The sequence below is a fragment of the Thermocrinis minervae genome (assembly GCF_900142435.1).
GTDB lineage: Bacteria > Aquificota > Aquificia > Aquificales > Aquificaceae > Thermocrinis_A > Thermocrinis_A minervae.
This window is the reverse complement of the sequence record NZ_LT670846.1, coordinates 169,915-224,307: the sequence shown is the minus strand read 5'-3', so window position 1 is coordinate 224,307 and position 54,393 is coordinate 169,915. Positions and strand designations below refer to the sequence as shown.

At 44.9% G+C, this 54,393-nt stretch carries 62 protein-coding genes, 1 tRNA gene and 1 other RNA gene (2 of these 64 cut by a window edge); 27 read left to right on the top strand and 37 right to left on the bottom strand.

From position 1 onward, the window contains the following. Positions 1–540 carry the 3' portion of an FAD-dependent thymidylate synthase gene (thyX, locus tag B5444_RS01185; protein ID WP_231967126.1) on the top strand. It extends 378 nt beyond the left edge of the window, so 540 of the gene's 918 nt are visible here — the last part of the coding sequence; the start codon falls outside the window, past its left edge; the stop codon is at positions 538–540. Here the strand turns inward: thyX and B5444_RS01180 are convergent. Then, a complete protein-coding gene (locus B5444_RS01180) occupies positions 537–1,403 on the bottom strand; it encodes a zinc metalloprotease HtpX (protein WP_079653430.1) in 867 nt (288 codons plus the stop codon). The genes thyX and B5444_RS01180 overlap by 4 nt on opposite strands. A gap of 77 nt (positions 1,404–1,480) precedes the next feature. Here B5444_RS01180 and B5444_RS01175 point away from each other — a divergent pair, with 77 nt between their 5' ends. Together B5444_RS01175 and ybeY are read left to right on the top strand one after the other, a co-directional pair. Beyond that, positions 1,481–2,479 (top strand): PhoH family protein, encoded by a 999-nt coding sequence (locus B5444_RS01175; protein WP_079653429.1) that lies wholly within the window; start codon positions 1,481–1,483, stop codon positions 2,477–2,479. Then, positions 2,412–2,870, top strand: a complete 459-nt coding sequence (ybeY, locus tag B5444_RS01170; protein ID WP_079653428.1) for an rRNA maturation RNase YbeY — start codon at positions 2,412–2,414, stop codon at positions 2,868–2,870. The genes B5444_RS01175 and ybeY overlap by 68 nt, the downstream gene beginning before the upstream one ends. Here the strand turns inward: ybeY and B5444_RS01165 are convergent. The 7 genes from B5444_RS01165 to B5444_RS01135 form a co-directional block, all read right to left on the bottom strand. Further along, positions 2,832–3,239: a hypothetical protein gene (locus B5444_RS01165; protein ID WP_079653427.1), complete on the bottom strand. Its 408-nt coding sequence runs from the start codon at positions 3,237–3,239 to the stop codon at positions 2,832–2,834. The genes ybeY and B5444_RS01165 overlap by 39 nt on opposite strands. Then, a complete protein-coding gene (gene rgy / locus B5444_RS01160; RefSeq protein ID WP_079653426.1) occupies positions 3,236–6,682 on the bottom strand; it encodes a reverse gyrase in 3,447 nt (1,148 codons plus the stop codon). Before rgy ends, B5444_RS01165 begins: the two co-directional genes overlap by 4 nt. Positions 6,683–6,695: 13 nt before the next feature. Next, positions 6,696–7,364, bottom strand: a complete 669-nt coding sequence (gene rsmI / locus B5444_RS01155) for a 16S rRNA (cytidine(1402)-2'-O)-methyltransferase (protein WP_079653425.1) — start codon at positions 7,362–7,364, stop codon at positions 6,696–6,698. Positions 7,365–7,366: 2 nt separating this feature from the next. Beyond that, positions 7,367–8,149, bottom strand: coding sequence for a universal stress protein (locus B5444_RS01150; RefSeq protein WP_079653424.1), 783 nt, complete (start codon positions 8,147–8,149; stop codon positions 7,367–7,369). A gap of 17 nt (positions 8,150–8,166) precedes the next feature. Further along, positions 8,167–10,530 (bottom strand): DNA topoisomerase (ATP-hydrolyzing) subunit B, encoded by a 2,364-nt coding sequence (gene gyrB / locus B5444_RS01145; protein ID WP_079653423.1) that lies wholly within the window; start codon positions 10,528–10,530, stop codon positions 8,167–8,169. An 11-nt stretch (positions 10,531–10,541) separates the two neighbouring features. Further along, a tRNA-Glu gene (locus B5444_RS01140) sits at positions 10,542–10,617 on the bottom strand. A gap of 47 nt (positions 10,618–10,664) precedes the next feature. Next, positions 10,665–11,735 (bottom strand): bis-aminopropyl spermidine synthase family protein, encoded by a 1,071-nt coding sequence (locus B5444_RS01135; RefSeq protein WP_425477069.1) that lies wholly within the window; start codon positions 11,733–11,735, stop codon positions 10,665–10,667. Between the two features lie 48 nt (positions 11,736–11,783). Between B5444_RS01135 and cmk the strand changes: the two genes are divergently transcribed. The 5 genes from cmk to rsmG are packed head-to-tail and all read left to right on the top strand — an operon-like array spanning position 11,784 to position 14,375. After that, entirely contained in the window at positions 11,784–12,443 is a 660-nt protein-coding gene (cmk, locus tag B5444_RS01130) for a (d)CMP kinase (protein WP_079653421.1), read from the top strand. Then, positions 12,421–12,741, top strand: coding sequence for a hypothetical protein (locus tag B5444_RS01125; protein WP_079653420.1), 321 nt, complete (start codon positions 12,421–12,423; stop codon positions 12,739–12,741). The genes cmk and B5444_RS01125 overlap by 23 nt, the downstream gene beginning before the upstream one ends. Positions 12,742–12,743: 2 nt before the next feature. Continuing rightward, on the top strand, positions 12,744–13,187 hold the full coding sequence (locus tag B5444_RS01120) for a ribonuclease H-like YkuK family protein (RefSeq protein WP_079653419.1): 444 nt from the start codon (positions 12,744–12,746) through the stop codon (positions 13,185–13,187). A 13-nt stretch (positions 13,188–13,200) separates the two neighbouring features. Then, positions 13,201–13,794 carry an SCO family protein gene (locus tag B5444_RS01115; RefSeq protein ID WP_079653418.1) on the top strand — a complete coding sequence of 198 codons (594 nt, stop codon included), beginning with the start codon at positions 13,201–13,203 and terminating at the stop codon, positions 13,792–13,794. Then, complete coding sequence (gene rsmG, locus B5444_RS01110) at positions 13,773–14,375, top strand: 16S rRNA (guanine(527)-N(7))-methyltransferase RsmG (RefSeq protein ID WP_079653417.1); 603 nt, start codon at positions 13,773–13,775, stop codon at positions 14,373–14,375. Before B5444_RS01115 ends, rsmG begins: the two co-directional genes overlap by 22 nt. On the opposite strand, the gene B5444_RS01105 is transcribed toward rsmG, so the two are convergent. From B5444_RS01105 to ilvE, 5 genes are read right to left on the bottom strand one after another with little or no spacing between them, the layout of a single operon-like run. After that, on the bottom strand, positions 14,345–15,082 hold the full coding sequence (locus tag B5444_RS01105) for a tRNA (adenine-N1)-methyltransferase (protein ID WP_079653416.1): 738 nt from the start codon (positions 15,080–15,082) through the stop codon (positions 14,345–14,347). The genes rsmG and B5444_RS01105 overlap by 31 nt on opposite strands. Further along, positions 15,075–15,533 (bottom strand): GNAT family N-acetyltransferase, encoded by a 459-nt coding sequence (locus B5444_RS01100; RefSeq protein ID WP_079653415.1) that lies wholly within the window; start codon positions 15,531–15,533, stop codon positions 15,075–15,077. The genes B5444_RS01105 and B5444_RS01100 overlap by 8 nt, the downstream gene beginning before the upstream one ends. Beyond that, on the bottom strand, positions 15,524–16,096 hold the full coding sequence (locus B5444_RS01095; protein ID WP_079653414.1) for an outer membrane lipoprotein carrier protein LolA: 573 nt from the start codon (positions 16,094–16,096) through the stop codon (positions 15,524–15,526). The genes B5444_RS01100 and B5444_RS01095 overlap by 10 nt, the downstream gene beginning before the upstream one ends. Beyond that, the gene (locus B5444_RS01090; protein WP_079653413.1) at positions 16,093–17,157 is read right to left on the bottom strand and encodes a M28 family peptidase; all 1,065 of its coding nucleotides are present in this window, start codon (positions 17,155–17,157) and stop codon (positions 16,093–16,095) included. Before B5444_RS01090 ends, B5444_RS01095 begins: the two co-directional genes overlap by 4 nt. Next, entirely contained in the window at positions 17,147–18,064 is a 918-nt protein-coding gene (gene ilvE / locus B5444_RS01085; RefSeq protein WP_079653412.1) for a branched-chain-amino-acid transaminase, read from the bottom strand. The genes B5444_RS01090 and ilvE overlap by 11 nt, the downstream gene beginning before the upstream one ends. Positions 18,065–18,105: 41 nt before the next feature. On the opposite strand from ilvE, the gene B5444_RS01080 reads away from it, so the two are divergent. The 3 genes from B5444_RS01080 to B5444_RS01070 are packed head-to-tail and all read left to right on the top strand — an operon-like array spanning position 18,106 to position 19,939. Beyond that, on the top strand, positions 18,106–18,642 hold the full coding sequence (locus tag B5444_RS01080) for a 4Fe-4S dicluster domain-containing protein (RefSeq protein WP_154021710.1): 537 nt from the start codon (positions 18,106–18,108) through the stop codon (positions 18,640–18,642). 2 nt (positions 18,643–18,644) lie between these two features. Next, positions 18,645–18,902 carry a hypothetical protein gene (locus B5444_RS01075; protein WP_079653411.1) on the top strand — a complete coding sequence of 86 codons (258 nt, stop codon included), beginning with the start codon at positions 18,645–18,647 and terminating at the stop codon, positions 18,900–18,902. 5 nt (positions 18,903–18,907) lie between these two features. Next, complete coding sequence (locus B5444_RS01070) at positions 18,908–19,939, top strand: zinc-binding dehydrogenase (RefSeq protein ID WP_079653410.1); 1,032 nt, start codon at positions 18,908–18,910, stop codon at positions 19,937–19,939. Here the strand turns inward: B5444_RS01070 and B5444_RS01065 are convergent. Beyond that, positions 19,926–20,705, bottom strand: coding sequence for a citryl-CoA lyase (locus B5444_RS01065; protein ID WP_079653409.1), 780 nt, complete (start codon positions 20,703–20,705; stop codon positions 19,926–19,928). The two genes, B5444_RS01070 and B5444_RS01065, sit on opposite strands and share 14 nt — an antisense overlap. Before the next feature lie 112 nt (positions 20,706–20,817). Between B5444_RS01065 and B5444_RS01060 the strand changes: the two genes are divergently transcribed. Then, the gene (locus B5444_RS01060; protein ID WP_079653408.1) at positions 20,818–21,090 is read left to right on the top strand and encodes an HU family DNA-binding protein; all 273 of its coding nucleotides are present in this window, start codon (positions 20,818–20,820) and stop codon (positions 21,088–21,090) included. Between the two features lie 3 nt (positions 21,091–21,093). Here B5444_RS01060 and mobA read toward each other — a convergent pair whose 3' ends face one another. Genes mobA through B5444_RS01025 form a run of 7 tightly spaced genes read right to left on the bottom strand, consistent with a single transcriptional unit; the run spans position 21,094 to position 24,634 of the window. After that, positions 21,094–21,657 carry a molybdenum cofactor guanylyltransferase gene (mobA, locus tag B5444_RS01055; protein WP_079653407.1) on the bottom strand — a complete coding sequence of 188 codons (564 nt, stop codon included), beginning with the start codon at positions 21,655–21,657 and terminating at the stop codon, positions 21,094–21,096. Next, positions 21,654–22,544, bottom strand: coding sequence for a lytic transglycosylase domain-containing protein (locus tag B5444_RS01050; protein ID WP_079653406.1), 891 nt, complete (start codon positions 22,542–22,544; stop codon positions 21,654–21,656). Before B5444_RS01050 ends, mobA begins: the two co-directional genes overlap by 4 nt. Further along, positions 22,520–22,864, bottom strand: coding sequence for a 6-pyruvoyl trahydropterin synthase family protein (locus B5444_RS01045; protein ID WP_079653405.1), 345 nt, complete (start codon positions 22,862–22,864; stop codon positions 22,520–22,522). Before B5444_RS01045 ends, B5444_RS01050 begins: the two co-directional genes overlap by 25 nt. Beyond that, entirely contained in the window at positions 22,864–23,097 is a 234-nt protein-coding gene (locus B5444_RS01040; protein WP_231967124.1) for a hypothetical protein, read from the bottom strand. The genes B5444_RS01045 and B5444_RS01040 overlap by 1 nt, the downstream gene beginning before the upstream one ends. Next, positions 23,063–23,950 carry a UDP-N-acetylmuramate dehydrogenase gene (murB, locus tag B5444_RS01035; protein ID WP_079653403.1) on the bottom strand — a complete coding sequence of 296 codons (888 nt, stop codon included), beginning with the start codon at positions 23,948–23,950 and terminating at the stop codon, positions 23,063–23,065. Before murB ends, B5444_RS01040 begins: the two co-directional genes overlap by 35 nt. Then, complete coding sequence (locus B5444_RS01030; RefSeq protein WP_079653402.1) at positions 23,929–24,258, bottom strand: hypothetical protein; 330 nt, start codon at positions 24,256–24,258, stop codon at positions 23,929–23,931. Before B5444_RS01030 ends, murB begins: the two co-directional genes overlap by 22 nt. Then, complete coding sequence (locus B5444_RS01025; protein WP_079653401.1) at positions 24,239–24,634, bottom strand: acyl-CoA thioesterase; 396 nt, start codon at positions 24,632–24,634, stop codon at positions 24,239–24,241. Before B5444_RS01025 ends, B5444_RS01030 begins: the two co-directional genes overlap by 20 nt. Positions 24,635–24,656: 22 nt before the next feature. Here B5444_RS01025 and der point away from each other — a divergent pair, with 22 nt between their 5' ends. From der to aroA, 5 genes are read left to right on the top strand one after another with little or no spacing between them, the layout of a single operon-like run. After that, positions 24,657–25,970, top strand: a complete 1,314-nt coding sequence (gene der, locus B5444_RS01020; protein ID WP_079653400.1) for a ribosome biogenesis GTPase Der — start codon at positions 24,657–24,659, stop codon at positions 25,968–25,970. Continuing rightward, a complete protein-coding gene (locus tag B5444_RS01015) occupies positions 25,951–26,847 on the top strand; it encodes a c-type heme family protein (RefSeq protein WP_079653399.1) in 897 nt (298 codons plus the stop codon). Before der ends, B5444_RS01015 begins: the two co-directional genes overlap by 20 nt. 12 nt (positions 26,848–26,859) lie before the next feature. Next, the gene (locus tag B5444_RS01010; RefSeq protein ID WP_079653398.1) at positions 26,860–29,856 is read left to right on the top strand and encodes a valine--tRNA ligase; all 2,997 of its coding nucleotides are present in this window, start codon (positions 26,860–26,862) and stop codon (positions 29,854–29,856) included. Continuing rightward, a complete protein-coding gene (gene mtnA / locus B5444_RS01005) occupies positions 29,853–30,809 on the top strand; it encodes an S-methyl-5-thioribose-1-phosphate isomerase (RefSeq protein WP_079653397.1) in 957 nt (318 codons plus the stop codon). The genes B5444_RS01010 and mtnA overlap by 4 nt, the downstream gene beginning before the upstream one ends. A 9-nt stretch (positions 30,810–30,818) precedes the next feature. After that, the gene (gene aroA, locus B5444_RS01000) at positions 30,819–32,111 is read left to right on the top strand and encodes a 3-phosphoshikimate 1-carboxyvinyltransferase (protein ID WP_079653396.1); all 1,293 of its coding nucleotides are present in this window, start codon (positions 30,819–30,821) and stop codon (positions 32,109–32,111) included. Here aroA and B5444_RS00995 read toward each other — a convergent pair. Together B5444_RS00995 and B5444_RS00990 are read right to left on the bottom strand one after the other, a co-directional pair. Further along, entirely contained in the window at positions 32,102–32,317 is a 216-nt protein-coding gene (locus B5444_RS00995; RefSeq protein WP_154021709.1) for a hypothetical protein, read from the bottom strand. The genes aroA and B5444_RS00995 overlap by 10 nt on opposite strands. A 57-nt stretch (positions 32,318–32,374) precedes the next feature. Next, positions 32,375–32,731 (bottom strand): winged helix-turn-helix transcriptional regulator, encoded by a 357-nt coding sequence (locus tag B5444_RS00990; protein ID WP_079653394.1) that lies wholly within the window; start codon positions 32,729–32,731, stop codon positions 32,375–32,377. A gap of 94 nt (positions 32,732–32,825) precedes the next feature. Here B5444_RS00990 and B5444_RS00985 point away from each other — a divergent pair, with 94 nt between their 5' ends. The 4 genes from B5444_RS00985 to B5444_RS00970 are packed head-to-tail and all read left to right on the top strand — an operon-like array spanning position 32,826 to position 35,439. Continuing rightward, complete coding sequence (locus B5444_RS00985) at positions 32,826–33,383, top strand: flavodoxin family protein (protein ID WP_079653393.1); 558 nt, start codon at positions 32,826–32,828, stop codon at positions 33,381–33,383. 11 nt (positions 33,384–33,394) lie between these two features. Further along, on the top strand, positions 33,395–33,949 hold the full coding sequence (locus B5444_RS00980; RefSeq protein WP_079653392.1) for a DJ-1/PfpI family protein: 555 nt from the start codon (positions 33,395–33,397) through the stop codon (positions 33,947–33,949). A 4-nt stretch (positions 33,950–33,953) separates the two neighbouring features. Then, positions 33,954–34,529, top strand: a complete 576-nt coding sequence (locus tag B5444_RS00975) for an NAD(P)H-dependent oxidoreductase (protein ID WP_079653391.1) — start codon at positions 33,954–33,956, stop codon at positions 34,527–34,529. A 7-nt stretch (positions 34,530–34,536) separates the two neighbouring features. Beyond that, positions 34,537–35,439: an AAA family ATPase gene (locus B5444_RS00970; RefSeq protein WP_079653390.1), complete on the top strand. Its 903-nt coding sequence runs from the start codon at positions 34,537–34,539 to the stop codon at positions 35,437–35,439. 2 nt (positions 35,440–35,441) lie between these two features. On the opposite strand, the gene ssrA is transcribed toward B5444_RS00970, so the two are convergent. Together ssrA and B5444_RS00960 are read right to left on the bottom strand one after the other, a co-directional pair. Further along, positions 35,442–35,788, bottom strand: a transfer-messenger RNA (tmRNA) gene (gene ssrA / locus B5444_RS00965). Then, the gene (locus B5444_RS00960) at positions 35,788–38,742 is read right to left on the bottom strand and encodes an AAA family ATPase (protein ID WP_154021708.1); all 2,955 of its coding nucleotides are present in this window, start codon (positions 38,740–38,742) and stop codon (positions 35,788–35,790) included. Before B5444_RS00960 ends, ssrA begins: the two co-directional genes overlap by 1 nt. A gap of 107 nt (positions 38,743–38,849) precedes the next feature. On the opposite strand from B5444_RS00960, the gene B5444_RS00955 reads away from it, so the two are divergent. Genes B5444_RS00955 through fmt form a run of 3 tightly spaced genes read left to right on the top strand, consistent with a single transcriptional unit; the run spans position 38,850 to position 41,202 of the window. After that, positions 38,850–39,230, top strand: a complete 381-nt coding sequence (locus B5444_RS00955; protein WP_079653389.1) for a DUF302 domain-containing protein — start codon at positions 38,850–38,852, stop codon at positions 39,228–39,230. Next, the gene (gene ribD / locus B5444_RS00950) at positions 39,227–40,303 is read left to right on the top strand and encodes a bifunctional diaminohydroxyphosphoribosylaminopyrimidine deaminase/5-amino-6-(5-phosphoribosylamino)uracil reductase RibD (protein WP_269456712.1); all 1,077 of its coding nucleotides are present in this window, start codon (positions 39,227–39,229) and stop codon (positions 40,301–40,303) included. Before B5444_RS00955 ends, ribD begins: the two co-directional genes overlap by 4 nt. After that, positions 40,300–41,202, top strand: coding sequence for a methionyl-tRNA formyltransferase (gene fmt / locus B5444_RS00945; protein ID WP_079653387.1), 903 nt, complete (start codon positions 40,300–40,302; stop codon positions 41,200–41,202). The genes ribD and fmt overlap by 4 nt, the downstream gene beginning before the upstream one ends. On the opposite strand, the gene B5444_RS00940 is transcribed toward fmt, so the two are convergent. Together B5444_RS00940 and rimM are read right to left on the bottom strand one after the other, a co-directional pair. Continuing rightward, entirely contained in the window at positions 41,196–41,891 is a 696-nt protein-coding gene (locus tag B5444_RS00940) for a glycerophosphodiester phosphodiesterase (RefSeq protein WP_079653386.1), read from the bottom strand. The two genes, fmt and B5444_RS00940, sit on opposite strands and share 7 nt — an antisense overlap. After that, complete coding sequence (gene rimM / locus B5444_RS00935; RefSeq protein ID WP_079653385.1) at positions 41,881–42,417, bottom strand: ribosome maturation factor RimM; 537 nt, start codon at positions 42,415–42,417, stop codon at positions 41,881–41,883. The genes B5444_RS00940 and rimM overlap by 11 nt, the downstream gene beginning before the upstream one ends. A 39-nt stretch (positions 42,418–42,456) precedes the next feature. On the opposite strand from rimM, the gene B5444_RS00930 reads away from it, so the two are divergent. Continuing rightward, positions 42,457–42,720 (top strand): NifU family protein, encoded by a 264-nt coding sequence (locus B5444_RS00930; protein ID WP_079653384.1) that lies wholly within the window; start codon positions 42,457–42,459, stop codon positions 42,718–42,720. On the opposite strand, the gene B5444_RS00925 is transcribed toward B5444_RS00930, so the two are convergent. The 10 genes from B5444_RS00925 to B5444_RS00880 are packed head-to-tail and all read right to left on the bottom strand — an operon-like array spanning position 42,717 to position 51,806. Next, a complete protein-coding gene (locus B5444_RS00925; protein ID WP_079653383.1) occupies positions 42,717–44,594 on the bottom strand; it encodes an ATP-dependent DNA helicase in 1,878 nt (625 codons plus the stop codon). The two genes, B5444_RS00930 and B5444_RS00925, sit on opposite strands and share 4 nt — an antisense overlap. After that, positions 44,595–45,344, bottom strand: a complete 750-nt coding sequence (fabG, locus tag B5444_RS00920) for a 3-oxoacyl-[acyl-carrier-protein] reductase (RefSeq protein ID WP_079653382.1) — start codon at positions 45,342–45,344, stop codon at positions 44,595–44,597. A gap of 4 nt (positions 45,345–45,348) precedes the next feature. After that, complete coding sequence (locus B5444_RS00915) at positions 45,349–45,861, bottom strand: P-loop nucleotide/nucleoside kinase family protein (RefSeq protein ID WP_079653381.1); 513 nt, start codon at positions 45,859–45,861, stop codon at positions 45,349–45,351. Further along, positions 45,861–46,358: a DsbC family protein gene (locus B5444_RS00910; protein ID WP_079653380.1), complete on the bottom strand. Its 498-nt coding sequence runs from the start codon at positions 46,356–46,358 to the stop codon at positions 45,861–45,863. Before B5444_RS00910 ends, B5444_RS00915 begins: the two co-directional genes overlap by 1 nt. Continuing rightward, a complete protein-coding gene (gene ispH / locus B5444_RS00905; protein WP_079653379.1) occupies positions 46,349–47,197 on the bottom strand; it encodes a 4-hydroxy-3-methylbut-2-enyl diphosphate reductase in 849 nt (282 codons plus the stop codon). Before ispH ends, B5444_RS00910 begins: the two co-directional genes overlap by 10 nt. A 25-nt stretch (positions 47,198–47,222) precedes the next feature. Next, positions 47,223–47,423, bottom strand: a complete 201-nt coding sequence (locus B5444_RS00900) for a YgaP family membrane protein (protein ID WP_231967123.1) — start codon at positions 47,421–47,423, stop codon at positions 47,223–47,225. Between the two features lie 51 nt (positions 47,424–47,474). Beyond that, positions 47,475–48,098, bottom strand: coding sequence for a 3'-5' exonuclease (locus B5444_RS00895; protein ID WP_079653377.1), 624 nt, complete (start codon positions 48,096–48,098; stop codon positions 47,475–47,477). Next, positions 48,095–49,933: a putative nucleotidyltransferase substrate binding domain-containing protein gene (locus B5444_RS00890; protein WP_079653376.1), complete on the bottom strand. Its 1,839-nt coding sequence runs from the start codon at positions 49,931–49,933 to the stop codon at positions 48,095–48,097. Before B5444_RS00890 ends, B5444_RS00895 begins: the two co-directional genes overlap by 4 nt. A gap of 34 nt (positions 49,934–49,967) precedes the next feature. Beyond that, a complete protein-coding gene (gene actP / locus B5444_RS00885; protein WP_079653375.1) occupies positions 49,968–51,509 on the bottom strand; it encodes a cation/acetate symporter ActP in 1,542 nt (513 codons plus the stop codon). Positions 51,510–51,515: 6 nt separating this feature from the next. After that, positions 51,516–51,806, bottom strand: coding sequence for a DUF485 domain-containing protein (locus B5444_RS00880; protein WP_079653374.1), 291 nt, complete (start codon positions 51,804–51,806; stop codon positions 51,516–51,518). A gap of 220 nt (positions 51,807–52,026) precedes the next feature. Here B5444_RS00880 and acs point away from each other — a divergent pair, with 220 nt between their 5' ends. Together acs and B5444_RS00870 are read left to right on the top strand one after the other, a co-directional pair. Continuing rightward, entirely contained in the window at positions 52,027–53,913 is a 1,887-nt protein-coding gene (gene acs / locus B5444_RS00875) for an acetate--CoA ligase (RefSeq protein ID WP_079653373.1), read from the top strand. Positions 53,914–53,956: 43 nt separating this feature from the next. Continuing rightward, on the top strand, positions 53,957–54,393 hold the 5' portion of the coding sequence (locus B5444_RS00870) for a hypothetical protein (protein ID WP_079653372.1). It continues 439 nt past the right edge of the window; the window shows 437 of its 876 coding nt (coding positions 1–437); the start codon lies at positions 53,957–53,959; its stop codon lies off the right edge, out of view.

Sequence of the window (54,393 nt, the reverse complement as noted above, 5' to 3'; positions counted from 1 at the left end):
TTTGTAAAGAATCGTATGGAAACCTCTTCAGGATGGATAGGGCTTGTGGACAGCCTAGAGTTAGATACCGACATGGATTACTATACCTTTGTGGTGGAGTGTCCTCTTTTTGTAGCCAGGCAGTGGTTTAGGCATAGGTTTGGGTCTTTCAACGAAGTGAGCAGAAGGTACACTTCTTATAACATAAGCTTTTACATACCAAGCATCCTAAGGGTACAATCAAAGTACAACAAGCAGGCTAGCGAGGATGAGCCTATAGAAAATCAACAAGAATACTTAAGCCTAATTGAAGTACATCTTAAGGAATCTTTGAACCTTTACAACAGGCTTGTGGAGGTTGGGGTTGCGAAAGAACTTGCACGGGGTGTTCTTCCTCAATTTATGAAGACACGCTTCTATTGGACCGTTCCTAGGATTTCTCTTGATAACTTTATAAGCCTGAGAGAAGACAGACATGCGCAGAAAGAGATAAGAGAGTTCGCTCTAGCTATAAAATCTATGGTAGGTTATAAAGGTACGGAGAAGAAGGCAAGCTTTTAATACGCCTTCCCCATCTTCCTGGCTATTTCTTTGAGCCTTTCTATCCTCTTCTCCGTGGGTGGGTGAGTTGAGAAGAGTTCCCATAAACCTTGTCCAGAAAGAGGATTCTCTATGAATAGGTGTGCCGTACCTTGGTTTACCTCTGCAGGTATTTGGTATACATAGTTATGGATCTTTTCAAGAGCACTTGCTAGGGCAAGTGGGTCTCCAGATATGTAAGCACCTGTTTCGTCTGCCAGGTACTCCCTAGTCCTTGATATAGCAAGCTGGATTATGGTAGCTATTATGGGTGTTATGATTATGGTGGCAAGAGCTGCTATTAAGGATAGCGGGTTTTTGTTTTCCTCTTCTCTACTTCCACCAAATATAAGGGACCATTGCAAGATGTTAACGAGGTAAGAGATAGCACCGGCTATAGTTGCTGCAATGGTTGCTACGAGTACATCTCTGTTCTTTATATGACCTATCTCGTGGGCAAGAACTCCTCTTAGTTCCCTCTCGTCAAGCAGTTGTAGTATACCGCTTGTTACTGCAACTGCTCCGTCTGAAGGTCCTCTCCCCGTGGCGAAGGCGTTTGGCTGTTCCATAGGAACCAGGTATATCTTGGGTTTAGGGATGTTAGCATTTCTAGCAAGCTCTTCCACAATCCTATGCAGCCACGGGGCTTCCTCTTCAGTTATCTCGCGTGCTCCGTACATAGCAAGCACTATCTTGCTTGAGAAAAAGTAGGCTATAAAGTTCATGATACCTGCCATGATAAGGGCTATGAGCATACCCGTCTTCCCTGCTATCATATGACCTACAAAAAGAAAAAGTCCAGTCAACAGACCAAGTAATAGAGCACTCCTTATCATATAACCCATGGTTTGCCTCCTTTATTACTGTTGACTGAGTGGTTAGTGATAATATATTATTCTAACAAGATAGCATGTCAACGAATATGGAAAAGGTTGAAGAAAGGGTAGATCTTGGTAGTTTTGATGAAAAGTTTTATGCCATAGTAGGTAGAGCAGACGAAAACCTCAAATACTTTTCTGAGCTCTTTGGTATAAAAATAACCGCTAGAGGAACAGAGATAATACTAAAGGGTGAAGAGGACAAGGTAGCAAGAGCTCACAAGTTCATAACCGACATCATAAAGGAGTTAAAAAATAGAAGCATGACAGCCCAGGAAGTTAGAGAAAGAGCTGCTGAATTTGTAAAGGAAATTCAGGTACAACCGCAGAAGGAGGAAGTAATACTTGTCACACATCGCAAAAAGGCCATATATCCAAAGACAAAGACTCAGAAACTTTACGTGGATGCCATAAAGGAGAAGGATATAGTCTTCGGAATAGGTCCTGCTGGAACAGGAAAAACATATCTAGCTATGGCCATGGCCTTGGTGCATCTCAAGGAAAACAAAGTAAGCAAGATAATACTCACAAGACCGGCAGTAGAAGCAGGTGAAAAGTTAGGCTTTCTTCCAGGTGGTATAGCAGAGAAGGTAGACCCATACCTTAGGCCTCTCTACGATGCTCTCTATGATATGGTGGACTACGATAAGGCAGCTTATATGCTTGAGAGAAACATAATAGAGATAGCCCCTCTAGCATTCATGAGGGGTAGAACCCTAAACGATGCTTTCATAATACTTGATGAAGCACAGAACGCTACGAGAGAACAGATGAAGATGTTCCTCACACGTATAGGTTTTGGTTCTAAGGTAGTAATTACAGGGGATATCACTCAAATAGACCTTCCCAGTAAGGAACAGTCTGGTCTTGTGGAAGCTATAAAGGTGCTCAAAGACATAGACGACATAGCTTTTATCTACTTTACTCAAGAAGATGTAGTAAGACATCCTATAGTTGCAAAGATAATAAAAGCCTATGAAGAGTTTGAAGGTAAGCATAAGGACAGAAAAGAGGGTAAAAGGTCTAAGGCTGAAAACTCTTAAAGAAACCCTCATCAAGTTCCTTAGAATGCTTGATCTTGAAGGAGTAGAGGTAAGTGTCTTTTTATGTTCTGACGAAACCATAAGGGAGCTAAACAGGATCTACAGGAACAAGGATAAGCCTACAGATGTCCTATCTTTTGAGTTAAACGAAAATGTGGGAAAATTTACACTGCTTGGAGAGATAGTCATATCATTGGATACTGCAAAAAGGCAAGCACAAGAGCTGAAACACTCTTTGGAAGAGGAACTGAAGAGACTCCTAGCTCATGGTCTTGTACATCTACTGGGTTATGATCACGAGAAGGGAGGAGAAGAAGCCAAACTTTTCTTCTCCCTGGAAGGTTGGCTCTTGTCAGGCGAAGAAAACAAGCTTTATCATCCAACCCGTTAGAGTCTGGAGGAACAAAAGTAGGATTAGCAGTATAGATATGTATAGCAACTTTCTACCAAGTGCTTCCCTCTTTAGCCATACTAAGGCAAAGGTCACTAGGTTCACGAGTGATAAGAATAGTCCGTTCCACTTGTGTGGAAAACCCCAGATAAAAGGTAGTTTGGAAGCAACCAAGGGTATATTGGATACATACAGGCCATTGATAGCGGCAAACACAGAGGTCACTACGGATACACCATGGAACACTATCGCGTACTTAAGCACTCTTTCATCCTTCAGTATGATGTAGTTTAGCGCGTAGAGGATCGCTGCCAAGAAGTTTAGGAATATAGTGCTATAAGCAAACAAGGAATGCAAAAAGAGACTCATCTTCCTACCTCCAACTCTTTTTCCAAGATTATTATATCCCTGTATAGCTTTTTTAGTATGCTTATGTAGTTTTCTTTTCCATCCTCCACCATGTCCATCATCTTTTCTAACTCTTTTGTAAACTCCTCGGAGACGAATCCCTTTATCTGGTCTTTTGAGCTCAGGTATTGGTATATCTCCTTCCCAAGCCTTGTGGGGATAAGGAAGCCCTTTTTCTCTATGACGTACCCCCTTTCTATCAGCTTTTCTACTATCGTGGCATAGGTGGAAGGTCTACCTATACCCTTTTCTTTCATCTCCATAACTAGCTCGCCGTAGGTGTACAGATATGCCCTCGGTGATGCTTTTAAGTATTTTCTTCCTTCGGTACTCAGGGTGACATCCTCGTAGGATGGGTTGAGTTCTATGGGAAGTATATTGTTAAAGCCTTCTTCAAGTATATGAGTTCTTAGACTTACAGTCAGCTCTTTGTCTAAAGCTTTTATTAGAGTTTTTATTACTCTTACCTTAGCTGGCTTCATCTGGCTTGCCATAAACCGTTTAAACACAAGGGTGTAGATAGCTAGATGATCTTTATTGAGACCTTCTACCTGCCCGCTGAGTACTAAAGATCTTAGCTCTTCTGGTTCTATGTTCTTTGTGGGCCTTATACATTCGTGGGCTCCACCTTCTCCCCAAACTCTAGGATGGAAGTATTCTTTGCCAAAGTTTTCTTCTATGAACTCCCTGGCTATAGCTATGCCATAGTCCGAAACTCTGACCGAGTCTGTCCGGTGGTAAGTTATAAAGCCGAGTTCAAAGAGGGTTTGAGCAAGGTCCATGGTCTTTTGAAGTGAGAATTTGAACTTGTCGCTTGCGTCCTTTAAAAGTGTGTCCGTTCTGTAAGGTGGCGGTGGGTGAATGTACTCTTCAGCTTCCTCTATTTTTTCTATTCTAATGCTGTCTAAGTTATCAAAGAACTCTTTGGCTTCCTGCTTGTTGTCAAAGGTGAATTCAATCCTTAGCCTTTTATCATCCTGGTCCAGGTTTATTATTACTTTGTATATCTTTTGGCGGTATTCTTGCTCTCTCTTTATTATCCAACCAAGCACAGGCGTCTGAACTCTTCCTGCAGAAAGCCAGTTTTTGCCAAAGGCTCTCCAAAGCTCTTGAGAGAACTCAAAACCTACCCATCTGTCAGCTATCCTTCTTACTATCTGAGCTTTTACTAGGTTTTCGTTAAAGTCCCTTGGTTCTTTTATCCCCTTTAAGATAGCCTTTTTGGTAACTTCGTGGAACTCCATACGTTTTATGTTTTTTACATAAGGTCTGAGGATAAGCCTTATATCCCAGCCTATCTTCTCACCCTCTGTGTCCGGGTCTGTGGCTACAAGCACCTCAGAACATTCCATAGCCATAAGCCTGAGACTCTCTACTATACCTTCCTTTCCCTCTATAACTTCGTAGTAGGGTACAATGCTGTCCTCGCTTACATAAACACCGTGAAAGTCTCTTTCTTTGTTTAGGTCTGTTATGTGTCCCAAGGATGCGGTTATCATTATGTATCTGTCTTCTACAGAGGTTTCGAGAAGTTCGTGATCTCCTACCCTTCTTCTTACAGGCTTACCGAAGAAGTTGGCTATAGTTCTAGCTTTGTTGGGTGACTCCACGACTATGAGGATGGGTTTTAGAATGTCTTTAGACTGAGGCTTTTCCTTACCAGCCAATATATTCTTTATCTTTTCCCTATCTCTGTCTATCTCCTCTACTATTTTCCCTATGTCTATTTCTTCTATGGGTGTAAGCTTTATATCTTCGTTGAACCATCTTACCCTTTTTTGCAGGTGGTTTAGAGCTCTTACATCATCGACTAATACAAGAGAAAGACCTTTGCTTATACCACCGGCGTACATCCTTGATGTTCTACCGCTTGCCTGGAGATAGCCTGTAACGTCCGAAACCACAAGATAGTATCCTTCTTCCGATCTTCTTAAGGTTACTTCATTGCTGCTCTCCAGTATGGCTATAACATCTTCAGAGTTCAGGAATTTGGATATTTCAAGCTTCAAGTTATCAACCTTTTCTTTTAGATCCTGTTTTTCTTCGAGGAATTCCTCTGACAAGTACTGGTACCTTCTTAGTCTTTCTATCCATCTTTCTAGCGTTGGCCCATAATGGGGAAGCTGCTTTACTATTAGCGACCTTATGGAGGTTAAAGCCCAAAGGAGGTGTGAGAGGTTTTCCTCTAGCTTTAGGGATATGCTCATCTTGGGAACTCCGTAAAAGATGGCATACCTGACTACATGGGGCATATCGAAGCCACGGGCTAGCGGGTTTCTGTAGGAGGCTATGCCTATGAGTACCTCTACCTTACCCTCTTCGTAAAGCTTTAGATTCTCTTCTGTCAGCTCTTCGTACGTTAGGGAGTTAATACCATGGTGACTTAAAGCTTCCTTCAGTTTTTCTACTTGTTCTTTGCCCATGTCGGAGGAAACAAACACCAAGCCCCCTTTGCCTAGCTTCCTAATCCAGTTTACTAGAGTCTCAATGGTAGGCCTTTCATGTACGTAAGCGTCTACTACATTTCTAAGGTAGAAGGTAGGTGTTCCTACTTCAAAGCCTAAAAGTTCTCTAAAGAGCTTTACCCTGTTTGACCTTGGGTTGGAAGTGGCAGAAGACACCACAAGAACACCCTTTGCCTTCAGAGATAACTTCTTTACTTCCTCGGATAGGGACTTTATCTTCTCGTAATCCCTGTTGTGGCTTGATTTTTCCTTTATAAGCTCTAAGGCTTTTTGAATGTCCTCCTCGTCAAAACCTAGGAGGTATAAGGCTTTGTCTATATTCTTTGCTGTTTTTAAGAAGGAATCTACGTCGTCCACAAAGACAAAGGAAAAGCCTCTGGGTATAGCTTGGTAATTCCTATAGAGGAACATGGAAGTAGTTAAAAGGACCTTAAACCTTCCCTCTTGTAGAAGCTGTCTTTTCTTCTCCTTTTCTTTCTCGGTCTCATCACCGAAGTACAAAAGTTCTTCTTCCTCCAGTCCTAAGCTGAGAAGTTTGTTATGGATCTGCTTCAGGAGTAATTTGGTAGGCACTATTATGTAAGATCTTTTACCCTTCTTGGCTAAGAAGACGGCCATGGATGTGCCGAAGGAGGTTTTTCCTACGCCCGTTGGTGCGAGCAGAGCAAAGGATCTGCCCAGAAGTACCCTCTTTGCCCATGCAAGTTGGAGGCTCCAAGGTTTAGAGCCGATCCTCTTTTGGAAGAAGGCTTCCCACTCGCTTAGTTCCTCCTCCATCTTGCATATCTTTTCCATAAACCCCTTGAGGTCTTCGTAAGAACATACGTCCTGCCTTATCTCTGGCATGCACTTCTCACACGGAAGACCAGCATACAACCTTTCAGAGCTTATATCGCCACCGCAGTTAGGACACAGTCTTAAGAAGTAGCTTGGTATCATAACTTGGTATATTTTACAGTCTCCAGAGGAGGACAATCTCTCCCTTGATCTCTCCCCTTTCTTTTAACTGATTGTATACATCCTCTAGTGATCCCCTTATATATTCCTCGTGGATCTTTGTAAGCTCTCTGGCTACGCACGTTTCCGTTTGAGGTGGAAACACTTTTTTCATGACCTCAAGAGTCTTGAGGATTCTGTTGGGAGATTCAAAGGCTATTATGGTTGTATCCGTGCATGTTTTTAACTCTTCAAGGTAGCCTTCAAGACCCTTCTTGGGTAAGAATCCTACAAACAGGAACCTGTCTGTGGGTAGTCCAGAGCCGACTAGTGCTGTAGTCACGGCGCTTGGCCCGGGTATGACCTCAACGGGTATATTCTTCTGTATACACTGTTTTATGAGCTTGTAGCCAGGATCAGATATGGAAGGCATGCCCGCGTCAGACACAAGGGCTACGTCTTCCTTTTCAAGGAGCTTTAGAATCTTTGGCACCTGCAGGCTTTCTTTAGGCTCGTAGTAGGAGAGAAGCTTTTTGTCTTTGATCCCATAGTGGTTCAAAAGTATCATAGTCCTTCTTGTATCCTCGCATGCTATAAAGTTTACTTTTTTTAAGATTTCAATAGCTCTGTAGGTAATATCACCCAAGTTACCTATAGGAGTGGCTATAACGTACAACTTACCCATTTCTATTTTACAAGCAGTAAAGGTATTTTAGCATGGCTAAGCACAAAGTGGGTAGTACTTCCAAGGATAAGTTCTTTGATGCCACTCTTAGAGAAGGCTCCCATTACAAGGAGGTCAAGGTTTTTCTCCTCACAGAACTTTACTATCTCCTCTTCTGGTATACCCTTCCTGACCTCTATGAAGGTAGGTAATTCTTCTGTGTACGCATCTCCTACATAAAGACCAGTAAGTTCGGCCTTAAGTAAGTCTGCAAGCTTCTGAACTACTTCTAAGGCTTTTCTTGCTTTCTGGCTACTATCGTAGGCTACACCCAATCTTTTCAGATCCCTCTTTGTATGTGGTACTACGAGAACGTCACATTTGGCGAGCCTTACAACCCTTTCAGAAGTGGAGCCTAGCATAAGACCCTCTATCACTTTCCTGGACCTTTTACCTACTACGATGAGGTCCTCTTGATCGGCTTGTTTTACTATTTCCTCGTAAGGTACACCTTCAGTTTGGAAGGAAGACACCTTAACACCCCTCTGTCTGCCTAGAGATAGAAAGCTGTCTAACACCAAGTCTGCCTGAGCTTCCATAAACTCCTTTACTGTGGAGTAAAGATCTGTTTTGGGTGCAAGACCTAGCGAGCTTATAAGGTCTTCCAAAAGGACTTCCTTCAAAAGCCTTGTGTCTAGTACGTAAATACCTACCACTGGTATGTTTAAGATGCTACCAAGTAAAAAAGCATACTCGTATAAACTTGGATGAGAAGGATCAAGCCCTACAAGTATCCTTTGGTACATGTGAGTTTACCCCAAGCTTACACGTCAAGATTCTTTACCTCTTTAGCGTAGAGCTCTATGAACTCCCTTCTTGGCTCTACCTCTTCTCCCATGAGTATGGAGAATATTCTGTCTGCTTCAGCGGCGTCCTCTATGGTGACCCTAAGAAGCCTTCTTGTCTTTGGATTCATGGTAGTTTCCCATAGCTGTTCGGGGTTCATCTCTCCGAGACCTTTGTACCTCTGTATCTCAAAGCTAGATTTTGCTAGATCTATCATGATGTCTACCAGCTTTAGAACATCGTTCACAGTGGAAGTTTTACTGCTTATATAAACTTCACATGGGCATTTTACAGATATGCCATTAAGGATGTTTTTGTAGCTCAGGGAGGAGAGAAAGTCCACATCTATGATGATACTTCTGTTGGTGTGAGGATCCAGGAGGTGGATTTCATAAGCAGATTCGTACTCGTCGTACTTTAAATCTATTTTGTAGTTGGGGAGTTTTTCTTCAAGAAGCTTTATTTTACTCCTTAACTCTGAAGAATTTCTCAGGTCTTCCTCTTTAAACTTTAATTCCAAGAGTACATCTAGGACGTCTTGTCCTTTCTTCTTTGCCATGAGTGTATAAGATTCCTGAACTTCCTTTATCTGTTTTAGCAGCTTTATAAGGTCTTCGCCCTCTAGAGTTTTTTTGTCCTGCGTTATCAGTTTTCCTTCCTTCTGTATGTGGTTAAACAGAAAGCTTTCCATTTCTTTGTCATCTTTCAGATAGAAGACTTGCTTACCTTTCTTTACGCGGTAAAGGGGTGGTTGTGCCACGTAAAGATGGCCAGCCTCTATGAGCTTTGGCATAAAGCGATAGAAGAAGGTAAACAGCAAAGTCCTTATATGTGAGCCGTCTACGTCTGCATCCGTCATCAGTATGATCTTGTGATAACGCAGTTTGGAAAGATCTATGTCTTCTCCAACTCCACATCCTAGGGAGCTTACTATAGCCTTTATCTCTTCGTTGGAAAAGACCTTGTCCAACCTGGCCTTTTCCACGTTTAGTATCTTACCCCTTAGGGGAAGTATGGCCTGGAACCTTCTGTCCCTTCCCTGTTTAGCAGATCCACCTGCGGACTCACCTTCAACTATAAAGAGTTCACACTTCTCTGGATCTCTTTCGGAACAGTCTGCTAGCTTACCAGGTAGGGTGGTGTCCTCGAGAGGTGATTTCCTTCTTACAAGTTCCTTTGCCTTCTTTGCTGCTTCCCTTGCTAGAGCTGCTTCAACAGCCTTCTCCACTATAAGCCTGAGAGTCTCTCTGTCTTTTTCAAGGTACTGTGAAAGCTGCTCGTACACTATGGACTCTACTATGTTTTTGACGTTTTGGTTTCCAAGCTTCGTTTTGGTTTGTCCTTCAAACTGGGGTTCCATAACTTTGCAGGCGACCACAGCTACAAGTCCTTCCCTGAGATCTTCACCCGTTATTGTTTCTTTCAACTCTTTCTGAAGCTTTACAGTGGGAAGAAGCTTCATGACCGCCTTTGTGAGACCACTTCTAAAACCCGTTACGTGAGTACCCCCTTCCACTGTCTTTATGTTGTTCACAAAACTCTCTATAGACTCCTTGTAATCTTTCGTGTAGGTAAAGGCTATGTCTACTACTACGCCTTCCTTTTCACCTTTTATCCTTATCACCTTGTTTATGAGAGGTTCCTTCCCACTTGCTAAGAAGAGCACGAGCTCTTCTATACCCTTCTTGAACCTAAAGGTTAAGTCCTTGTTGGTTCTTTCGTCTACTAGTCTAAAGGTACAGTCCGGATTAAGGTATGCCAGTTCCCTTATTCTCCTTTCCACAATGTCAAACTTTATCTTCGTGGTTTCAAAGATCTCTGGGTCTGGTTTAAAGGTTACCTTTGTCCCCCTTTTGGTGGTGGTCCCTATTTCTTTTACTGGAGTTATGGGTTTCCCACGCCTGTACTCTTGTTTATATATCTTTCCATCTCGGTAGACTTCTACCACCAACCATTCAGACAGAGCGTTGACTACGGAAGCTCCCACGCCGTGAAGACCGCCCGAGTACTTGTACACTTTTTTATCAAACTTTCCACCGGCGCCTAGCATGGTAAAGACCATCTCAAGCGCTGGTATCTTCGTCTCGGGATGTACATCTACCGGTATACCCCTTCCGTTGTCTTCAACAGTTACGGAGTTGTCTGGGTGTATGATAACGGAAATATGATCTGCATGGCCTGCCATATGCTCGTCTACGGCGTTGTCAAGGATCTCCCACAGAAGGTGGTGAAGACCCCTCTCCCCTACGTCTCCTATGTACATAGAGGGGCGTAATCTTACGTGCTCTAAGCCTGTGACGGCTTTTATGTCTTGAGCTTTGTATTCTCCAGCTTGCTTCATAGTGTTTAAAGCACCCCCAGCGGGATTTGAACCCGCGATCTCCGCCTTGAAAGGGCGGTGTCCTGGACCGGGCTAGACGATGGGGGCTCCAAACCTAAACCTAAGTTATATTCTACCATAAAAGTCTACCCTTGTCAAGTGGTAGAACCTTCCTCATCAAGGTAGAAAACATCATCCGATATGGGTTCGTTCCACCTCTTAAAGCCAGGTAGTGCCTCTATCCTGTACCAGGCAGACCTATACCATATGCCTTCAGGGAACCTTTTTACTGGAGCTATCTCTGCTGCCTTAGTCTCTGCATGGTAATCCCAGGTTATGTAGTGGTTAAAGTCTTGGACTATGTCGGTTATGGCAACTCCAAACTCTGTGGTTAGGGCTATCTGAAAGTCTCTCCATCTGAACACGGATGAATCTCTTAGGGTGAGGCCGAAGTATCCTACTCCTCCATCTTCTTTGAGAGTCGCTATTCCTCTGCCTATGAAGGCCCTAAAGGCCGGTATGGTTTCTGGGGGGTCTGATACGAACACATCAAACTTACCCAGCATACTGCTATCTAAGGGTTTTCTAAGATCCCAAACTATGGCTTCTGCGTTGTCTATGCCCAACTCCTTGAATATGGCATTGTCAAAGTCTATGAGTCTTTTGTCTATATCTAAGATCAGTACCCTCTTCGCCTTCCTAAACAGGGCAACTGCTAGACCTGTTAGGTCGTCCTCAGCGCCGAGAACTACTATTTCCTTGTTTCTCAGATCTCCCCTTGAATCCATGAACAGAACCCTGGTAACCGTAGTCTCTGGAGTAACTGAACCCTGGTCATAGTCTCTTATTGCCTTAGGTCTTTCTTTGGTTACTTGCAGGAATTCCCTGTAGAACTCTATGTTGGCGTAGAAGGGTATACCTCTACCCTCACATGCTTGACAAGTGTAGTCCACGTAGGGTTCTATACCCAGTTCTTTAACTAGGTCTAGCCCCTTTTGTGTAAGCCTTATGTTCTCTTCATCATCTATAAAGGCAAGACCTTCCTCTACTAGCACCCTTACTATTCCCGAAGCTGCAGGTACAGGAAGGTCAGACATGTCAACCAACTCCCAAAAATCACCGCTGACAAGCAATGCAGAAAGTACCCTTTCCACGTTTTTCTTGTAAAGCCTAACCTGACTAATCTCTCTTGCTTTTTGAGCTAGCTGCGCTAGAACTTTCAACACACCACCTCCTTTCAAAAATGTAGCTAATTGTATTATGATAACACATCTATGAAGATAGCTGTGGATGGACCTGCAGCTAGTGGTAAAAGCTCAGTAGCTAGAGAGCTATCTAAGATTTTAAACCTACCGTATCTTGAAACGGGTAAGGTCTATAGGCTGTTCGCTTATATAGCATCCCAGAATAAGGTAAAATACCCCCTTTCCTTGTTTAACGAAGATTTTGATGTGGTCTTTGACATAGGCATAACTAGAGTCTTTTACAGAGGTAAAGAGTTGTCTGAGGAGCTTTACACTGAAGAGGTAAGTACAGAGGCTTCCAAGCTTGCATCTCTGCCGGAGCTAAGAGAGAAGATGATAGAGTTCTTTAGGGCCTTGGTGGGACAGAGGCAGGTCGTAGCAGAGGGAAGGGACGTAGGTACACATATATTCCCAAACGCAGACATAAAGTTCTTCATAACGGCAGATCCACGTGAAAGGGCAAGGAGGAGGTACAAAGACCTTGTAAGCAAAGGCATTAAGGTAACATATGAAGAGGTTTTAAAGAGCATAGTAGAGAGGGACAAGAGAGACAGTGAAAGACCCCTTTATCCTTTCAGGCCTGCCGAGGATGCCATAATCGTAGACACTACCAACAAGACCCTTGAGGAGGTTGTAAAGGAGATCTTGAGCTATATATTACAAAAGCATGAAGCTGAAGGAACTATCTGAAAAGCAGAGGGAGTTTTTAAAGACCACGTTTGAACTTGATGAGCTTGATCAAGAGCTTGAACTTGAAGATTTTCTCGCTTCTAAGGGATGTAAGCTTTACAACTGTCTTTCATGTGGAAAATTAATCTTCCACGATGGGTATGAGTTTTGGAACCTTACAGACTGCTGCGATGACAACTCTAAGCTAGTAGAGAACGGACTTCTGTGTGAAGTCTGCTACTCAAGAACGCCGGAAAACATGAAAGATTGGATATTCTTCAGGCCCACCTGGGTAAAGAACGTAGACTTTAAGATATAAACATGCCCCAGTACAGCGACGTGGAAGAGGTCAAAAGGTTTATAAGAGAAACCTCAAAGCAGACAGCCGTTTACGTGGGTTGTGATTCAAGGCAGTTGAAGGACAAGACCCTATTTGTGACAGTTATCGTGGTTCATATAGATTCATGTAGGGGAGCTAAGGTCTTCTGGAAGACGGAGAAGGTTAACAAGATAAAGTCTCTAAGGCAGAGACTTATGGAAGAGGTAAGCAGGGCCGTCCTTGTAGCCTTGGAGATAGCGGAAGTGGTGGAAGACAGACCCTTTGAGGTACACCTAGACATAAACCCTAACCCTGAGCACGGTTCAAGCATCATAATAAAGGAAGCCATAGGTTACGTTCTTGCTCAGGGTTTAAAACCTGTGGTCAAGCCAAGGTCTATAGCAGCGTCCACAGTTGCTGACTACATAACAGCCTTTGGTGGTTAAAATTTAGTATCTTATGAGTAGGTTTAACTTTCTCTTTGTCTTTACCTTCCTTATGATTCTCTGGTCTTGTCAAAAGCCCTACAAGTTCTACGGTCATGTGGTGGATCTGCCCGCGTATGACTTTGAGCTTACCAACCAGGATGGCAAGAGGGAGAAGCTTTCCCAACTCCTGGGCAAGGATAAAGTTGCCCTCATATTCTTCGGCTACACCAACTGTCCAGACGTATGCCCCGATACACTTCAAAGGCTCGCAACCATGTACAAAAAGTTGTCCCCTGAGGAGCAAAAGAGAGTTAAGGTAATATTCATAAGCGTTGACCCAGAAAGGGACACACCGCAGCAGCTAAAAGGCTACGTACCCTTTTTCAATCCTAACTTCATGGGCTTTACTGGAACCCCTGATGAGATAAGAAATGTGGCAAAGGAGTACAAAGTCTACTACAGGAAGGTAGAAAACAGCGGTTCTGCCGTGGGCTACTTGGTGGACCATACGGCTAGCGTCTACCTAGTCACTCCAGATATGAAGATAAAGGCAATCTACACACCAGGTAAGCAGGATCCTGATAAGATGGCGGAGGATCTGCGATACATACTAAGGAGCTTATAAAGGAGGTCTTTTCAAGGAACGGCTTTCAGCTTAATCAACAGCAAATAGACCTTTTCTACGTATACCTCCAAGAGTTGAAAAGATGGAACAAGGTTCATAACTTAACCTCCATAGAAGAAGATCATCTCATAGTGGTAAGACACTTTTTAGACTCGATCAGTCTTAGCCTTTGTTTTGAGGAGAAGTCCATACGCGTAGATGGCCTTTCTGTCTGTGATGTGGGTAGCGGAGCTGGCTTTCCAGGTGTACCCTTAAAGATATTCTACGGCGACAGGATAAACCTTACTTTAATAGAGAGCGTTCATAAGAAGTGTTCCTTCTTGGAGTACCTTAAGGTAAAGCTCTCTTTGGACTATGAGGTCCTCTGTACAAGGGCCGAGAAGGTAGAAAGGACTTTTGACCTAGTGGTCTGTAGGGCTCTAGGGAAGCTTGAAGATATACTTGAGCTTCTGAGGAGACTGTCAAGTAGGTACATATTCATAATGAAGGGGTCTGAAGTTCCCACGGGCTTTGATTATTGCAGAATAAGCCTGCCTGACATAAAGGAAAGCTACGTTATCTTCCTGCAGAATATAAGATAGCCCGTGTGGGCTACCATCCTGTCTTCGGGCCTTAGTCTATCTGGGTTTGTTTTGTAGTACCTGTGGAGTATCTCGAGGACTGTCACATCCGAGAATAAACCCTGTAGGTTTTTAAGAAGGGTGCTAACTTGGTTTGTTGTAGGGAGTAAGAATCCACACCTTGCTCCCTTCTTTAGTACTTTGTGAAGCTTTTCAAGGTAGTGCCATGGTTCTCTTACGTCTACAAAGGCAGCGTCAAAAAACTCTTCTTCCAACTCTGCTTGCATAAAGTCCATGTTAAAGTGCTTTACCTCCTTACAAAGACCAAAAGCTTCCCAGTTGCTAAGGGCTAGCTTATAGAAATTCTCAGAAGCCTCAAAGGTCCACACCTCACCTCCGAGTAGAGAAAGTACAGTCGTAAGGGCTCCGCTTCCAGTTCCAAACTCTAGTACCCTCTTACTCTTGTCCAAACCAAGGGTGTAAGCTATGTAGAAGGCATCCTTCGGATAGATTATCTGAGTTTTTCTCTTAAAACCGTACAGAATTATCTCTTCTACCGTTGGTCTAAATAGGTAAAAATCTCCTACTTTGCTCCCTTCTTCCTTTCCTACCACATCCTCGAATTTCAAGACTGCATCCTTTACGTTAAGGCTGAAGCCTTTACTTAGTCTTTTTAAGAATCTTTTGTCTCCGTAGACTATAAGGATGTAATCACCTTCCTTAAACATTCCTTACCATCCTTATCCAGTAGTTAAACCTGTCTCTTTCCTTAAAACCCAAAGACTTGTAAAAGTTTATTGCATCTTTGTTTTCATCTCCCACCCAAAGTTCAGCAAGGTCAAGACCTCTTTCTTTGAAGTATTCCAAAGCTTTCTTCATAAGCTTCTTACCTAATCCCATACCTCTGTACTTGGGATGTACTACAAGCTCGTGTATGGCTCCAACCACTTTACCCTCTCTCTTGCTAAACCAGTTGCCATCTGCTGCTACAAAGCCCACAAGTTTACCGTTGTCAAATGCACCCCATATTCCAGCTACATCTCTTCTGAAGAGCCACCCCATGTAAGCCTCTACATCTTCTCGGTTCGTGTAGGCATACTCTTCCAAACCCTTGTAGCCTTCCAGATACAGGTCTACCATGCTTGGTATATCCTCTGGTGTAAGCCTTCTTATTTCCATACTGTAAACAGGTTTGGGGATGGTGTAAAGTTCTCCTTTATGTTTATGAACTCTAGCTCCACACGTGTACCGTCTGGGGCCTCTATCCACATCTTCCGTATGTCCAAGTCTTCTAACTCTAGCGTTACTCTTTCTATAGTGCTATCTTTTACCTTAGGTACAAGCGTTAGCATTACTTTACCGTTCCTTGAACTCTCGAGCACTGGTTTAAATACATCTTCCAGGGGTTTTGAAAGTAAAAAGATGGCCTCCACCACTGAGGATCTGTTGTTCTGAATGTTGTCTATATACCTTATATTTTTCCCGGGGTACTCTATGAGTATGTCTTTACCGTTTGATACTATCAAAAGCCTTTGTGGGCTTGTGTACTCTATCCTGAACTTGCCACCCTTCTGTGCGTATATTATGCCCTTTGAAATCTCAGGTCTTGCTGACCATGGGTACTGAACTCTCTGTATAAAGTCTACCCTTATGGTCCTTACCTTCTCAAGCTTCTTGCTTAGGTTGCTAAGTGTATCCGACCATACAAGGAGTGGTAGTATGAGAATCAGCAGAAACATCATATCTTGTGAAACCTCCTTATGAAGGAAAGTATAAGGTCAAACCACATGCGTACCATATCCCAGTCTATGCTGTGAACGTTATCGTACGGCGTATGTCTTATAGAGAAGGGATGTGAGGTCAAAAAGAGCGTTTCTACTCCCTGCTGTTTAAAGGGTATATGGTCGCTGATGGCGGACGGTACAGCCTTCCATTCTATGTTTACACTGAACTCAGACGCGTGCTTGAAAAACTTTTCGTTTATAGTTTGACCGTTGTAGCCTTCTGCATCCTTGTACAGGACGGATGGGTTTGTCCATCCTATGGAGTCTACGTTTATACAGTAGTAAGTGTGTTTTGGTAATTTCTGTACGTGATGCTTTGATCCTAGAAGGCCTACTTCTTCAAAGTCTGTAAGTAGCAGCCTAAGTTTAAAGGGAAGTTTGTAGTCTCTTCTTAGCTCGTCAAATATGTATATAAGGGTTAAAAAGCCTATGCCGTTGTCTATGGCTCCAAAAGTGCCTGGCTTTGTGTCAGTATGCGCTACGAGGTAGAATATGGCTCCTCTTCCTACTTCTGACAGAAGGTTGGTTCCTGTGGTTTTTACGAGCTTACTCTTTACTTTGAGCTTTACGTATGCATCCTTGAGTAACTCTACATGTTCTTTTCTTACGTTGATTATTGGAAGGTCAAGACCCACCGCGCTACCGTGGAAATGTGCATCTAGATCTTCCATGTACGTTATAATGGCCTTTACACCCTTTTCCTTTAGTTTCTGAAAAACCCTTCTGTCAGACCTTTTGGGAGTTAATGCTATATCTCCAGCCAAAGGGTCTTCTTTTACGTATCCTTCAACTTCGATGTTTGGGCTTCCTACGTATCCCACAGCGGGTACAGTTCTGTTATCTACCTGCAGTTTTACCTCTTGCGGAACCAGTACTTCAACTTCAAACTTTTCTTCTTGGTAAGGTATGCCCTTGTCCTTGAGCAACCTTTTTATTGGTTCCTTTGAGGATAAGAACCTTTCCTCTCTGAGAAGGGATTCTGCTCTTTCTTTCAGCTCCTCAAATGTACTATTTTTCATACACGGGTGTTAGCCAGACCTTGTACCTTTCTATGTTACCTCTTACGGCGTTAAAGTAGATCTCTTGAAGCTCCCTCGTTATAGGCCCTATTTCGCCGTTTCCTACCTTCCTATTATCTACTTCTACCACAGGAGTTATCTCAGCAGCGGTACCTGTCAAGAATATCTCGTCGGCTACGTAAAGTTCACTCCTGGCCACAGGTCTTTCTATAACCTCCATTACGAGTTCCTTTTTGAGTAGCATAATCACAGCCTTCCTAGTTATACCCTCCAGTATGTGCTCCTGGTAGGAAGGTGTTATAGCCTTCCCTTCCCTTATCAGAAATATGTTCTCGCCTGAGCCTTCTGCCAAAAAGCCGTGTTGGTTAAGCATTATGGCCTCGTCGTATCCTGCTAGCAGGGCTTCTGTCTTGGCCAGCGCACTGTTGACGTAAGCTCCCGCCACCTTCCACCTTGAGGGTATAGAGTTGTCGTCGTTCCTTCTCCAGGAGGACACCTTTACCCTTATACCTGAAGAAGTGTTTAGGTATCTTCCAAAATTGTAGGTGTATATGGCCACCTCAGGTGTGAAACCTACGAGCTTTGGAGTCAGTGCAAGGTCCTTAAAATAGGCTATGGGTCTTATGTAGACATCCTGCCTTATCTGGTTCTTTCTTAAGAGTTCTTTGGTTATCTCTACTAAATCTTCGGCCGTGTAGGGGAGTTCCATAAAAAGAGCCCTTGCGTTCCTGATGAGCCTGTCATAGTGTTCCTTTGCGAAGAGCATATAGAGCTGTTGGTCTTTTTCGTTCCAGTAGGCCCTTATCCCCTCAAACACGGCAGTACCGTAGTGGAAAGAGTTGGTCTTTATGCTTATCTTGGCCTCTTCTACGGGAACTATCTTGCCTTCAAAGAATGCGTACTCCATGGGTATAGTATTTTAACCGCTAAGTTATAATCACAGGTAGTATGGCAAAACCAGTTATGCTCATAGACCTTGACAGATGTATAGGCTGCCTCTCCTGTGAGGTGGCATGTAAGCAGGAAAAAGGTATAGAGGAGTTTGGCATAAGACCTATGAAGGTCTTCAGGATAGGACACGTGGGTGACGCTGCCGATGCTTTCTTCCTTCCCATGAACTGCTTTCACTGCGATCCTGCTCCATGCGTGTTTGCATGTCCTACTTCTGCTATGAAGAAGAGGGAAAAGGATGGTATAGTGTACGTGGAAAAGCCGTTGTGTATAGGCTGCAAAGCCTGCATAATAGCTTGTCCTTACGGTGCTATAAGCTTTAACCCATCCACCATGAAGGTAGAAAAGTGTGACTACTGCTACAGTAGAGTAGAAAGGGGTCTTTTACCTTCCTGCGTCTCTAAATGTGTTACCAACTGCCTTTACTTTGTTGAGTTGGATGAAATACCAAAGGAGAGGCACACTGCTAGGAGGATAGACTCGGAGCTCTACAGAGAGCTGTTTGAGGTGTATACTACTCAAGAGGAGGTGTAATCATGAGGAAGCTACTATTTCTTATGCTAGCCCTTTTTTCTTTTAGCCTGCTAGAGCCTGTGTTTGTTAACCATGCAGACGCTAAAGAAAAAAGGATGAAGGTGGTTAAGTTTAGCAAGCACAAGAAACACAAGAAACACAAAAAACACAAAAAGCATAGAAAACACAAAGTAACGTTTAAAGTTAGGCATTCCCACCACATAAACAGTCCGCAAGAGGGTGAAGGTGTAAAGCTTGAGAACATGGTAAATGGGATGTAACTTACATGCGTGCAGTAGTTTTGAAGGACTTCGGTGGTGTTGAGAACCTACAGTACGTAGAGGATTTTCCGGAACCTTCTGTAGGTCCTGGTGAGGTACTCATAAAGGTTAAGTGCGTAGCCCTTAACCACCTTGACCTTTGGGTTAGGATGGGAGCGTTGGCTGTAAAACCGCAGCTGCCTCATATCTTAGGTTCAGATGTTAGTGGTGTTGTATGCAAAGTGGGAGAAGGTGTTAAAAGTGTGAAAGAAGGAGATGAGGTTATAGTAGCTCCTGGGCTATCCTGTGGCGTGTGCTACGACTGCCAGAAGGGACATGATAACCATTGTAGGGATTACGACATACTAGGACTCAAAACTAAGGGAGCTTATGCAGAGTTTGTTAAGGTTCCGGAGAGAAACGTCTTACCAAAGCCTAAAAACTTGAGCTTTGAGGAGGCTTGCAGCTTTCCCCTTACATCTCTTACTGTTTGGAACGCTCTAGTTGAGAAGGCTCAGATAAAGCCTTACCATAAGGTTCTCATATGGGGTGGCTCTTCCGGTGTTGGTGTAGTGGGTATACAGGTTGCTAAGCTCTTTGGAGCCTTTGTCATAACAACGGCAGGAAACGAGGAAAAAGCCAGGAGATGCAAAGAGCTTGGGGCTGATGTGGTTATAAACCATTACACGCAGGATGTGGTCAAAGAGGTAAGATCGATCTTTAAAGAAGGTGTGGACATAGTGATGGACCATGTGGGAAGCTCCACCTTCTGGAAGAGTGTGGAGTGCCTGAGAAAGGGTGGAAAGTTGGTTTTCTTCGGAACTACTACAGGAAGTGAGACAAAAATAGACATAAGGTACATCTTCGTAAGGGAGATAGAGCTGCTCGGTGTCTACATGGGGCCCAGAGCAGACCTGTTTAAGATATCAGAGCTATACGATCGAGGTCTACTAAAACCCGTGGTGGACAAGGTTTTTGATTTGAAGGAGGCCCCAGAGGCCCACAGATACCTGGAAGAGTCCAAGCACTTTGGAAAGATAGTGCTTAGAGTTTCCTAAACTCTGGTGGAAGCTCTCTGGGTGGCACACCTATATATTCTGTCTCCTTCTCTTCGTCTAACCTCTTAGAGAAGGGTTTTTCCATCGTAAGTTCTTCGTAAACGTGTGCTACTAGACCTGGTACCCTTCCTATGATGAAAAATCCTTTTCCAAGGCGCCAGTCAAAGCCCATCTCGGAAACCACTGCAGCTATGGCTCCGTCTACGTTAAGAACCAACCTTTTACCCTTTTGCCTTGCTATTTCTTCTTCTACCTCCTGAGCAAACTGACAGTGCTTGTCATAAAAACCTAGCTCTTTGGCTATATCCATGAGCCTTTTGGTCCTTGGGTCAAAGTCTTTGTAGTACCTGTGGCCGTACCCTGGTATGGGTTTTTTGCTCTCTAAGTACTCCTTTACTATGTCTTGTACTGGCTTTTGGCTGGCAACACCTTCTTGTATGAACCTCATGGCATCTTCTAGAGCTCCCCCATGGGCTGAACCAAAAGCCAGAACTCCCGCGGCCACACCTACGTTTAGAGAGTTTCCACCAGATGCGACAGCTCTTGCGGCTATAGCAGAAGGTGGAGCTATGCCATGGTCTATGACCGACACGAATATAGCTTCCATCATCTTGGACTCTTTCTCGTTGGGTAGCTCACCTTTGAGGATCAGGTAGATAGCCTGGGCGAAGGTGAGGTTACCTACAAGATCTAAAAGCCTGTAGCCCCTTATGTATGTTTCATGTCCTATGTGTTGAGTTATGGCCGTTCTCCACTTCTTCTCCATGGCATTAAATATTATAAACGTACCACCGGAGGTTCATCCAGTTGCGGATATTGAAAGGTTTAGCACTGTGTGTTATATTATTGAAAGACAAAGCTTTAAAGGAGGGAAAGCCATGACAAAGGCGGAGCTTGTTTCTGCAATAGCCAAGCAGGCCGGCATAACCAAGAAGCAGGCCGATGCTGCTTTGAAGGCTGCTGTGAGTGCTGTCTCTGCAGCTCTCAAGAAGGGTGAAAGAGTAGCAATTCCTGGTTTTGGGATATTCACCGTTAGACAGAGAGCTGCAAGAAAGGGAAGGAATCCCAGGACAGGTAAGGTGATAGAAATACCTGCAAGGAAGGTGGTGGTCTTCAGGCCTGCCAAGGACCTCAGAGAGTCCATCAAGTAACCCTTATGGGGGCTCTGCCCCCGCCTGAAGTATATCCTCAAGAGTGTTCACGTTGGTAAAGGCTCTCTTCTCTTCGCTTGTTAGGGTGTTTATCCTTAGAAGTTCTAAAAACTTTCCTACCCTTCTTCTACCCTTTAGTATGTAATCCTCTAAAGGGGGTAATACACTTCTGTAGTACACACCTGGGAAAGGATACAGTTTTTCGTTAACCTTGTATAAGCTAACATCTGGTTGGGAACTTTTCCATAGATGGGTCAATATATCCGGCCTTAGGTAGGGCATATCAGCAGAAAGGATAAGCACTTTTTCATAGGATGTGCGTTTAAGGGCAGTGTATACACCAGCCAGAGCAAACTGTTCGTGCACATAGTCTTTTAGGATATCTACACCTTTTATGAAGGCATACTTTTGAACATCTTTGGAGAGTATAAAGACCCTTTCAGACACTCTTCTGGCTAGCTCTACCACGTGTAGTATCATAGGTTTTCCTTCTATTGGGTAAAGGGTTTTGTCCTGGCCGAATCGCCTGCTTTTGCCTCCTGCCAGTATGTAACACTCTGGGATCATTTAATCAGCACTACCTTCTTGGGTATGTATACGTAGGTGTCCTTGGGTACTGTGTTGCCGAGTATGTGAGGGTTGTAATCTTTAAAGATATCCTCCTTGACTTTTAAGGAATCTAAAAGCTCATCCTTCTGAATGTCCTTGTTGACACGGACTACTTTCACCTCTTCCATCTTCACGTCCGTGTTAAAACCGTACCTTTTGGGATCTCTCGCTATAAGTAACAGAGCGAAGAAGTTGGGTACGTAATTCTTTGTTTCCTCCGGAAGAAAACCATAAGTCTGCCAGAAGTCTATTCCACCCGTCCTTCTCCAGACGCAGTTCTCACCACAGTTGTAGCTGGCAAGGGTAAGCTCCCAGTTTCTGAAGGTACTGTAAAGGTCTCTAAGATAGAGGGCTGCAGCTTCTGTAGACTTTAAGATGTCAAACCTTTCGTCTACGAGGTTGTCTACCCTTAGACCATACCTTCTTGCTGTTGAAGGTATAAACTGCCAAAGACCTGCGGCACCGGACCTTGAGACAGCAAAGGGATTAAAGGCGCTCTCTATGGCTGGCAGCATGGCGAGCTCTGCAGGAAGCCCATACTTTTCAAGCACAGGTCTTATGGTAGGTAGATAGTGGTTTGCTCTCTGAAGAAGTCTTTCTGTAAACTCTTTGTTCCTCAGGTAGTAAGAGAGGTATCTTTTTATCTCTTCCCTGTCTGGGATGGGTATGCCTAGCCTTCTAGCTTCGTAACCTATAAAACTTTCCTCATCTTCAGAGAGGGCTACGTAAAAGCTCCCTTTTTTTACAACCTCTACGTTTTTAGAAGGAAGAACAGCTTGCTGTACCATTGGTGTGCAGGAGAAGATAGACAGGAGCAAACTCACTCCCAGAATTCCGTGCCGCATTCCTCCGTCTCCCATACTACCACCTTCTCTAAGGTAGGATACTCCTGTTTTAACTTATAGTATAACCACCTTGCTACGTTTTCTGCACTTGGTGAGAAGTCAAACACCTCATTAAGAAGTTTGTAGTCTGGTAAAAGCTCCTTTAGCCTTCTGTCTATCTCAACAAAGTCGTAGCCCATACCTCCTTCATCCAGGCTGTCGGCTCTTATGAAGACCTCCACCGTCCAGGTGTGACCGTGTAAAGGTTCGGGTTTACCGTGGTAGTTAGTAAGGTAGTGGGCAGCGTTAAACTTCCTCTTTACCCTTATAAGCCAAGGCATCAGTCTATGTCCTCACCTTCTATGAGTCTTCGCGTGTAATTGACACACGCAAGGACCATAAAAAGCAGGGCGTGGTTGTTCATGTCCTCAAACTCTTCCTTTACCCATAGGGTACCATCTTCCTTCTCTACTAGCTTTATGTACTCAAAGGCTTTCATAGCCAGAGCTTTGTTGTGAACCTTCTGGAGTATCCTCTCCTTAATCCAGTCTGGCAAAGGCATCTCTCTTTCCAACTAGGACCACCTCCTCTTCAAGTTCAATCCCGAATGTTTCTAAGACCCTTCTTTTGGCTACCTGTATTATTTTAAGCACGTCTTGGAATGTGCCTCTGTCTACGTTGATCAGAAAGTTGGCATGCACTTCTGAAAAGGCTACACCGCCTATCCTAAAACCCTTCATTCCCACCTCTTCTAAGAGCTTGCCGGCTGCATGTCCTTGCGGGTTCTTGAAGGTAGAGCCGCTGGTGGGCATGTTGATGGGCTGCTTTTCCTTTCTTAACCTCTTTATGCTCTGGAACTCCTCAAATATAGGTCTGTTGGTCCTCTGGAATAAAAACTCACACTCTAGGACTACGCCCAAGCTTGGAAAGGGTGAATTCCTGTAAGAGAAGTTAAGGTCTTGCTTCATGGCTGTGTAGACATTTCCATCCCATCCTAAAAACTTAACGGATAGTAAATGTTCGGAAATCTCGTAACCAAAAGCTCCGGCGTTCATGCTTACAGCACCACCCACAGTGGCAGGTAGCCCAACGAGCCTGTAAACCCCTTCTAGGTTTTCATCTACTGCCAGCTTTACCAACTTGTGAAGATCTACGCCTGCAGCCACCTTTACCCTCAGGCCTTTATTTCCTTCGTCCTCTACGCTCATGTTGGAGAAGTTCTTTGTGTATACTACAAAGCCTTCAAAGTCTCCGAATATGGTGTTGGCACCGCGACCTAGTATGTGTATAGGTTTACCCTTATCCTGGGCCAGCTTTATGAGATCTGCGAGCTCCTCTTGATCTCTGGGAACGGCAAAGTACTCAGCTATTCCCCCTATGCCTATGGTAGTAAAGGCGTCCAATCTTACCTTTCTTCTGATATCCATCTTTCTAACCCGTATACCTTGTAAACCTCCTTGTGTCTGGTAAGCCCTAAAGCCTCCCTGTAAACTATAAGCTTGTAGACCTCCGACTGTAAAGCCTCTAACAGTTTGTTCCTCTTTTTCTTCAACCTTATGAGTAGTCTTAAGGAGAAGAGCCTACCTGTGTTTTTGTCTAGTCTAGACCTAAGGTATGCCATACTCCTCTCTAGGTCTTCAAGAGCTTTCACCACGTTTTCTATCCTCCTGCCGTAATTTCCTCCTACGGAGGCTATCTCTTTTAGGATTTCTTGGTCAGCTTCCTGCCAGCCCATCTAACTTAGACCTTAGCTCCTTAGGTAGGCTAACTATCTTACCTTCAAAGACTAGGCAATGTTTGGTGTATGCCTCGGCAAGTTTTTGACCTTCTGCCAGTATGTGGTACTCAAAGGAGAACTCAAACCTGTTTACCTCTTTAACACGTATGTGTATGTCAATCTTTTGGTCGTAGAAGGCTGGTCTTCTGTATCGGCAAAAGGCTTCTATGAGCACTACCTCGTAGCCAAGTTTTCTTATTTCCGAGTAAGGCATGCCAACAGATCTCAAAAGCTCCCCCCTGGCTTCTTCTAAGTACCTAAAGTAGTTAGAGTGGTGTACCACCCCTTGGGCATCCGTCTCGTAAAACTGTATTCTCCTGGTATAGACGAACATGAGCTTAGCTTAAAATTTTAAGGTGAAGGTAATCATAGTAGGAAGACCAAACGTAGGGAAGTCCACACTCTTCAACAGGATAATAAAAAAACGCCTTAGTATAGTCCATGATATGCCAGGTGTTACCAGAGACGTGATAGAGTCACAAGCCCAATGGCAGGGCAAATCCTTTACTGTAATGGATACAGGCGGTGTAATAGAAAGCGGGGATTACATAAGCCAAGAGGTAAGGAAGAAGGTAATCCAACACTTGGAAAAGGTAGACCTAATACTCTTCGTAGTGGATGCAAAGGAGGGCCTTACCGCTCAAGACCAAGAAATAGCAAAACTACTGTATCCCTATAAGCACAAAACAATTCTAGTAGTCAACAAGGTGGACAACAAGAAGTCTAACCTAAACGCCTATGACTTTTACACCCTAGGCTTTGATGAAGTTTACTTCGTGTCTGCACAGCATGGTAAAGGTGTGGCAGAACTCTTAGACAGGATAGTCAGGGATATACCTAGTGAGGAACAGATAAGCACCGCTGGTGGTATAAAAATCTCCTTCGTTGGAAGACCAAACGTGGGTAAATCTTCCTTGGTGAACGCTATACTCGGTCAGGAGAGAGTGATAGTTTCCCATATACCAGGAACCACCAGGGATGCTGTGGAAATACCCTTTACCTATAAGGGTACTTCCTTCATCCTAGTAGATACGGCTGGAGTAAGAAGACCTTCTAAGGTAGAGTATGGGGTTGAGTTCTTCTCAGTAGGAAGATCCTTGAAGGCCATAGAGCTCTCTCACGTAGTGTGTTTAGTACTGGACATATCGGAAGGTGTGACAAGGCAGGACAAAAGACTGGCAGGCTTGATAGAGAGACATTACAAGGGATGTGTCATAGTGGCTAACAAGTATGACCTCGTAAAGGTTCCTAAAGAAACTGTGGAAAACATCATCAGAAAGGAGCTCTACTTTTTAGACTACGCTCCCGTGGTGGTAACATCCGCCATCAAAGGTGAAGGTGTGAGCAGTATACTGGACGAGGTGCTAGAGGTCTACTCAGACTACACCAAACAGCACAAAACCTCCTTTGTGAACAGAGCTATCCAGAACATACTTAAAGAAAAGCCACCGCCCTTGTACAGAGGCAAAGAGGTAAAGGTGTACTACAGCTTCCAAAAGTCTACAGCTCCACCTACTGTGGTAGTTATAACCAACTACGTGGAAGGTTGGAAGGAGAACTATAAGAGATTCTTCATAAGGCGTCTTAGAGAAGAGCTTAAATTATATAAATCCCCTGTAAGACTGGAGTTGGTGCAGAAGGAGGGTGGGAATGAGGCTTCCAAAGCCTAAGAGCATACGCTGGAAGGTGGCTATACCTATTGTTTTCATCGGTTTGGTCTCAGGTTTGTCTGTAGGACTTTACTCCTACTACTCGGAGATAAACCAGGCCAAGAGGAACGTAGAGGACCAGATAAGGGTTGCCATGGCTTTTACGAAGGCTTCCAGGGAGTACGTGAGGGGTATACTAAGACCCAAGATAGGTGAGCTATTGGCTAGCGGTTGTGGTGGTGTGGACTTTGTCCTTGAGGCTCAGTCTTCTAGCTTCTTCACAGCATCTATCTTTAAGGACGTAAGCGAGAGGTTAGGAAGCTTTAAGCTAAGACAGGTGGCTTTCAATCCTTTAAACCCAAAGGATGAACCCTCGGAGATGGAAGCAAAGGTAATAAACTTTCTCAAGGCGACCAACAGTAAAGAGTACACGGGTATAGTGGAGGATACTACTGGAAAACAGTTTGTTTATGCATCCGCTGTGATACCTGATGCTGGCTGTCTTGCCTGTCATGGAAAAAGGGAAAGCATGCCAAAGGCTCTCTTAGAGAGGTACAAACCCCAGTACGATCCCAACTGGGAAGTGGGTAAGGTGGTAGGTGCTGTCATGGTAACCGTCCCATTTGATGCAGTGCTTGCCAAGGCACAGCTTTCTGGGCTTGTCAAGGGTCTTGTTGTGTTTTCCATATTCCTTGGAATAATCCTCTTCCTTATAGCGGCCCTTAACTACCTTGTGTTTGAGCCCATAAGTAAGCTTGAGCATAAAGCAGAAGAGATAGCAAAGGGTAACGTAGACGAGCCTGTGGACATCACCTCTGAGGACGAGATAGGAAGGCTTGCCCAAGCCTTTGAACGTATGAGGGTGAGCATCAAGAAGGTTATGGACCTTCTCAAGTAAAATACATACTCTATGAAGGAATACGACCATAAAGAGATAGAGGAAAGATGGTCTAAACTCTGGGTAGAAAGGGCTCTTTACTCACCCAAGGAGATAAAAGAGGATTCTAAGTTCTCTGTTGTAATACCACCGCCCAACGTCACAGGATCACTCCACATGGGTCACGCCCTGAACGTGACACTCCAGGACATAATCTGCAGATGGCAGAGGATGTTAGGCAAGGACGTAGTTTGGGTTCCAGGCTTTGACCATGCTGGCATAGCCACCCAGTACGTGGTAGAAAAGCAGCTGTCAAAAAGCAGGCATGAGCTGGGAAGGGAGGAGTTTCTGAAGAAGGTCTGGGAATGGGTTCCTGTATCGAGAAACAGCATAAGAAGGCAGCTTGAGAGAATAGGTGTGAGCGTAGATTGGAAGAGAGAAAGGTTTACCTTAGACGAGGGCTTTTCCAGGGCCGTAAGGCACGCCTTTAGAAGGCTGTACGAAGAGGGTCTAATATACAGGTCCGAGTACATAGTAAGCTGGTGTCCCAAAGATTACACTGCACTCTCGGACCTTGAGGTAGAGCACGAAGAAGAGCAAGGAAAGCTTTACTACATCAGGTATCCCCTGGAAGATGGTTCTGGATACATAACGGTGGCTACCACAAGACCGGAGACCATGCTAGGAGACACGGCCGTGGCTGTACACCCCGAGGATGAGCGTTACAAGCACCTGATAGGTAAAAGGGTAAAGCTCCCCCTAGTAGACTGGGAAAGGGAAGCCCTCGATGGGAGTAAAGTAGGCCCCTACATACCCATCATAGCAGACCAAAGGGTAAAGCCCGAGTTTGGTACAGGAGCTGTAAAGATAACTCCAGCTCATGATCCTAATGACTTTGAAATAGGCAAGGATCACAACCTTCCCTTTGTTCAGGTTATGGACCTGAATGCAAGATTAAATGAGAATGCAGGAAGGTTCGCAGGTCTTGATAGGTACGAAGCAAGACAGAGGATAGTTCAGGAGCTTGAAGCCTTAGGTCTCTTAGAGAAGGTGAAAGATCACGCCCATGCTGTGGGCAAGTGCTACAGGTGTAAGACCACAATAGAGCCTATGGTTTCCACCCAGTGGTTTGTACGCGTGTCTGACCCACGCATAAGGGATACAGCCATAAACATGGTGAAGGAAGGAAGGATAAAGTTCATACCCAGAAGTTGGGAGAAGGTCTACCTGCAGTGGATGGAAAACCTAAGAGATTGGTGCATATCAAGGCAGATATGGTGGGGCCATCGTATACCCGTCTGGTACTGCAAAGACTGCGGACACGTAAACGTCTTTACCGATGAGGACTTTGAAAGACCTTACGATAAGATAATCTTCAACCTGATAGCAGATGGTAAGATAGGACAGGAGTTCACACCTGAAGAGGTGGAAAGCATACTAAAGTCTCCTTCCTTTGTACACCCCGAAATAACAGTGTTGGACTTCTACAAGAAGTTCGTATTTCACAAGTACCACTCCATGGACATGGACGCCAGCTCCATAAGACTTTTCATCTCCCAAGATCTAAACCCCATGGCCATCCTCACGCAGAAGAAGACCCAGTACAGGTACAACAAAGACAGAAAGACGTACACCTTTATCCTAAGGTGTAAAAGGTGTGCTTCTGAAAACCTAGAGCAGGAGACGGACGTGCTTGATACGTGGTTCTCTTCAGCCCTTTGGCCCTTTGGAGTCTTCGGATGGCCGGAGGATACCCCTGAGCTTAAGGAGCTCTATCCCACAGACCTCTTGGTAACAGGCTTCGACATCATATTCTTCTGGGTAGCCCGTATGGTGATGATGGGTTCCTACTTCATGAAGAAGGAGCCCTTTAAGGATGTGTACATACATGCACTGGTGAGGGATGAAAAGGGTCAGAAGATGTCCAAGACAAAGGGCAACGTGATAGACCCTCTGGACATAGTAGAAAAGTACGGTGCAGACTCTCTTAGGTTTACCCTTGCCATACTTACTCAGCAGGGAAGGGATGTAAAGCTCTCAGAAAAAAGGTTTGAAGGATACAAACGCTTTGCTAACAAAATATGGAACGCTGCAAGGTTTATCCTGATGAACTTAGATCCAGACCTTATGCAGAGTATGACTCATCTGGCTCCACCCAGGGATGAAGACCTTTGGATAGTTACCCTTCTCAACGAAACGGTTCAGGACGTAAACAGAGCTTTGGAAGAGTATGACTTTTCCAGAGCATGCCAGAAGCTCTACTCGTTTATATGGGACGAGTTCTGCGACTGGTACCTAGAGATGACCAAACTAAGGCTTTACGCAAAAGTGGACGAAAACCTACCCGAGGAAGAAAAGCAGATAAGACAAGAGCAGATAAAGAAGGAAAGGCTAACGGCCCAATCAACACTACTGTACGTCTTTGAAAAGACCTTGAGACTCTTGCATCCTTTCATGCCTTACATAACTGAAGAGCTGTGGCAGCAGCTTCCTACAGCCCACAAGGAGAGCATATCCCTGACCGAGTACCCTAAACCTAACCCGCAGGAGTTCTATCCTGACGAGAAGATGAAGATAGAAAGGCTAAGGGAGATAGTAACGGCCATAAGATCCCTGCGCTCAGACCTAAAGATAGAGCCTTCAAGGAAGATAAAGGTTTACTACAAAGGAGAGAAGGAACTTGTTGAGAGGTTCAAGGAGCACATAAAAAGCTTGGCCAGGCTTTCAGACCTAGTGGAAGTGTTTACAAAGCCAAAGGCTACGGTAGCAGGCTTTAGCAAAGATTTTGAGTTCTACATACCCGTAGAAGAAGGCATAGACGTAAGCTCTCTCATAGAGTCCTACAGCAGAAGGCTTAAGGAAATAGAATCTGAGCTTGAGAGGTTTGGCTCAAAGCTCTCCAACGAGAACTTTCTAAGGAAGGCACCTGAAGAAGAGGTACAGAAGATAAAGAGTATAGTTCAAGAGCTTGAGTTGGAAAAGGAGAAGACGCAGTCCGTCCTGGAGGCTCTAAGAGAGGTAGAGCTGTGAAAGTAAAGGCCTTTGAGTGGAAGGGAGATAGACTTTTCCTGCTAGACCAAAGAAGACTCCCGCAAGAGGAAGTTTGGCTTGAGCTCACCACTTATAAGCAGGTGGCTGAAGCTATAAAGAACATGGTGGTAAGAGGGGCTCCTGCCATAGGCTGCGTGGCCGCCTACGGCTTTGTCTTGGGTGTCAAGTCTGGTGAAGATCACACGGTCGTTTACGAAACCCTCAAGAACACAAGACCCACGGCTTACAACCTCTTCTGGGCCTTGGACAGGATGCTAAAAGCCCTTAAAGAAGGGAAGGATTTAGAAAAAGAAGCCATAAGCATAGAAGAGGAAGATCTTCAGGCAAACATGAGGATGGGACAGATAGGAGCAGAGCTCCTTCCAGACAGAGTAAGGATACTCACCCACTGCAACACAGGAGCCCTTGCCACAGCAGGTTGGGGAACAGCCCTAGGTGTCATAAGGTCTGCCCACTACATGGGTAAAGAGGTCTTTGTATGGGTGGACGAAACAAGACCATACCTTCAAGGTTCTAGGCTCACCGCTTGGGAGCTACTCAAGGAGGATATACCCCACAAGATAATAACAGACTCCACGGCTGGATTTTTGATGGCCAAGGGACTAGTAGACTGTGTAATCGTGGGTGCAGACAGGATAACCAAAAGGGGTGACGTGGCCAACAAGATAGGTACTTACTCTCTATCTGTTCTCGCCAAAGTACACGGTATTCCCTTCTACGTGGTAGCTCCTACTTCCACCTTTGACCCTAACATAGCAGAAGGCTGGCAGATACCCATAGAAGAAAGGTCAGAGGATGAGGTAAAAAGCTGCGGTGGTTGCCAGATAGCTCCAAAAGGATCCCAAGCCCTTCATTATGCCTTTGATGTAACTCCTGCAGAGAACATAACCGCCATAATAACAGAGAAGGGAGTTTTAAAGCCACCCCTCTAAAATATTCTCATGGAGCTTTCAAGGGTAAAGTTAGTAAAGGGTCAGATAAGGGTACCATCTGACAAATCCATATCCCACAGAGCTGTCATCTTAGGAGCTATAGCTGAGGGTAAAACCTACGTAGAAGACTGGCTTGTGTCTGCAGACACGCTGGCAACCCTTAGGGTTATAAGGTCTTTGGGTGTTAAGGTGGTAAGAAAGGGTACCAACCTAGTTATTGAAGGAACAGACTACACCTTCAGGGAACCTCAGGATGTACTTAACTGCGCGAACTCGGGCACTACAGCCAGGCTTATGCTTGGAGTCCTTTCCACGCAGCCCTTCTTTAGCGTCCTTACAGGCGACAGGAGTTTAAGGAATAGACCAATGCTTAGGGTAGTGGAGCCTTTGAGACAGATGGGAGCAAGCCTTGACGGAAGACATCACGCGGATAAGCTCCCCATATGTGTCAGAGGCGGAAGTTTGAAGGGTATATCCTTCTTCAACAAAAGAGCATCCGCCCAAGTGAAGTCAAGCCTTCTTTTGGCTGGTCTGAGGGCTGAAGGTTACACAGAGATCTCAGAACCCTATTCATCCCGCGATCACACAGAGAGGATGTTGAAGGCTTTTGGGGTAAACCTGTACAAGATGGAAGGTAAGGATGGACATATAGTAAAGATGGAAGGCTTTCAAAAGCTCTACGGAACTAAAGTGGTGTGTCCGGCAGACCCATCCTCAGCTGCCTTTTTCTGCGCTCTTGCCTTGCTCGTTGAAGGTTCGGAACTTATCCTCAAGGACGTGCTTGTAAACCCCACTAGGGATGGCTTTTACAGAAAGGTAAGGCAGATGGGTGGACACGTAGAGTATACAAACTTAAGGGAATTGGGTGGAGAACCTGTGGCTGATGTAGTGGTAAGAGGAGGAAACAGGCTTAAGTCTGTAGAGGTAAAGCCTGAGGAAGTTCCTTCTTTGATAGATGAGCTTCCCATCCTTGCCGTACTAATGGCTTTTGCCGAAGGTACGTCAGTAGTCAGGGGTGCTCAGGAGCTAAGAGTCAAGGAAAGCGACAGAATAAAGGCAATCGTGGAAAACCTAAGGGCTATGGGTGCAAAGGTAGAGGAGCTGGAGGATGGCTTTATCATAGAAGGAAGTATGTCTCTAAAGGGAGCTACTATAAAGACCTACGGTGATCATCGTATAGCTATGGCCTTCAGCGTGGCAGGTCTAGTAGCACAAGGGAAGACCTACATAGACGACCCTAACTGTGTGAAAGTATCCTACCCTAACTTCTACAAGGACCTCTTTAGCGTAGTTCAGACGTAGATAGCACCCGTCATATCACCCATCCCACCTTCCAACCTCATCTTTATGTACTTCCCCCTTAAGGTGTTTAAAGGGATCTCTACAGTACTCCCGTCCTTTTTTATAATCCTCACCCTATCCTCTAAAAGTTCTACTTCGCTCACAGGCTCGCCAGTGGATGCATCTATGATAAGCTTGTCCCTTAACATCTCCCGAGTGTACTTCATGGCTGTAACCCTCCTTCCTCCTTGAAGAGTATGCTGTTGTGAGGCGTTGGCAATGAGTTATCTCAGTTTGATTTCTGTGTCGCAGGGCACTAAAGGCTCGTAGCCCTTCTCCTTCAGGTAGAGCTCTCCCCACTCCTGCAGGCTTACAAATACCCTATAGAGCTCCTTGCCTATGGGAGTAAGCTCGTACTCAACCTTCGGTGGCACTTCTGGGTAGACTATCCTGTTGATTATCCCATCCCTCTCAAGTTCTCTGAGTTGTTTCGTTAACATACGCTGCGTTATACCCTCTATGGACCTGTAGAGCTCAGAGAACCTTTTCTTACCGCCCAAGAGGTTTTTCACTATGAGGAACTTCCACTTGCCACCTATGACGTTAAGGGTGACCTCTATAGGACACACACTTTTTTCCATAGCTTACAAACATGTAAGTATATCACATTAAAGGCCGTTCTTGACTTACAGCTAGATACATTCGTAAAATCCCATAAAGAAGGAGGTTAGAACCATGGGAAAGGTTCTCATAATCTACGATTCTCGCACAGGCAACACAGAAAAGATGGCCCATTATGTGGCAGAGGGTGCCAGAAGGGTTGAAGGTACAGAAGTAAGGATAAAGCGTGTAGATGAGGCTACTAAGGAGGATGTTCTATGGGCAGATGGCATAGCAGTGGGTACACCTACCAACATGGGCATAATCTCCTGGAAACTCAAAAGGTTCTTTGACGATGTTCTAGGAGAGCTATGGGGAGAGATAGACGGTAAGATTGGATGTGCCTTCTCTTCCTCAGGTGGATGGGGTGGTGGAAACGAGATAGCCTGTATGTCAGTGCTCACGGTCCTTATGAACTTTGGTTTTCTGGTATTCGGGGTAACAGACTACGTGGGTAAGAAGTTTACACTCCACTATGGAGCCGTAGTCTCTGGAGAGCCAAGGAAGGAAGAGGAAATAGAAGCCTGTAGGAGGTTGGGAGAGAGACTTGCCCAGTATGTGGCCGCCTTCTTTGATGGTAAAAAGGATCTTTTGGAACACATAAGACACTTTGAAGGCAAGTTTGTAGAGTAAGGAGGTACAACATGAAGAAGGTGCTCATAATAACTGGAGATGCAGCAGAGACCCTTGAGGTCTTCTACCCTTACTATAGGTTTCTAGAAGAAGGGTTTGAGGCCGTTGTCGCCTCACCTAAGAAAAAGAAACTACACCTTGTAGTTCACGACATGGAAGACTGGGAAACTTACACTGAAAAGAGGGGTTACACACTTCAGTCCCACGCTTCCTTTTCTGAGATAAAACCAGAGGAATTTGATGCCCTGTTTATACCAGGTGGGAGAGCTCCCGAGTACATAAGGCTGGACGAGAACATAAGCCGTATAGTGGGGCACTTCTTTGAAACCAACAAACCCATAGGTGTTGTGTGCCACGGCGTCCAGGTGTTAGTAGCTGTTAGACCAAAGCTAGACCTGTCTGGTAGGCGTATGACTGCTTACATAGCGTGCAAGCCTGACGTGGAAAGCCTTGGAGCTCAGTATGTGAACGAGGGCGTTGTGGTAGATGGCAACATAGTCTCAGCTTTTGCCTGGCCTAACCTTCCGCAGATGCTAAGGGAGTTCATGAAACTATTAAGGGGGTAAGAAGATGAAAGCTCTTGTGATCTATGCTCATCCAAATCCAAAGAGCTTTAACCATGCCATATTGGAGAGGGTACAAAAGACCTTAGAATCTTTAGGTGTTGAGTACATGGTCAGGGATCTTTACAGCGTCGGTTTTAACCCGGTGCTTTCAGCTGAGGACTTTATAAGCCTGCAACAAGGAAAGGTCCTAGAGGATGTCAAGAGAGAACAAGATTACATAAGGTCTTCGGACTTTCTCATCTTTATCTTTCCCATGTGGTGGTACAGCTTCCCAGCCATCCTCAAGGGATACATAGATAGAGTGTTTTCCTACGGCTTTGCTTATGAAGAGAGAGATTCAGGGCTTGTGGGACTCCTCGGAGATAAGAAAGCTCTATTTTTTGTAACACTTGGTGGATCCCAGGAGGACTACAAAGACTTTGCTCAGTGTTTGAAGCAGACCTTTTCGGCCACTCTTGGTTTCTGTGGTGTAGATGTTAAGGGTGTGGAGTTCTTCTACTCGGTGCCCTACGTCAGCGACGAAGAGAGAAAGGGCTACCTGAACAAGGTTGAGGAGGTGCTCAAAAATCTTTTAAAATAAGCATTAGATGAACATAAGCGAGGTACTTCGTGCCGTATCCAGCGTGCTCAAAGGTAAGGAAGAGGTTGTGTTCCTCTCACTTGCCTGTTTTCTCTCTGGTGGGCACCTGCTCATAGAAGACGTACCAGGTGTAGGTAAGACCACTCTAGCCCTAGCTCTTTCTAGGGTCCTGGGTCTTTCTTTTGCCCGTATCCAGTTTACCAGCGATCTACTTCCTTCGGACATAACGGGGGTAAACGTTTACGATCAGCAAAAGAGGAGTTTTGTCTTTAAACCAGGGCCCATATTCCACCAGACGGTCCTGGCCGACGAGATAAACAGGGCAAGCCCTAAGACACAGAGTGCCCTTCTTGAGGCCATGGCCGAAAAGAAGATAACTTTGGATGGTACCACCTATGAGCTTCCCTTTCCCTTTTTTGTGATAGCTACCCAGAACCCGGCAGAACAGTACGGAACCTATCCCTTACCCGAATCTCAACTAGACCGCTTTAGCATGCGTATATCTGTGGGATATCCTGACAGGGATGTGGAAGTACAGATAGTGAAGGGAGAAAACCCTCTAGAGGTGGTAAACAACCTGCGTCCTTTGGTTAGCCTCCAGGAGATTGTAAATACCCTACAGCAGGTCAAAAGAGTGTACATCTCTGAAGAAGTGGCTGGTTTTATAGTGGACATGGTGAGAAAAACAAGAAGCCATCCAGACATAATCCTAGGAGCTTCCACACGTGGTGCTATACATCTTGCCAGCTGTGCCAAGGCTGTGGCTTACATGAGAGAAAGGGATTACGTGGTACCTGAAGACGTTATAGACGTAGCCCCTTACGTGCTTTCCCATAGACTGATAGTCAGGGAAGGAATAGATTCCTTTGCCCTCGTAAAGGATATTGTTAGATCTGTAAAAGTTCCTTGATTTGGTGGAGGCGGAGGGAATCGAACCCTCGTCCGAGACTGGCCCGCTTAAGGGCTTCTACAGGCTTAGCGGGTGTTTGGTTTTCTGTACCACTTCCCCACCCGCAGGGAAGATGGTACATAGCTAGGCTTGCCTTTCGGAAGGTTTCCGCCTAGCGAGAAACCTTCCTACACCCCTGTGTCTGAGCCCTATCGGCAGGCCAGAGGTGCACCCACCGTAGGGCGGCTGCCTTTTAATTAGGCAGCCAGAGCGAGTTCAGCTTCGGGAAGTGTTTTTCCCGGTGGCTGTTAAGGTTGCCACCCTGCCTGCTACCCTTAGCTCACCAGCCCCGTCGAAACCGTTCGCCCCCTACTGAGGTGTAAATATAAACTCTCCGTTCACGTAGTCAACTATCACCTTTTGACCGTCAGATATCTCTCCCTTGATTATCTTGTTTGCCAGAGGAGTCTCTATGTACCTTTGCACAGTTCTCTTAAGTGGTCTTGCACCATAAGCTGGTTCGTAACCGAGTCTTGCTATCTGCTTCTTGGCTTCCTCTGTGAGCTCTATGCTGATGGACCTCTCTTGGAGCCTCTTGTTTATGCTGTCTACTATGAGGTCTACTATCTGTAGAAGCTCCTTCATGGTGAGTGGTTTGAAGACTATTATCTCGTCTACCCTGTTTAGGAATTCGGGCCTGAAATGGTACTTTAACTCTTCCAAGACCTTCTGCTTGGCCTTTTCAAACTCTTCTTCTACTTTCTTTTCGTCAGCTTCTATAGGTATGGATAGGAGATACTGGGAGCCTATGTTGGAGGTCATTATTATGACTGTGTTCCTGAAGTCTACTGTCCTACCGTGGGAGTCTGTAAGCCTTCCGTCATCCAGTACCTGTAGGAACAGATCAAACACCCTGGGGTGAGCCTTTTCTATCTCGTCAAGAAGTATTACAGAGTAAGGCTTTCTCCTTACGGCTTCTGTAAGCTTTCCACCTTCTTCGTATCCCACGTAACCTGGCGGTGCACCTATTAGCTTGGAGACACTGTGCTCTTCTTTGAACTCGGACATGTCAAGCCTTATGAGTGCATCCTCATCCCCGAAGAGTACTTCGGCAAGAGCTTTTGAAAGCTCTGTCTTACCCACTCCTGTAGGACCTAAGAACATAAAGCTAGCTATGGGTCTCTTAGGATCCTTAAGACCAGCCCTTGCCCTCCTTATTGCTTCTGCTACAGCTACAACAGCGTGTTCTTGATCTATAACTCTTCTGTGTAGTTCCTCTTCAAGGTGTAAGAGCCTTTCCTTCTCTTCTTCCTTTAGCTTGCTTACAGGTATGCCTGTCCATTCGGATACTACCATAGCTACATCGTCCCAAGTTACCACAAGTTCCTTCGCTTTCTTGTTCTCAAGCTCTTTGAGTTCCTTTTCAAGCTTTACCTTTTCTATCTTCAACTGCGCTTCTCTTTCATAATCTCCGAGTTCTGCGGCGCGTATTATCTCTTGGTCCAATTCACTAATCCTTTTCTTTAGCTCCTGTATCCTGTAGTCTGCACTACCAATCTTTTCAAGTAAGGCCTGCTTTTCCTTCTCCAGCTGAACTTTCTTTATCTTCAACTGGGCTTCCTTTTCGTAGTCACCTGCAAGGTAGGCTTTTTGTATCTCTTCCTCAAGGGACTTTATCTTCCTATCTATTTCCTGCACTTCAGGTGGTAAGGATACGGCGGAGAGTTTTTTACGAGCGCTTGCCTGGTCAAGGGCATCTATGGCTTTGTCGGGTAGCTTCCTGAAGGTAACGTACCTTTTGGTAAGCTTTACAGCAGCCTCTATGGCTTCATCAGAGATCTTTACCTTGTGGTGGTTTTCTAGCTTATTTCTTAGCCCTTTCAGTATCTCTATGGTTTCTTCAACTGTAGGTTCATCCACGTATATGGGCTGGAACCTTCTCTCTAAGGCAGGATCCTTCTCTATGTACTTTCTGTACTCGTCCACTGTGGTGGCTCCTATGAGCCTTATCTCACCTCTGGCCAAGGCTGGTTTTAGCATGTTTCCTGCATCCACGGCGCCTTCAGCTTTGCCAGCACCCACCACCGTGTGAACTTCATCTATGAAGAGGATTATGTTACCTTTCTGCTTTACCTCTTCAAGTAGGCTTTTTAGCCTTTCTTCAAATTCACCTCTGTACTTAGAACCTGCCAGTAGGGATCCTATGTCTACGGAAACTATCTCCTTGTCCTGAAGCTCTACTGGTACCTCCTTGTTCACTATCCTTTGTGCAAGACCTTCCACTATGGCAGTCTTTCCAACTCCAGGATCTCCAACGAGCACTGGGTTGTTCTTGGTCCTTCTTAGTAACACCTCTATCACTTGGTTTATTTCCTTCTCCCTGCCAATGACAGGGTCTAGCTTCCCTTCCCTGGCAAGCTGGGTGAGGTTCACACCAAACCTTTCCAGGGCAGACTTTTCCTCTTCCTTAAGCTCCTGCGTTACATCCTTCATCTTTTCACCTCCTTGTAACTCTTCTAAAATCCTACCAGCTATAGTTTCTTTTGATTCAATGAGGGCGGAGACTATGTGATAAGGCTCCACCGTTGCGCTTCCTTCAGAGAGAGCCTTATCCTGAGCCCTTTCTACTACCTTTACTAGGTACTCGGCGTAATCAAAAGGAGGCTCTTTCCCGAAGACTCTCTTTGCAACCTTGTCCATTATCCTGTCGGGCGATATGCCCAACTCCTTTGCCTGTTCGACAAGGCTAGACTTTTCAAGAGCCTTCTTAACAAGTCCATCTATGCTTAACTTGTTTTCCAAGAAAGCCTTTACGTCTTCCGGAGAGAAGACATTCCTTAGAGACCTCTCTACGCTCTCTATCTGCCTTTCGTACTGCCTTATAAGGCTCTCTACCGTGGATAGCTCCATCTGGAGCTCAGTCAGACTCCAAAAATCTCCGTACCTACGGGCTCTTTCCAGCTCCCTGCTTATTTCTTCTTTCTTCCTCCTTAGGTTCTTCAGTTCTGTCTGGACGCTGCCTATGTCCGATTTTACCTGCATTATCTTGCTTCTCAGGTCTATGAGGTACTTGCTCTCCTCTTCGGAGGCCTTGTCTATCTGACTCTTTAGTCTTTGGAGGTAGTTTTGAACATTCTTGTAAACACTCCTACTGTCTATTCCCCTCTTCTCCAAGTATTTGGAAAGAGGAGAGTTTTCATCCTTGAGAAGTACCAGAAGAAGATGGTCAGTGTCTACCTTACTCTCCCCCTGCGCTTTTGCCAGTTCCTTAGCCAGGTTTAGGTACTCCAAGCTTCTAGCTGAAAGAAGGTTCTCGCTGAACATCTCTCACCCCCAAACTTGATATGAATCTTTATAATAATCTTTAGTGAGCTTTTGTCAAGTAGTTAGTTGATGGTATAATAGACTAATAACTCTTGAGGAGGTTTGCCATGCTGATAAACCTAGAGAGTACGAAGAGCTTGGAAGAGATAAGGCAAAAGATTGAAGAGAAGGCAAAGGAAAAGGGCTTTGGAGTTATGGCAGTTCATGAGGTTTCTAAGATCCTAGAGAACAAAGGCGTTCCCATAAACTACAGCTGTGTGATAGTGGAGGTATGCTCACCAAGACATGCGAGCCAAGTTCTTTCCAAGAATGCCTACATATCAACAGCCATGCCGTGTAGGATAGCCATATTTGACCAGGGTAACAAGAGGATAATAAGCACCATAGACCCCGTTGCCATGGTGGAAATGTACAACGAGCCAGAGCTTAGGGGTGTGGCTGAAGAGGTCTCTAAACTCATGAAGGAGATAATGGAGGCTGGAGTCTGACAGTAGACGAGCGTTTTATGTCCCTTGCCTTAGACCTGGCAAGGGAGTATAAGGGTCTTACACATCCCAACCCTACCGTAGGTTGTGTCATAGTAAAGGACGGGGTAGTGGTAGGAAAGGGAGCCCACGAAAAAGCTGGGCTCCCACACGCTGAAGTAATAGCCCTGAAAGAGGCAGGGCATAGAGCAAGGGGGGCTACCCTCTACGTTACCCTTGAACCTTGTTCCCATTGGGGAAGGACACCACCCTGTGTGGATGCCATAATCCAGGCTGGGATAAAGAGGGTGGTTATAGCCACATTGGATCCAAACCCGCTAGTTTGCGGACAGGGAGTCTCAAAACTCAGACAGGCCGGTATACAGGTAGACGTAGGTGTACTTGAAGAAGAAGCCAGAGAGCTAAACGAAGACTTCTTTCTGTACATCACCGAAAAAAGACCCTACGTTACCCTAAAGCTTGCCCAGAGCATTGATGGTAAGATAGCTACCAAGACAGGAGACAGCAAATGGATAAGTGGTCAGAAGAGTAGGGAATTTGCCCACAGGCTAAGGCATGAAGCCACAGCCGTGCTCGTGGGAATAGGGACGGTCTTAAAGGATGATCCACTACTGACCGTAAGACACATACCTGCAAAGAAACAGCCCTTAAGGATAGTGCTGGACCCAGATTTGGAAATACCCATGGGGAGCAAGCTGGTGGTGGAAAAAAGCGCCAAGACCTTAGTGGTAACTTCCTCTGATAACACAGAAAAGATAAAGCTTCTGGAAGACATGGGAGTGGAGGTTCTTCGGTTTCCATCCGAGGGTGGCCGGTTCAACTTAAGGGATCTCCTTAAAGAGTTCCACAGGAGGGAGATTATGCACATACTTGTAGAGGGCGGCAGTCAGACGGCCACGGAGTTCATCAAAGCGGGCTTGGTGGACAGGCTCTGCGTGTTCATAGGACCAATGGTCATAGGTTCAGGAAAAACTTTGGGAGACATAGGTGTTGAGTTTGTGAAGGATACCCCAAGGTTTACACTAAGAAGGTGTCAAGTAATAGACCAGGACGTCTATCTAGAGTACGTAAGATGAGTTTAAGGGTACTCTTTATGGGAACATCCCAATTTGCAGTACCGAGCCTAAAGAAAGCCTTTGAGAGTTTTCAGGTGGTAGGTTTAGTGTGTCAACCTGACAGGCCAGCAGGTAGAGGTCTAAGACTTACACCCCCACCCACCAAAAGGGTAGCACAAGAGCTCGGTCTTGAAATCTTCCAACCAGAGAGGAAAAAGGATCTCCTTCCCATAGTCGAAAAAACGAAGCCTGAGCTAATACTCGTGGTCTCTTACGGAATGATCCTACCGAAAGAAGTCTTAGATTTTCCTAAGTACGGATGTTTAAACCTTCATGCCTCTTTACTTCCTCTCTACCGTGGGGCTTCTCCCATCCAGAGGTCCTTGATGGCAGGGGAAGAAAAGACTGGGAACACGGTCATACTCATGGACGAGGGTATGGATACAGGCCCCATACTCTCACAAGAAGAGGAACCCATACGAGAAGAAGACAACCTATCAACTCTTTCAGAAAGGCTTGCCATCAAAGGTTCAGAACTTCTTATAAAAACGGCCATGGCTTGGGTGGAAGGGTCCATAAAGCCTGTGGAGCAGGATGAAAAAAGGGCAACTTACGCGCCACCCGTGCAGAAGGAGGAGTTTCGTATCTGTTGGAAAGCTACTGCCAGCAGTGTGAGGGATAGGATAAGGGGCCTCTATCCTAACACTTACTGCTACCTCGAGAGTGGAGAAAGGATAAAAATACTGAAAGCTAGCGTCTTGCCTTACCAAGGAGAGCCAGGGCAGGTAATAGATGACAGAGATCTTTTAGTAGCCTGCGGCGAGGACAGCCTCTTGGTGGAGGAGCTCATAACCCCCAAGGGTAAAAGAGTATCGGGAAAAGATTTTATAAAAGGCTATAAGGTTAAATACCTCTATTGAAGGAGGGATTCCCTAAGTTTTACAAGCATAGAAGGGAAGTCTGTAGCTATAGCATCCACTCCCCTCTGATAGCACTCTAGGGCTGTCTCTTCGTCGTTTACTGTCCATGCTATGACTTTTAAACCAAGTTGATGACTCTTATCGTTTGCCTTCTTTGTGGCTATCTTCCAGTGAGGAACAACCAGCTTACAGCCCAGCTTTTTAGCATCAAAGATCCTACCAGGTGGTTTTGCATACACCAGACCTGTGATAACGTCAGGGAGGAGTTCCTTAACCATCCTAATGGTCTGATCGTCAAAGGATATTATGGCGCACCAGCTTTGAACTCCAAGCTTTTGTATCAACTTTACCAAGCTATCCACTATATCCGCTTCCTTTATCTCAAGGAGCATACACACCCTTCCATTGACAACTTCAAGTACTTCTTCCAGAGTAGGAAGCTTTTCTTTGACCTGTTTGTAATCAACCTCCCTTAGGAGCATATCCATCCCGAATACCCTCTTTAGGTCTTTGTCATGTGACAGTACAAGAACACCATCCTTGGTAGACCTTACGTCCACCTCTACAAGGTCAGCACCCACCTTTATGGCATGTTCTATGGCTGCTATGGTATTCTCTTGGTAGCCTTCTGAAGAACCCCTATGTCCTACAACAGAAAAAGGCTTCTTAGACAAACAATCAAGTATCATTCTCTTCCTCCAAAAGTTCAGCCAAAGAGTTCTCTACGTATACCTTGTCCTCAACGGACTTAACGAGGGCACTGACAAAGGGAACGTAGAGCTTACCCTCATCTATCTCAAGCAAGAAGTAAGGGCTGAGTTCCAACACTCCTGTAATCTTCCCAAGATACTTACCATCTTCTGTTACTACCTCTTTCCCCTCAATCTGGAAAAAGTAGTACTCGTCCTTTGAAACTTTAGGCAAGTATTCCTCGGGAAGAAAGACCTTAGCACCAATAAACCTATCTGCACATTCCAAGCTATCACAACCCTTAAACTTTATCACTACCATTTTATGGTGCTTCTTGACACCTTCCAGTTCAAAGGGTACGTAATCTCCCCCCTTCTTCTTGAGGTAAACTCCCTTTAGCTTGCTCCAATGTTTTACAGATAGGTAGGGTTCTACTTTAAGCCATCCTTTGATTCCGTAGGTGTCTCTTATCCTACCTATCACCACATAGTGAGCTTTATCATGTTTGTCTTCCTTTTCTTGCATAAGAATTTATATTAAACTCTTTGGAAAGGAGGTTTGAGGATGGGTATGCCTACTAGAGAAGAAATAGAGGCTGTTTTGGATGAGATAAGGCCAGCCCTTAGGTTTGATGGAGGAGACGTGGAATTAGTGGACGTTACAGAGGATGGTACCGTCTTGGTTAGGATGATAGGGGCGTGTGCAGGTTGTGGTATGTCCGTTCTTACTCTGAAGGCAGGTATAGAAAGGGCTCTTAGGAATAGGTTCCCAGAGATAAAGGAGGTAAAGGACGTAAACCTTGACATTCCTACCACCTTTGGCTTTTAAACGTATACACGAACTGGGTTTATTCCCAGTTCTTCTAGCACCTTTTTAAACTCTTTGAATTTAAACAGTCTTTTGTCGCATAGGATTATAGTGCCACCGTCTTCCTTTGACCTTATAAGCCTACCCACACCCTGCCTAAACTTTATGAGTGCCCTTCTTTTTTGGTATTCAAAGGAGTCTTCTCCCATCCGCTCTAGGAACCTTATCCTGTGAAATATGATGGGATCATCTGGGTTATCAAAAGGCAGCTTGGACATCAATATCCCCTTCTGACCCTTTATGTCTATACCAAACCAAAGACTGTCAAAACCTACTAAAGCTTTTATATTTCCTTCTTGAAGGTCTTTGAGAAGTAAAGGCAGGTTTCTTTCTCCTTGAAAACCTATATGCTCCTCATCTTTGAATACGTGGGCATGCTCCTTGTTGGTTAAAAGTACAAGTACCTTATCGTAAATACTTCTCAGATACTTGAAGGCGTACTTAAGACAATCTTTCCATCTTTCATCCCTTGGGTCCACCATATAGACTAGGAAGTTCACCCTATCGTAGGGTAAGGTGTGCTCAAGTTTATGAAACTTGCCTTTTACTCCAATACTCATAGCAAACTCTTTAGGGTCTAAAGTGGCTGAAGTAAAGAGGACACCTTTGTACTTTTTGGTGGGAAACTCGGAGAAGATGGGAAAGATGGATAGTGTGTAGTTATAGTCTTTTAACCTTCCGCTCCACTCTTTACTTATCGAGTAGCCAAAGCCATCGGGTTCTTTCTTCATAGCATCGGCAAAGTTGAGCAGCTTGTTTAACCGTTTTTGTAGTAGTTCATAATCCTTTATGTTTTTTAGTATTTTTCTGTCCTCTTCAGAAGCACCAGAGTATGTTCCCTTATGTTCTAATAAATCTTCAAAAAGGCCAAGCTCAAGAAGATAGTCTTTTAGCTCTTGGCATATATATACCCTACTTTCCAAGCTTTTTCTGACTTCAGAAAGCAGCTGTTTACTCTTTTCTGCAAAAAGATTGATTACAGGGATACATATAAGCTCCATAAAAGCGTCGTAAAACTCTTTAAGGCTGCTAAGAGGATGGTTGTCTTTTTGCTCCAAATAAGGATCGAAGTAATTAAAGAAGGTCTTTATATTACGCTTCAAGCTGTTGTACTCTGAACTTGTATCCTGCGTTAGCTTGTTCACTACTTTCTTTAGGAGAAAGTAGGTGCTTATGTTCATTGAGTTGGTACTTACCATATATCTGTCAAGCTCGTGGGCTTCGTCCACTATAAGGAGTCTTTCGGAAGCATCTTCTATTTCCATGAGGGACAGGAGGGCATGGTTAACGACTATTATCTGAGAGCTCTGTAACCTCTTTCTCACCCTTGTCCAATAATAACACTCGCCAAAGTAAGGGCATATCTTCCTGTAGCTTGGACTACAGTAGTCTTCATCTATACCTAGCTCCTCTTTCGTTTCTGGATCTAAGTCTACTAGCTCTAGGTCTCCGTTAAACTCTGGGTTTGAGAGGAAAATCTCAAGAACGATCGGTTTTTGTTCCATCCGGTGGTAAGCGTCTAAACAAAGGTAGTTACTTTTCCCTTTTAGTATGGTATAAGTGAGTTTCTTGCCTAGGATTATGTAAGCGTAGTTGCTGAGAGTTTCTAGATCCCTTCTTAGTTGATCTTGTAGAAGCTTGGTACCTGTGGAGATTATAGCTTTCTTACCTTCTTCTATGATGGGTATAAGATAACTGTAAGTTTTGCCTGTGCCCGTCGGAGCTTCTACTAGGTACACCTTTCCCTCAAGGTCTCTAACTACGTTGAAGAACTCTTCCTGTACTCTTCTCCTCTCGTAGCCTTTGGATACTAAGTACTCGTACAGCTGGTACATTTAGTACATGCCACCGTTTACGTGGATTACCTGCCCCGTTATGTAGTCTGCGTATGGAGAACAGAGGAAGGCTACCACTCCGGCCACGTCTTCTGGCTCTCCGAACCTGCCCAAGGGTATGTTTTTTAGGTACGATTCCTTTAGATCCTCTGGAAGGTTCTGGGTCATGTCCGTCTTTATAAAGCCTGGTGCCACAAGGTTTACGGTTATGTTTCTGTTTGCGAGCTCTTTGGCTAAACTCTTGGTAAAGCCCACAAGCGCTGCTTTGGTAGAAGAGTAGTTTACCTGACCCACGTTGCCCGTAAACCCAACCACGGAGGATATGTTTATTATCCTTCCGAACCTTTTCTTTATCATACCCTTCACTACAAGCGAGGTAAGCACGAAGGTCCCTGTAAGGTTTACCCTTAACACCTCTTCCCAATCTTCCAGAGACATCCTTAAGAAGAGTTTGTCTTTTGTGATCCCCGCGTTGTTGACAAGGATATCTACTGGGCCTACTTCTCTTTCTATCTCATCGTAAGATTCTTTTATGGCTTCTGGGTTGTCCAGCTTTAATTCAAAGCCGAAGGCTTTAGTTCCCGTTTCTTTTTCTATCTCTTGTGCTACATCCTGAGCTCTGTTTTTGTCCCTACCTGTTACTATTACATCGGCTCCAGCCCTTGCTAGGTAGAGGGCTATAGCTTTGCCTATGCCGCGGGTTGAGCCACTTACCAGGGCCTTTTTGCCTGACAGATCTATGCACAGCATAGCATTATGATAGCACGAGCTTAAGCTCTTGGATTAGTTCCTCTTTACTCTTCTGAGTGTGTATCTTTATGGCACCTTCTGGTTCTTCGAAGCTCTCTTTTTGTTTTAGGTACACCTCCCAATCGGCATCCGAGATGTCTACCCTGTTTTTTAACCTCCTCTTAATCTCTTCTTCGTCCGCCACTACCCATAGCATAACCAGGTCTGGAAACTTCTCCAAGAACATCTTCCTCTGCCAGTCTTTAAGGAAGGTAGCATCAACGACTACCTTTTTCCCTTCTTTAAGGAGCTTTTCTGTTCTCCTTAGCATCTCTTCGTAGACGCGCCTAGTAAACTCTTCGGAGTATATACCCTGTAGGTAACCTTCCTTTACCTTCTGTTTAGGATCTAAACCTGCCAGCTCTTTCCTGATCAGATCGCTCCTTATCCATTCGTAACCGAAGTGATCTTTTAATAGGCTTGAGATATAGGATTTACCACTTCCCGAGAGCCCTACTGTTATGACGAGCCTTTTCATCAAAGGCCTAAAGCCTTCAGAAGGTTGTGAGAATAGCCTTCTATAACCTTGTATTCAGGTAGGATTATGTTGTAAGGTACACCTTTAACGCCGAGCTGTTGCGCAGCTTTTGTGTGCTCTTGAAGGAGTTCGCACGAAGTTTTAGGAAGCTGCTTTCCGTCAAACTTTCCAGAGAGTACCATGTCTAAGGTCTTTACTTTGTCCTTTGAACACAGAACGTAAGCAGTCTTTTCTGTGTTTCCTGGCCACTTCTCAAAGGGTACCAGGAACACGTAAAGTTTTAGCTTCCTTAAATGTGGTTTTAACTCCTTCCATTCTTTTCTACAGTGTGGGCAATCCACGTTCATGAAGGTAATCATTTCCTTCTTGCCTTTGCCTACAACTATGGCCTTGTTTTTGTAATCTAAGGTTTTTAGCTGTTCTGCTAGAAATTCTGAGTAGAGATCCTGTGCTACAGAAAGGTTCAGGAGTATTAAGAGAACTAAGGCTAAGAACATAGGTGCTTTATCCTCTGGTAGACCTCTTGTATGATCCAGTCGGGTGTTGATGCGCCCGCAGTTATACCTACCCTTTTGACTCCCTCAAACCACTCTTTTTGTAGCTCTTCCGCCGTCTCTACGTGATAGCTCTTTGGGTTTAGAGCTTTAGATATCTCATAAAGCCTTCTAGTGTTGCCGCTGTTCTTTCCACCTACTATGATCATCACATCCACGTTGCCTGCCAGTTTGTATACATCTTCTTGCCTCTCGGAGGTTGCGTTACATATGGTGTTTATAACCTTAAGTTCCTTGCACCAAAGGGCTATCTCCCCTACCACTTCCTTAAAGAACTGTTCGTTCTGCGTAGTCTGTGCCACCACTCCTACTTTTTCCTTACCTAGAACATCCTTAAGGTCTTCCTTAGACTCTACTACCGTCCCGACTCCGCCCACTTCTTCCAAGTACCCCAAGGTGCCTATGACCTCTGGGTGGTTCTTCTCTCCCACGATGACTACAAAGTAACCTTCTTTAGAGAGCTTTTGAACTGCCTCATGTACAGCTTTCACGTAGGGACAGGTGGCGTCTACTATCTTTATACCCTTGCTCAAAAGCTCCCTTTCTCTCTTTGGTGGTATTCCATGAGATCTGATGATTATGGTATCTCCACCTTTTAGAGTGTTGCCATTTAGTACCTTTACACCAAGGGCCTCTAGCCTTCTGACCTCCTGTGGGTTATGTATAAGGGGACCCTCTGTGTATACGTTTCCCTCTGCTTCTTTGGCTGACTCTTCTGCGAGTCTTATGGCTCTTTTTACACCAAAACAAAACCCGGCATGCTCAGCTATTATTATTTCCATCCCTTTTATTAATATAAACTCTCCTTTAGCAGGTGCACTCCTTTATGCCGAGCTTCCTGTAAAGGGTTACTACTGGACACCAGTTGGTGAAGGCTGACTGTATCTGGTTTATGGACATGAAAGCCAAAAAGGCTTTCCAAAACCAATGTACATCCGAAGGCATTATACCAACTAGCAGCACTATAAGAAGTACCACTCCAGAAGTAAGCCTCAGCATTCTATCCATAGTCATTTCTAGCCACCTCCTTTATAAAAATTTCATTATATAATTATATTCCTAAAAGACTTTTATGGGCAGGTCCTTGAGCTTCTTTCGTGCATACCTTTTTAGGTATATAAGGAACAGCAAGGCTGTAAGGTAGGCATCCTCAAGGGCGTTGTGCAGACGGCCGAGCGGACTTATCCCGTGTGCCTTGAGTACCTGCATAAGATCCTTACCTACGAACCTCTCCTCCAGAAGGTCCAATAGGTCTATACCGTATGGTAAAAACACTCCCTTACATTCCTTTACTACGAGCTTTCTTACCATACTCACATCCAAAGTTAAGAAGAAACCTGCCAACACGCATCCCTTTGAATACTCTAAAAACTCTCTGCATACCTTTACTGGCTCTTCAGCGTTTGAGAGATCCATGGGTGTTATGCCATGAACCTTTATGGATTCTTCAAAGATCCTATCCGTCTTAATGACCCTGCTAAAGCTTTTCCACATTTCTATACGAAGCTTTTCTATCTTGAAGGCACCTATGCTTATGGGAACATCCTTTTTTATGTCAAGTCCTGTCGTTTCCGTATCAAACACTACAAAACATGCATCCTCAACAGGAGTGTTTAGGTCTACATCCCAGTTAAACTGGTAGAAGATGTCTGGTTTGAGCTTTTTGTATATAAACCTTATCATTGATAGTACGCAAGCTTGTAGTGTTCTCTTATAAAGTCTTGAAAGCGTTCCACTGTTCTAAAGATCTCTTTCAGAAGGCTCTTTTCCACTTTTGAAAGCTCATCGGGGTTTACGTAGTTGTCCGGGTTTTTTCCCATAAGCACCTTGCGGGCCTGAGATCTAAACCTTAGGGAGAGCAAAAACCTGTAACTTTCTGTAAGGTCTCTAGCCATATCCTTGCTAAGTACTCCCTTTTCCTGCAGGCGGTTTATCCTGTCAAAGGTGTTTAGATCCTCTACCTTGTACTCCAGGGATAGGACTCTAACTCCGTGCATTATGGGGAATATGCCACCCTTCTTGAGGTCTAATTCTCCCCTGTGATCTCCTGACTTTTCTACAACCAGGCTTCCTAAGAAGCCTAGGGGAGGTTTAAACTTTACGGCACTTAAGGAGAGGAAGGACAAAACACGAGGAAACTCCTCCACCCTTTGAAAGATGGTGTTCTTTAACCTTTCTACTATTATCTGATCACCAAACACACTCCTAGCGTCTAGGAGTATGCTCAGGTTTATCATGTTCTTCTCTTCTGGTTTTTCTATCCAAGAGGTTATGGCCTTGGTCCATTCGTTGAAGTTTTTCCGCCAGTCTGGGTAGGAGAGCATGACCTTGCCTGGACATTCGGGAAAGCCTACACTTAGAAGGTTCTTTATGTACAGTCGGGAAAACTCCTCAAAATACCTTTTGATGTCCACATCGAGCAGAGGTTCTTCTAAGTAAACTAGTGCATTGTCTTGGTCTGTACCTAAGTTTTGCTCTCTCCTACCTTCACTTCCTAGGACCATTATGCTGTAGGGTACTAAGGGTTCAACTTCCATCTCCTGGATTGTGATCAGGACAGTTCTTTTCATTATCCTGTCGTTTATCTCGGATATGTAAAGGCCAAGCATCTGAGGGTCTATCCCACGCATTATGAAGTCCACATAACTTTCTCTAGCCAGAGTATAGGCATACCTTAAGTCTTCCAAAGTTTTGGCTTTGTCTATCTGCTGGGTGAGGGATATGATGTTCTTAGTCTGGTAGGTTATTATGCTTCTGTCATCAAGAAGGCCTATGGGTTTGTCATTGTCGTAGATGGCTACCCTCCTTATACCGTGTTTGGCCATGAGCAGTATGGCTTGGAATAAAGACGCTTCCTTATTAACACCTATGAGAGGTGTAGAGCATACATCTTTAGCCGTCAACCTTTTGGCTTCTGGCTCCTTTGCCAGCAACTTTATAAGATCCCTGTCTGTTATTATTCCATACTGCCCCTTTAGGTCAACGATCACGCTACCAAGCTCAGACTGAGCTACAAACTTTAAAACCTGACCTATATCTGTATCCTTGTCTACAAGGATGGGCTTTTCGTAGTTAAGGTCTGTAACTCTTATGCTGAAGAGTTTGTCTATGGAAGGATCTACCTTAGGTAAAGCTCTCTGTATCTTTTTTGATACCTCCTCCGTGAAGTACTCCACGAAGGAACTGTATTTTTGTAAAAGATTCAAGAATATGCCCTTCTGTAGAAAGAATACTACAGAATCTTCTTTCGCTTTGACTGAAAAGTCTAAAGGTTTTGAAGGAAGGACAAAAACGTCTCCCTCATGCAGTAGCTGTAGAATTTGATCATTCTCTTCTACTACTAAGGCCCCCTTCCTGAGTATGAGGAGGTGCTCTGTAGGAGTACTTCCTTTTCTAAAAATCTCCTCCGAAGCTCTGTAGTACCTAACACAAAGGTTGTAGACCACACGTCTTATCTCTTCCTGTGGTAGGTTTTTGAAGGGTTCTATCTGAGAGAGGAAAACTTCTGCGTCTTGCATGCTAAAGGAGCCCGCCGGCAGGCGGGTAGGAGGATCAGTCCGCTCCTATGCCCAGGTAAGACCTTACCTTTTCCTCTTCCCATTTATCTTCAGCACTCTTCTCAGGCTTTAGGAGAGATAGGATTATGCCTACCAGGAAGGCCAAAGGCATGGATATGAGGGCTGGGTTCTTCCATGGGAATATGGGGGTAGGGTTTTTGAGTAGGTCTACCCACACGGTGGGACTAAGTATTATCAAGACTACGGAGGCTATGGTTCCAGTCAGTATGCTTCCTACAGCTCCAGCTGTGGTGAACTTCTTCCAGAATATGGACATAACAAGAGCTGGGAAGTTGGCACTTGCAGCTATGGCAAAGGCGAGACCTACCATGAAGGCCACATTCTGACCCTTAAAGGCTATTCCTAAGAGTATGGCTATCACACCAAGCACCAGGGTAGCTATCTTAGCAACCTTTACTTCCTCCCCTTCGGAAGAGTGTCCGCCCCTTACAACGTTTGCGTACAGGTCGTGGGAGAGCGTGGAAGCTCCTGCGAGGGTAAGACCTGCCACAACGGCCAGTATGGTAGCAAAAGCAACAGCAGCTATAAATCCCAAGAAAACTGTACCACCTATTGCTTCTGAGAGTAGGAGCGCTGCCATGTTTCCACCCTTGTCTATGCTGGTTATGGTTTCTCTACCCACTATGACTGCAGCCGCAAAGCCTATTACAAAGGTAAGTATGTAGAAGTAACCTATAAAGCCCGTGGCGTAAAAGACAGACTTCCTGGCCTCCTTTGCGTCTGGAACCGTGTAAAACCTCATGAGTATGTGGGGGAGTCCAGCCGTACCGAACATGAGGGCCATACCCAAAGACAGAGCGTCCCATGGGTTGGCTACCAAACCACCGGGAAGTAGAACCTTTTCACCATACTTCTTTACGGCATCGTTGAAGATCCCAGTTAAGTCAAAGTTGTAATGTGCCAGAGATAGGATAACTAAGAGTGTAGCTCCACCTAGGAGTAGAGCGGCCTTTATTATCTGTACCCACGTTGTAGCAAGCATGCCGCCGAAGAGCACGTAAGCTATCATTATGGTACCCACTATCACTACAGCGTACTCATAGGGTATTCCAAACATAAGCTTTATAAGGCTTCCTGAGCCCACCATCTGGGCTATCAAGTACAGGATGACGGTAGACAAAGCACCCAAAGAAGCTGCTATCCTTATAGGCTTTTGAGACAACCTGTAGGACACTACATCCGCAAAGGTGTACTTTCCCAAATTTCTGAGCTGTTCTGCCACAAGGAACATGACTATGGGCCAACCTACGAGGAAACCTATGGAGTATATAAGCCCGTCGTATCCTTTGAGGGCCACAAGACCCGCAATACCCAGAAAAGAGGCGGCGCTCATGTAGTCACCGGCCAAGGCAAGGCCGTTTTGAAAGCCCGATACACTCCTACCTGCAGCATAGAACTCCGTGGCGGTTTTAGTTCTCTTAGCCGCCCAGTAGGTTATAGCAAGGGTTACTATCACAAAGAGAAAGAAGAAAAAAATGGCTACTGCGTTGGGTTGACCAAGGGATGTCTTCTGCATGGTTCTTTACCTCCCTAGCTTTTTCTTTATCTCCTGAACCTTCTGATCGTAGACCTTGTTAGACCAGTATACGTATACTCCTGTAAGTATCCAAGAAATGACGATTACCCCTATGCCTAAGGGTATTCCCAAGGGCATGCTTTCTCCTATCTTTATCGAAAAAATCTGCTTGTTAAAAGCGAGCAAAAGTATAAAACCAAAGTAGACTATAAGCTCCAATGCCGTAAGTGTAAAGGCCACAGTATTCTTTGCTGATACCAGCTGCTCAAACTCCTTGGATTGTAAAATTTCCTTCATGGTAACCTCCCGACAGGATATTTGTGAGATATCTTACAAAATTTTTGTTTTTTGTCAAGACAATACGAGTTTTTTCATATTCTTATAGCCTTAACAAAATGAAATCGGATAGGTATTAAACACAAAAAGCTATGATTAAAATCACACCTTTTTGAATTTTCGTCAAAATCGTTGGTAAATGACTATAATAATTTTCAAACTCTGTTCGGGAGGTTTAAAAATGGATAGGGATGAAGTTCTCCTAAAAGTCGAGGAGAAGTATTACCCACCCAAACACATAGTGGAAGGTGCCTGGGTAAAGGATTATGAGAGTCTCTACAAGGAGTCTATCCAAGATAGGGAAGGCTTCTGGGCAAAGGTAGCCCAAGAACTACACTGGTTCAAGCCATGGCAGAAGGTCTTAGAGTGGAACTACCCTTATGCCAAATGGTTCGTAGGTGCAAAAACAAACATATGCTACAACTGCCTGGACAGACACGTGCTTAACGGAAAGAGGAACAAAGTAGCCTACATATGGGTGGGTGAAGATAATGAAGAGAAGAAGATAACCTACGGAGAGCTTCTTGAGCTTGTAAGCAGGATAGCCAACGGACTTAAATCCCTCGGTGTGAAAAAAGGTGACAGGGTTTCTATATACATGCCCAATACCATAGAAGCTATAGCCGCCATGTTAGCCTGTGCCCGTATAGGAGCTATCCACAGCGTTGTTTTTGCAGGTTTCTCAGAGGGAGCCTTAAGGTTAAGGATTGAAGACGCAAAGGCAAAGGTGGTATTTACGGCAAGCTACACCAAGAGGAGAGGTAAGAAGATAGACCTACTTACAACCGTTAAAAAGGCCATAGATGGACTTACTTTTGTAGAAAAGGTAGTAGTATGGGACAGGGATAAGGATGCAGAGCTTGATGGTAACACCTTTATAGACTTTGAGACCCTTGTAAAGAGCTCCTCCCCCGAGTGTCCACCAGAGGAGATGGACGCAGAAGATCCCCTCTTTATCCTGTACACTTCAGGAACCACAGGAAAGCCCAAAGGAGTGCTCCACACCACGGGTGGGTACATGGTAGGTACGTACTACACCACCAAGGTGGTCTTTGACCTAAAAGAAGATGACATATACTGGTGTACGGCAGACATAGGATGGATAACAGGTCACAGCTACATAGTCTACGGCCCACTTGCCAACGGAGCCACGTCCCTTATAACCGAAGGAGCACCAGACTACCCAGATCCAGGAAGATGGTGGAGCTACGTAGAAAAGTACAGGGTAAACATCTTCTACACAGCCCCCACTGCCATTAGGATGTTCATGAAGTATGGAGAGCAGTGGCCTGCCAAGTACGACCTGTCGTCCCTCAGAATACTCGGAAGTGTAGGAGAACCCATCAACCCAGAGGCCTGGCACTGGTACTACAAACATATAGGAAGGGAAAAGTGTGTTATCGTAGACACCTGGTGGCAAACAGAAACTGGAGCCCATATGATAACCACCGTACCCTCTTACCCTGCAAAGCCAGGCAAAGCAGGAAAACCCTTCTTTACCATAGAGGCAGCCGTAGTAGACAGCAGTGGTAAGGAGCTGCCGCCTAACACAGTAGGTAACCTGGTGATAAAGAACCCCTGGCCTTCCATGCTTAGGACATGCTGGGGAGAACCCGAAAGGTACGAAAAGTATTGGAACACCATACCAGGCTTTTACCTTACGGGAGACCTAGCCACCTACGACGAGGAAGGTTACATCATGATCCTTGGAAGGGCCGACGACGTTCTAAACGTGGCAGGACACAGGATAGGGACCATGGAAGTGGAGAGTGCACTAGTAGACCATCCAGCCGTAGCAGAAGCCGCCGTAATAGGAAAACCGCACGAGATAAAAGGAGAGAGCATAAAGGCCTTCGTCATACTAAAGCAGGGTTATGAACCTTCTGAAAAACTAGCAGAGGATATAAAGCAGCATGTAAGGAACGTCCTCGGACCCATAGCGGTACCAGACGAGATAGAGTTCGTGGATAAGCTTCCCAAGACAAGGAGCGGTAAGATAATGAGAAGGGTACTAAAGGCAAGAGAGCTAGGCTTACCTGTAGGGGATATATCCACCCTAGAAGACTAAACTTCTGGCCCCAGCGGGGGCCTTTTGTTTTATATTTTTCCTTATGCTAGAGGAGCTAAAAGAGAGGGACCGGATACATAGCCTATTCTTAGAGGTTCTGGACGACTCCTCCAAAAAGGAGCTTTTCCTCTACCTTATGTGCTATCTCCAGCTTGTGAGAAGGAGAGGAAATCTGTCCATAAGCCTTACAGACTACCTTTCCTGTGCCAGCGGAAGCTTTAAGAAAGCAAGGGCCAACTGGAAGGACATCCTTGTAGAGCTCAACCTCCTTGCTATATCCGACATGTACGGCAGGGTCTACGAAGGAAAGGATATATACAAGGTCTCCGAAGAGGATCTTTGTTTTATAACCCTAAAAGAAGAGTATGTAAACAGATTGGATGAACTCAGCGTAAAGGTTTTAAAGTATTGGATGGTCATAAACAAGATCGCTTCCGGTGGCAGAAAATTAAGCATACTGGATGCAGCTTTAACCTGTGT

What these genes read in the sequence shown, in the direction of transcription:
- B5444_RS00915 (WP_079653381.1), bottom strand. Translation starts at nt 45,861, where the DNA reads ATGAAAAGGCTCGTCATAACAGTAGGGCTCTCGGGAAGTGGTAAATCC.
- B5444_RS01175 (WP_079653429.1), top strand. Translation starts at nt 1,481, where the DNA reads ATGGAAAAGGTTGAAGAAAGGGTAGATCTTGGTAGTTTTGATGAAAAG.
- B5444_RS00940 (WP_079653386.1), bottom strand. Translation starts at nt 41,891, where the DNA reads ATGATACTTGATTGTTTGTCTAAGAAGCCTTTTTCTGTTGTAGGACAT.
- ybeY (WP_079653428.1), top strand. Translation starts at nt 2,412, where the DNA reads ATGAAGAGTTTGAAGGTAAGCATAAGGACAGAAAAGAGGGTAAAAGGT.
- murB (WP_079653403.1), bottom strand. Translation starts at nt 23,950, where the DNA reads ATGGATATCAGAAGAAAGGTAAGATTGGACGCCTTTACTACCATAGGC.
- B5444_RS01120 (WP_079653419.1), top strand. Translation starts at nt 12,744, where the DNA reads ATGCCCCAGTACAGCGACGTGGAAGAGGTCAAAAGGTTTATAAGAGAA.
- B5444_RS01180 (WP_079653430.1), bottom strand. Translation starts at nt 1,403, where the DNA reads ATGGGTTATATGATAAGGAGTGCTCTATTACTTGGTCTGTTGACTGGA.
- acs (WP_079653373.1), top strand. Translation starts at nt 52,027, where the DNA reads ATGGATAGGGATGAAGTTCTCCTAAAAGTCGAGGAGAAGTATTACCCA.
- B5444_RS01025 (WP_079653401.1), bottom strand. Translation starts at nt 24,634, where the DNA reads ATGTTCGTCTATACCAGGAGAATACAGTTTTACGAGACGGATGCCCAA.
- B5444_RS01090 (WP_079653413.1), bottom strand. Translation starts at nt 17,157, where the DNA reads ATGAAAAATAGTACATTTGAGGAGCTGAAAGAAAGAGCAGAATCCCTT.
- B5444_RS01010 (WP_079653398.1), top strand. Translation starts at nt 26,860, where the DNA reads ATGAAGGAATACGACCATAAAGAGATAGAGGAAAGATGGTCTAAACTC.
- B5444_RS01050 (WP_079653406.1), bottom strand. Translation starts at nt 22,544, where the DNA reads ATGCGGCACGGAATTCTGGGAGTGAGTTTGCTCCTGTCTATCTTCTCC.
- B5444_RS00910 (WP_079653380.1), bottom strand. Translation starts at nt 46,358, where the DNA reads ATGTTCTTAGCCTTAGTTCTCTTAATACTCCTGAACCTTTCTGTAGCA.
- rgy (WP_079653426.1), bottom strand. Translation starts at nt 6,682, where the DNA reads ATGATACCAAGCTACTTCTTAAGACTGTGTCCTAACTGCGGTGGCGAT.
- gyrB (WP_079653423.1), bottom strand. Translation starts at nt 10,530, where the DNA reads ATGAAGCAAGCTGGAGAATACAAAGCTCAAGACATAAAAGCCGTCACA.
- B5444_RS00985 (WP_079653393.1), top strand. Translation starts at nt 32,826, where the DNA reads ATGGGAAAGGTTCTCATAATCTACGATTCTCGCACAGGCAACACAGAA.
- B5444_RS01115 (WP_079653418.1), top strand. Translation starts at nt 13,201, where the DNA reads ATGAGTAGGTTTAACTTTCTCTTTGTCTTTACCTTCCTTATGATTCTC.
- B5444_RS00970 (WP_079653390.1), top strand. Translation starts at nt 34,537, where the DNA reads ATGAACATAAGCGAGGTACTTCGTGCCGTATCCAGCGTGCTCAAAGGT.
- B5444_RS01080 (WP_154021710.1), top strand. Translation starts at nt 18,106, where the DNA reads ATGGCAAAACCAGTTATGCTCATAGACCTTGACAGATGTATAGGCTGC.
- B5444_RS01030 (WP_079653402.1), bottom strand. Translation starts at nt 24,258, where the DNA reads ATGGGCTGGCAGGAAGCTGACCAAGAAATCCTAAAAGAGATAGCCTCC.
- B5444_RS01070 (WP_079653410.1), top strand. Translation starts at nt 18,908, where the DNA reads ATGCGTGCAGTAGTTTTGAAGGACTTCGGTGGTGTTGAGAACCTACAG.
- B5444_RS01165 (WP_079653427.1), bottom strand. Translation starts at nt 3,239, where the DNA reads ATGAGTCTCTTTTTGCATTCCTTGTTTGCTTATAGCACTATATTCCTA.
- B5444_RS00930 (WP_079653384.1), top strand. Translation starts at nt 42,457, where the DNA reads ATGGGTATGCCTACTAGAGAAGAAATAGAGGCTGTTTTGGATGAGATA.
- fabG (WP_079653382.1), bottom strand. Translation starts at nt 45,344, where the DNA reads ATGCTGTGCATAGATCTGTCAGGCAAAAAGGCCCTGGTAAGTGGCTCA.
- fmt (WP_079653387.1), top strand. Translation starts at nt 40,300, where the DNA reads ATGAGTTTAAGGGTACTCTTTATGGGAACATCCCAATTTGCAGTACCG.
- B5444_RS01060 (WP_079653408.1), top strand. Translation starts at nt 20,818, where the DNA reads ATGACAAAGGCGGAGCTTGTTTCTGCAATAGCCAAGCAGGCCGGCATA.
- rimM (WP_079653385.1), bottom strand. Translation starts at nt 42,417, where the DNA reads ATGCAAGAAAAGGAAGACAAACATGATAAAGCTCACTATGTGGTGATA.
- B5444_RS00990 (WP_079653394.1), bottom strand. Translation starts at nt 32,731, where the DNA reads ATGGAAAAAAGTGTGTGTCCTATAGAGGTCACCCTTAACGTCATAGGT.
- ilvE (WP_079653412.1), bottom strand. Translation starts at nt 18,064, where the DNA reads ATGGAGTACGCATTCTTTGAAGGCAAGATAGTTCCCGTAGAAGAGGCC.
- B5444_RS01045 (WP_079653405.1), bottom strand. Translation starts at nt 22,864, where the DNA reads ATGCCTTGGCTTATAAGGGTAAAGAGGAAGTTTAACGCTGCCCACTAC.
- B5444_RS00955 (WP_079653389.1), top strand. Translation starts at nt 38,850, where the DNA reads ATGCTGATAAACCTAGAGAGTACGAAGAGCTTGGAAGAGATAAGGCAA.
- B5444_RS01105 (WP_079653416.1), bottom strand. Translation starts at nt 15,082, where the DNA reads ATGTTTAAGGAAGGTGATTACATCCTTATAGTCTACGGAGACAAAAGA.
- B5444_RS01150 (WP_079653424.1), bottom strand. Translation starts at nt 8,149, where the DNA reads ATGTACCAAAGGATACTTGTAGGGCTTGATCCTTCTCATCCAAGTTTA.
- B5444_RS01125 (WP_079653420.1), top strand. Translation starts at nt 12,421, where the DNA reads ATGAAGCTGAAGGAACTATCTGAAAAGCAGAGGGAGTTTTTAAAGACC.
- mobA (WP_079653407.1), bottom strand. Translation starts at nt 21,657, where the DNA reads ATGATCCCAGAGTGTTACATACTGGCAGGAGGCAAAAGCAGGCGATTC.
- B5444_RS01100 (WP_079653415.1), bottom strand. Translation starts at nt 15,533, where the DNA reads ATGGAAATAAGAAGGCTTACACCAGAGGATATACCAAGCATGGTAGAC.
- B5444_RS00900 (WP_231967123.1), bottom strand. Translation starts at nt 47,423, where the DNA reads ATGGATAGAATGCTGAGGCTTACTTCTGGAGTGGTACTTCTTATAGTG.
- B5444_RS01075 (WP_079653411.1), top strand. Translation starts at nt 18,645, where the DNA reads ATGAGGAAGCTACTATTTCTTATGCTAGCCCTTTTTTCTTTTAGCCTG.
- B5444_RS00925 (WP_079653383.1), bottom strand. Translation starts at nt 44,594, where the DNA reads ATGTACCAGCTGTACGAGTACTTAGTATCCAAAGGCTACGAGAGGAGA.
- B5444_RS00960 (WP_154021708.1), bottom strand. Translation starts at nt 38,742, where the DNA reads ATGTTCAGCGAGAACCTTCTTTCAGCTAGAAGCTTGGAGTACCTAAAC.
- B5444_RS00880 (WP_079653374.1), bottom strand. Translation starts at nt 51,806, where the DNA reads ATGAAGGAAATTTTACAATCCAAGGAGTTTGAGCAGCTGGTATCAGCA.
- B5444_RS00890 (WP_079653376.1), bottom strand. Translation starts at nt 49,933, where the DNA reads ATGCAAGACGCAGAAGTTTTCCTCTCTCAGATAGAACCCTTCAAAAAC.
- B5444_RS00975 (WP_079653391.1), top strand. Translation starts at nt 33,954, where the DNA reads ATGAAAGCTCTTGTGATCTATGCTCATCCAAATCCAAAGAGCTTTAAC.
- B5444_RS01065 (WP_079653409.1), bottom strand. Translation starts at nt 20,705, where the DNA reads ATGGAGAAGAAGTGGAGAACGGCCATAACTCAACACATAGGACATGAA.
- rsmI (WP_079653425.1), bottom strand. Translation starts at nt 7,364, where the DNA reads ATGGGTAAGTTGTACGTTATAGCCACTCCTATAGGTAACTTGGGTGAT.
- actP (WP_079653375.1), bottom strand. Translation starts at nt 51,509, where the DNA reads ATGCAGAAGACATCCCTTGGTCAACCCAACGCAGTAGCCATTTTTTTC.
- aroA (WP_079653396.1), top strand. Translation starts at nt 30,819, where the DNA reads ATGGAGCTTTCAAGGGTAAAGTTAGTAAAGGGTCAGATAAGGGTACCA.
- B5444_RS00895 (WP_079653377.1), bottom strand. Translation starts at nt 48,098, where the DNA reads ATGATAAGGTTTATATACAAAAAGCTCAAACCAGACATCTTCTACCAG.
- B5444_RS01095 (WP_079653414.1), bottom strand. Translation starts at nt 16,096, where the DNA reads ATGATGTTTCTGCTGATTCTCATACTACCACTCCTTGTATGGTCGGAT.
- cmk (WP_079653421.1), top strand. Translation starts at nt 11,784, where the DNA reads ATGAAGATAGCTGTGGATGGACCTGCAGCTAGTGGTAAAAGCTCAGTA.
- ispH (WP_079653379.1), bottom strand. Translation starts at nt 47,197, where the DNA reads ATGGAAATAATAATAGCTGAGCATGCCGGGTTTTGTTTTGGTGTAAAA.
- B5444_RS00980 (WP_079653392.1), top strand. Translation starts at nt 33,395, where the DNA reads ATGAAGAAGGTGCTCATAATAACTGGAGATGCAGCAGAGACCCTTGAG.
- B5444_RS01015 (WP_079653399.1), top strand. Translation starts at nt 25,951, where the DNA reads ATGAGGCTTCCAAAGCCTAAGAGCATACGCTGGAAGGTGGCTATACCT.
- B5444_RS00995 (WP_154021709.1), bottom strand. Translation starts at nt 32,317, where the DNA reads ATGAAGTACACTCGGGAGATGTTAAGGGACAAGCTTATCATAGATGCA.